The sequence below is a fragment of the Propionivibrio sp. genome (assembly GCF_049316945.1).
GTDB lineage: Bacteria > Pseudomonadota > Gammaproteobacteria > Burkholderiales > Rhodocyclaceae > Propionivibrio.
Genome location: NZ_JBMOJE010000032.1, coordinates 1 through 43,788 on the forward strand (window position 1 = coordinate 1; position 43,788 = coordinate 43,788).

40 protein-coding genes, 1 tRNA gene and 1 pseudogene are annotated in these 43,788 nt (G+C 56.6%); 19 read left to right on the forward strand and 23 right to left on the reverse strand.

Annotation, left to right across the window (positions count from 1 at the left end):
• From ACOYNV_RS09440 to ACOYNV_RS09465, 6 genes and pseudogenes are all read right to left on the reverse strand, one after another.
• Positions 1-302: pseudogene (locus tag ACOYNV_RS09440) on the reverse strand (hypothetical protein); the annotation flags it as partial.
• A gap of 131 nt (positions 303-433) precedes the next feature.
• Positions 434-1,885, reverse strand: a complete 1,452-nt coding sequence (locus tag ACOYNV_RS09445) for a DEAD/DEAH box helicase (protein WP_422899513.1) — start codon at positions 1,883-1,885, stop codon at positions 434-436.
• Positions 1,886-2,220: 335 nt separating this feature from the next.
• Positions 2,221-2,769, reverse strand: a complete 549-nt coding sequence (locus ACOYNV_RS09450; protein ID WP_422899514.1) for a chorismate--pyruvate lyase family protein — start codon at positions 2,767-2,769, stop codon at positions 2,221-2,223.
• Positions 2,770-2,785: 16 nt separating this feature from the next.
• Positions 2,786-3,160 carry a DUF192 domain-containing protein gene (locus ACOYNV_RS09455; protein WP_422899515.1) on the reverse strand — a complete coding sequence of 125 codons (375 nt, stop codon included), beginning with the start codon at positions 3,158-3,160 and terminating at the stop codon, positions 2,786-2,788.
• 139 nt (positions 3,161-3,299) lie between these two features.
• Positions 3,300-3,560 carry a hypothetical protein gene (locus ACOYNV_RS09460; RefSeq protein ID WP_422899516.1) on the reverse strand — a complete coding sequence of 87 codons (261 nt, stop codon included), beginning with the start codon at positions 3,558-3,560 and terminating at the stop codon, positions 3,300-3,302.
• Positions 3,561-3,823: 263 nt separating this feature from the next.
• Positions 3,824-3,911 (reverse strand) — tRNA-Ser (locus ACOYNV_RS09465).
• A gap of 140 nt (positions 3,912-4,051) precedes the next feature.
• On the opposite strand from ACOYNV_RS09465, the gene ACOYNV_RS09470 reads away from it, so the two are divergent.
• Positions 4,052-4,744, forward strand: a complete 693-nt coding sequence (locus tag ACOYNV_RS09470; protein WP_422899517.1) for a Bax inhibitor-1/YccA family protein — start codon at positions 4,052-4,054, stop codon at positions 4,742-4,744.
• Positions 4,745-4,794: 50 nt separating this feature from the next.
• On the opposite strand, the gene ACOYNV_RS09475 is transcribed toward ACOYNV_RS09470, so the two are convergent.
• Positions 4,795-5,673, reverse strand: coding sequence for a polysaccharide deacetylase family protein (locus ACOYNV_RS09475; RefSeq protein WP_422899518.1), 879 nt, complete (start codon positions 5,671-5,673; stop codon positions 4,795-4,797).
• 70 nt (positions 5,674-5,743) lie between these two features.
• Positions 5,744-6,115: an Mth938-like domain-containing protein gene (locus tag ACOYNV_RS09480; protein WP_422899519.1), complete on the reverse strand. Its 372-nt coding sequence runs from the start codon at positions 6,113-6,115 to the stop codon at positions 5,744-5,746.
• A gap of 150 nt (positions 6,116-6,265) precedes the next feature.
• On the opposite strand from ACOYNV_RS09480, the gene ACOYNV_RS09485 reads away from it, so the two are divergent.
• The 5 genes from ACOYNV_RS09485 to thrC all read left to right on the forward strand — a co-directional run bounded on the left by ACOYNV_RS09485 (position 6,266) and on the right by thrC (position 12,056).
• Positions 6,266-7,495: a pyridoxal phosphate-dependent aminotransferase gene (locus tag ACOYNV_RS09485; RefSeq protein ID WP_422899550.1), complete on the forward strand. Its 1,230-nt coding sequence runs from the start codon at positions 6,266-6,268 to the stop codon at positions 7,493-7,495.
• Between the two features lie 92 nt (positions 7,496-7,587).
• Positions 7,588-8,898, forward strand: coding sequence for a homoserine dehydrogenase (locus ACOYNV_RS09490; protein ID WP_422899520.1), 1,311 nt, complete (start codon positions 7,588-7,590; stop codon positions 8,896-8,898).
• A complete protein-coding gene (locus ACOYNV_RS09495) occupies positions 8,895-9,401 on the forward strand; it encodes a DUF1318 domain-containing protein (protein ID WP_422899521.1) in 507 nt (168 codons plus the stop codon). The genes ACOYNV_RS09490 and ACOYNV_RS09495 overlap by 4 nt, the downstream gene beginning before the upstream one ends.
• Positions 9,402-9,947: 546 nt before the next feature.
• Positions 9,948-10,499, forward strand: coding sequence for a GGDEF domain-containing protein (locus ACOYNV_RS09500; RefSeq protein ID WP_422899522.1), 552 nt, complete (start codon positions 9,948-9,950; stop codon positions 10,497-10,499).
• A gap of 102 nt (positions 10,500-10,601) precedes the next feature.
• The gene (gene thrC, locus ACOYNV_RS09505) at positions 10,602-12,056 is read left to right on the forward strand and encodes a threonine synthase (protein ID WP_422899523.1); all 1,455 of its coding nucleotides are present in this window, start codon (positions 10,602-10,604) and stop codon (positions 12,054-12,056) included.
• 30 nt (positions 12,057-12,086) lie between these two features.
• On the opposite strand, the gene ACOYNV_RS09510 is transcribed toward thrC, so the two are convergent.
• From ACOYNV_RS09510 to ACOYNV_RS09540, 7 genes are all read right to left on the reverse strand, one after another.
• Positions 12,087-12,224 (reverse strand): hypothetical protein, encoded by a 138-nt coding sequence (locus ACOYNV_RS09510; protein WP_422899524.1) that lies wholly within the window; start codon positions 12,222-12,224, stop codon positions 12,087-12,089.
• 106 nt (positions 12,225-12,330) lie between these two features.
• The gene (gene nadC, locus ACOYNV_RS09515; protein WP_422899525.1) at positions 12,331-13,236 is read right to left on the reverse strand and encodes a carboxylating nicotinate-nucleotide diphosphorylase; all 906 of its coding nucleotides are present in this window, start codon (positions 13,234-13,236) and stop codon (positions 12,331-12,333) included.
• A 72-nt stretch (positions 13,237-13,308) separates the two neighbouring features.
• A complete protein-coding gene (locus tag ACOYNV_RS09520) occupies positions 13,309-14,049 on the reverse strand; it encodes a UDP-2,3-diacylglucosamine diphosphatase (protein ID WP_422899526.1) in 741 nt (246 codons plus the stop codon).
• 31 nt (positions 14,050-14,080) lie between these two features.
• The gene (locus ACOYNV_RS09525) at positions 14,081-14,572 is read right to left on the reverse strand and encodes a peptidylprolyl isomerase (protein ID WP_422899527.1); all 492 of its coding nucleotides are present in this window, start codon (positions 14,570-14,572) and stop codon (positions 14,081-14,083) included.
• 9 nt (positions 14,573-14,581) lie between these two features.
• Positions 14,582-15,148, reverse strand: coding sequence for a peptidylprolyl isomerase (locus ACOYNV_RS09530; protein ID WP_422899528.1), 567 nt, complete (start codon positions 15,146-15,148; stop codon positions 14,582-14,584).
• Complete coding sequence (locus tag ACOYNV_RS09535; protein ID WP_422899529.1) at positions 15,148-16,377, reverse strand: L,D-transpeptidase family protein; 1,230 nt, start codon at positions 16,375-16,377, stop codon at positions 15,148-15,150. Before ACOYNV_RS09535 ends, ACOYNV_RS09530 begins: the two co-directional genes overlap by 1 nt.
• The gene (locus ACOYNV_RS09540) at positions 16,347-17,426 is read right to left on the reverse strand and encodes a L,D-transpeptidase Cds6 family protein (protein WP_422899530.1); all 1,080 of its coding nucleotides are present in this window, start codon (positions 17,424-17,426) and stop codon (positions 16,347-16,349) included. The genes ACOYNV_RS09535 and ACOYNV_RS09540 overlap by 31 nt, the downstream gene beginning before the upstream one ends.
• 122 nt (positions 17,427-17,548) lie before the next feature.
• On the opposite strand from ACOYNV_RS09540, the gene cysS reads away from it, so the two are divergent.
• Positions 17,549-18,931, forward strand: a complete 1,383-nt coding sequence (gene cysS, locus ACOYNV_RS09545) for a cysteine--tRNA ligase (protein ID WP_422899551.1) — start codon at positions 17,549-17,551, stop codon at positions 18,929-18,931.
• A gap of 206 nt (positions 18,932-19,137) precedes the next feature.
• Here the strand turns inward: cysS and dnaJ are convergent, their stop codons facing one another.
• The 3 genes from dnaJ to grpE form a co-directional block, all read right to left on the reverse strand.
• Positions 19,138-20,268 carry a molecular chaperone DnaJ gene (gene dnaJ, locus ACOYNV_RS09550; protein ID WP_422899531.1) on the reverse strand — a complete coding sequence of 377 codons (1,131 nt, stop codon included), beginning with the start codon at positions 20,266-20,268 and terminating at the stop codon, positions 19,138-19,140.
• A 66-nt stretch (positions 20,269-20,334) separates the two neighbouring features.
• Entirely contained in the window at positions 20,335-22,278 is a 1,944-nt protein-coding gene (gene dnaK, locus ACOYNV_RS09555; RefSeq protein WP_422899532.1) for a molecular chaperone DnaK, read from the reverse strand.
• A gap of 87 nt (positions 22,279-22,365) precedes the next feature.
• Positions 22,366-22,902 (reverse strand): nucleotide exchange factor GrpE, encoded by a 537-nt coding sequence (gene grpE, locus ACOYNV_RS09560; RefSeq protein ID WP_422899552.1) that lies wholly within the window; start codon positions 22,900-22,902, stop codon positions 22,366-22,368.
• Positions 22,903-23,107: 205 nt separating this feature from the next.
• On the opposite strand from grpE, the gene ACOYNV_RS09565 reads away from it, so the two are divergent.
• A complete protein-coding gene (locus ACOYNV_RS09565) occupies positions 23,108-24,445 on the forward strand; it encodes a protein kinase domain-containing protein (protein ID WP_422899533.1) in 1,338 nt (445 codons plus the stop codon).
• A 26-nt stretch (positions 24,446-24,471) separates the two neighbouring features.
• Here the strand turns inward: ACOYNV_RS09565 and ACOYNV_RS09570 are convergent, their stop codons facing one another.
• The 4 genes from ACOYNV_RS09570 to hrcA form a co-directional block, all read right to left on the reverse strand.
• Positions 24,472-26,082, reverse strand: coding sequence for a methyl-accepting chemotaxis protein (locus tag ACOYNV_RS09570; protein ID WP_422899534.1), 1,611 nt, complete (start codon positions 26,080-26,082; stop codon positions 24,472-24,474).
• A 59-nt stretch (positions 26,083-26,141) separates the two neighbouring features.
• The gene (locus ACOYNV_RS09575; protein ID WP_422899535.1) at positions 26,142-27,206 is read right to left on the reverse strand and encodes a VCBS repeat-containing protein; all 1,065 of its coding nucleotides are present in this window, start codon (positions 27,204-27,206) and stop codon (positions 26,142-26,144) included.
• A gap of 97 nt (positions 27,207-27,303) precedes the next feature.
• Complete coding sequence (gene hemH, locus ACOYNV_RS09580; protein WP_422899536.1) at positions 27,304-28,410, reverse strand: ferrochelatase; 1,107 nt, start codon at positions 28,408-28,410, stop codon at positions 27,304-27,306.
• Between the two features lie 10 nt (positions 28,411-28,420).
• A complete protein-coding gene (gene hrcA, locus ACOYNV_RS09585; RefSeq protein ID WP_422899537.1) occupies positions 28,421-29,449 on the reverse strand; it encodes a heat-inducible transcriptional repressor HrcA in 1,029 nt (342 codons plus the stop codon).
• Here hrcA and ACOYNV_RS09590 point away from each other — a divergent pair.
• The 11 genes from ACOYNV_RS09590 (at position 29,448) to ACOYNV_RS09640 (ending at position 43,067) form a co-directional block, all read left to right on the forward strand.
• Entirely contained in the window at positions 29,448-29,702 is a 255-nt protein-coding gene (locus tag ACOYNV_RS09590) for a hypothetical protein (RefSeq protein ID WP_422899538.1), read from the forward strand. The genes hrcA and ACOYNV_RS09590 overlap by 2 nt on opposite strands.
• A 67-nt stretch (positions 29,703-29,769) precedes the next feature.
• Positions 29,770-30,714, forward strand: coding sequence for an NAD(+)/NADH kinase (locus ACOYNV_RS09595; protein WP_422899539.1), 945 nt, complete (start codon positions 29,770-29,772; stop codon positions 30,712-30,714).
• Positions 30,715-30,879: 165 nt separating this feature from the next.
• Positions 30,880-32,535 (forward strand): DNA repair protein RecN, encoded by a 1,656-nt coding sequence (gene recN / locus ACOYNV_RS09600; protein ID WP_422899540.1) that lies wholly within the window; start codon positions 30,880-30,882, stop codon positions 32,533-32,535.
• A gap of 86 nt (positions 32,536-32,621) precedes the next feature.
• Positions 32,622-33,233, forward strand: coding sequence for a putative metalloprotease CJM1_0395 family protein (locus ACOYNV_RS09605; RefSeq protein WP_422899541.1), 612 nt, complete (start codon positions 32,622-32,624; stop codon positions 33,231-33,233).
• Between the two features lie 245 nt (positions 33,234-33,478).
• Positions 33,479-33,952, forward strand: a complete 474-nt coding sequence (locus ACOYNV_RS09610; protein ID WP_422899542.1) for an outer membrane protein assembly factor BamE — start codon at positions 33,479-33,481, stop codon at positions 33,950-33,952.
• 1 nt (position 33,953) lies between these two features.
• On the forward strand, positions 33,954-34,760 hold the full coding sequence (dapB, locus tag ACOYNV_RS09615) for a 4-hydroxy-tetrahydrodipicolinate reductase (RefSeq protein WP_422899543.1): 807 nt from the start codon (positions 33,954-33,956) through the stop codon (positions 34,758-34,760).
• Between the two features lie 36 nt (positions 34,761-34,796).
• Complete coding sequence (locus tag ACOYNV_RS09620; protein WP_422899544.1) at positions 34,797-37,343, forward strand: response regulator; 2,547 nt, start codon at positions 34,797-34,799, stop codon at positions 37,341-37,343.
• 168 nt (positions 37,344-37,511) lie between these two features.
• A complete protein-coding gene (carA, locus tag ACOYNV_RS09625; RefSeq protein ID WP_422899545.1) occupies positions 37,512-38,660 on the forward strand; it encodes a glutamine-hydrolyzing carbamoyl-phosphate synthase small subunit in 1,149 nt (382 codons plus the stop codon).
• 3 nt (positions 38,661-38,663) lie between these two features.
• On the forward strand, positions 38,664-41,870 hold the full coding sequence (carB, locus tag ACOYNV_RS09630; RefSeq protein WP_422899546.1) for a carbamoyl-phosphate synthase large subunit: 3,207 nt from the start codon (positions 38,664-38,666) through the stop codon (positions 41,868-41,870).
• A gap of 82 nt (positions 41,871-41,952) precedes the next feature.
• Entirely contained in the window at positions 41,953-42,429 is a 477-nt protein-coding gene (gene greA / locus ACOYNV_RS09635) for a transcription elongation factor GreA (RefSeq protein ID WP_422899547.1), read from the forward strand.
• A 176-nt stretch (positions 42,430-42,605) separates the two neighbouring features.
• Complete coding sequence (locus ACOYNV_RS09640; protein ID WP_422899548.1) at positions 42,606-43,067, forward strand: DUF4149 domain-containing protein; 462 nt, start codon at positions 42,606-42,608, stop codon at positions 43,065-43,067.
• Positions 43,068-43,369: 302 nt separating this feature from the next.
• On the opposite strand, the gene ACOYNV_RS09645 is transcribed toward ACOYNV_RS09640, so the two are convergent.
• On the reverse strand, positions 43,370-43,723 hold the full coding sequence (locus ACOYNV_RS09645) for a YhbY family RNA-binding protein (protein WP_422899549.1): 354 nt from the start codon (positions 43,721-43,723) through the stop codon (positions 43,370-43,372).
• Between the last annotated feature and the right edge of the window lie 65 nt (positions 43,724-43,788).

Consider the following 43,788-nt stretch of genomic DNA (forward strand, 5'->3'; position numbering starts at 1 on the left):
GGTGGCTCCATTAAGCCGCGATTCAAATGGCTCCATAGGGGCGCGAGATAACAGGTGGCGAGCAGTTTCATGAGGCGCGGGCTATCACGCCGAAAAGGCTCGGCATTCTTGACAACGATACGCAAACGGTTTTGTCTGAAAGTGCTGAGAAAGCGGTGCAGTGCTTCGGCGTTAGCGGGGCGTTCGAGCTTCAGTTTCGTAAGATCCTCATCGAAAATGCAGAGTGATTGCGACACCTGCAACAGAATCTTCTGGATCGAGTTGTCGTGCTCGGCCCAACTCGTGATCAGTTCGGAGTTCATTTCATCACCTCGCATATTTTCTTGCCGTTTGGACTAGAGGACCGGCATGCAAATTGTCGCTGATTACCTCAATAACATGCTAGCAGTCGAAAAAAAACCCGCAACCTGCGGGTTTTTGGGCAACTACAAAATTATCGATCGCTGTAGGTACGGCGGTTGCCTCCCGTCGTACCGGTGCGGCCGTTCTTCGCGCCTTCTCGTTGCGGGGCGCGGTCAAAACCCTCGTGTTTTGGTGCTCCTGGCTTACTGAAGCGACTTTCGCTGCGTCCAGCCGGCTTGCTTGGGCCGCGATTGTCGCCGGCTTTCCAGGCCGGGCGACTGTTTGGTTTGCCGCCGGGACGGCCATTACCAGTCGGTGCACGTCGTGTCGGCTCATGACCGACAACGACTTCAACCGGAATGACCTGTTTGGTAAAGCGCTCGATCTTGCGAACATTGAAATGTTCAGCGTGATTGACCAGGGAAATCGCCAAGCCATTGCGGCCTGCACGGCCGGTGCGGCCGATACGGTGCACATAGTCTTCGGCAAACTTCGGCAGATCATAGTTGAAAACGTGGGTGATCGTCGGTACGTCGATGCCGCGTGCGGCTACATCGGTAGCAACAAGAATTTGTACCTGACCGCGACGCAACGCAGTAAGCGTCCGGTTGCGGGCGCTCTGATGCATGTCACCATGCAGAGCAGCAGCGTTGAACCCGGCAATATTCAAGCGGTCCGAGATGGTGTCGGCGTCACGCTTGGTGGCGGTGAAGACAAGTGCCTGATCGATGGTGATATCACGTAGCAGATGGTCGAGCAGACGATTCTTGTGCGAAAGGTCATCGACGAAATGCATGCGCTGTTCGATGTTTTCATGCTTCGTATGTGAAGCATCAACCTGAATGATCAGCGCATCACGCGTCACCTTGCGTGCCATCTGGCCTACGGTGCCGTCAAGCGTGGCCGAGAACAGCATGGTCTGACGCGTAGTCGGGGTGGCCGAGATAATCTTTTCAATGTCGTCGATGAAGCCCATATCGAGCATACGATCCGCTTCGTCGAGGACGAGAATCTGCAACTGCGAAAAATCGATCTTGCCAGATTCCATGTGGTCAATCAGACGGCCCGGTGTGGCAACCAGAATTTCAGGGTTGCGCGACAGCAGTTCCATCTGTTTCGGATAAGGCATGCCGCCGAGAATGGCAACAGCTTTCAGGCGCCGAAGCTGGCCGGCGTATTTGTCAGCCGCCGCAGTAACCTGCAAGGCGAGTTCGCGGGTTGGTGTGAGCACCAGCATTTTGGGCTGTGCGGCCTGGAAGCGCGGGCGGTCATTGCCGCGCGAACGAGCCGATTGGCGTTCCTGATTCGCTGTGCGCTGGGGTGCCGCCGCGAAGGCTGGGCGTTCTTGCACGGCAAAACGGTGCAATGCAGGTAGCATGAAAGCCGCTGTTTTTCCGGAGCCGGTTTGCGACGAAACCATCAAGTCGCGCCCATCGAGGGCTGCGGGAATTGCTTGTGCCTGAACTCCGGTGGGTTCAGTGTAACCAGAATCAGCAAGGGCTTTAAGAAGGGCTGCGTGAAGCCCGATTTCTGCAAAAGTCATGTATCTCTTTCGTATGGTACAGCGTCGCGCTACCGAAATAAATCGGCGCACGGGCAAAAAAATGCAACGCCAACCAACGAAATAGTTGAAATAAACTCTGCCAGTGCGAGAGAATTCGGGACTTTTCGGCACAAAAAGCTTTGTGCCAGGGCGGTGTTCAAAGAAACGACACCAGAAGGCAGGAGGGCTTAGAAATGCGGCCAGGTTCGCGAAGCGCGTTGTACATCGCAAAATCAATAGTTGCTGCAATGCACAAAAGAATTATACCGGCTCGACAGGTCGACGTCGAGAAAAATTATTTCAAGCCGGATATTGCCTGACTCATCTATGTACCTTCAATGAGAGCCCAGAGCGGGTGAAAAAACCTCGGTAACAAGTACCGATTGGGCGCCAAAAGCAAAGCGCGAACGACGAGCCCATATAGTCTGCGGAGGTATAGCCGTAAGTTGCATGGCTTCGATCGCCGGGTGAAAAAGCGCATGGCGATAGTCGAGTTGTTTGCAATTCATAGCGCCGCGTACGAATCCCGGGTGGGAGAAAAGCAGTGCACCCAGCGAGCGATTGCCCAAGCGTGCCAGCCAGCCTGTCATCGGTCCGCGCGGTCGACAAGGCAGAACAGTGTGCGCAAAAACCAGTGGTTTCCCATCACAGAGTAGCGCCACCTCTCGGACCCATGCCAGCCGGTTGCGCTTGATGCCCAGTACCATTGCTTCGTCGTTGGTTGGCATGGCATGGCCCTGTTGCAAGACCCGCACTGCAAACGTGCCTCTAGCCTGAAGGCTCGCCGTCAGCGAACCCCGGTCAATCAACCAGCGCCTGAAAGGAATGGATTCTGCGCTACGCAACAATTTGTCGTGCCACGCCAGTCTGTTCCTGATGCTCATGGTTAGGCAGTGATGCCTACTGTGGCCGGGGCGATTTCTCGATGCCGCCAATGCGCAGCCCTGGTTTGAGCCCCTTGCCGGAGAACCAGCCCAAGTTCATTTCCAGTGCAAAACGTGCGGGGGCCGCTGCGCAGTGATTCGTTTCGCTCTGCGGCTTCATGTCCTCGATGTTCAAAATGTGGCCTTCCTCATCGAGAAAGGCCACCGAAAGCGGCAAGTAAGTATTGCGCATCCACATGCAATGGCGAGCCGACTGAGTGAAAACGAATAGCATTCCCTGATTGGCCGGCATGCTGCGACGCTGCATCAGCCCACGCATCCGGCTCTCCTGATCGGCAGCGACTTCAGCTTCGATGCGGTGAAAGCCTGCGGTCAGTTCCATGCGTGGCATTTGTGCCAGAACCTGGGTAGAAAGCATCAACAGAAGGGTTGTATATAGTGACAATACGAAACGGTGCATAGCGAACTCCGTGATTGGCGAAGTGAGGCCGGTGACTCTTGCACAGAGTCACCGGCATTATTTCGGGCTATTACTTTGCGCGGACGGACTTGGCTTTTTTAGGCGACTTGGCCGCGTTGACATGCTTGCCTTTGGTGCCTCGCTTGCTTTTTACGGTTGCCGGGGGTTTTGTTGGCACGACGGAACGCTTTGGCCGAGCGACATCGGCTCCAGTGGTTACTTGAGCATCTTCATGCTCAGCGGCTTTTGGAATGGCAAACGATTCCACACTGAAAAAAGAAAATACGGCGGCTACAAGCATGTACAGCATGGAATTTTTTCGGGATTTCATATGTTTATTGTCCAATTCCGTTTTTAACCTCAATCAGATGTTTCGTGCGTCATTTCAGGTTGGAGCAAGGCCATAAGCAGTTCATTTTTGAGCGGGTGATTTTATTCCAAAGGCGTGAATTTTCCCACAGCTTGGCGAGTGAATATCTGGATTTGCCCATCAAGGCTGTACCTCCAGGAATATAAAATATGTATGCTAAAAAACAAAATGGCCATTTCAGTAACCTATTAATTTGGTTAATAAAACAGCCGTTTTTTTGTTCCTGGCGGAAGCTCAGGGATTCGAACCCTGGATACCTTGCGGTATGCCGGTTTTCAAGACCGGTGCAATCGACCACTCTGCCAAGCTTCCTTTATCAGGCCGCAAGTCGATCCGAACGCGGCGGGGCGCATGATACCACGTTACAAACTGTTACCACGCTTCGCGCAACTTGTGGCACCCTTCGGCAGTCTTAAATGAGCAGCAAACGCATTCTTTTGGAGGATAAATAAATGCAACCGCAGTTTCAGATTACAGGTCAGGCGACTCAAGAAGTATCGCTGCAGCAGAACAAGGTCTTGCGCAATACCTATATGTTGCTCGCCTTGTCCATGATTCCGACGGTTCTTGGCGCGCTGGCTGGCGTCCGGTTCGGGTTTTCGTTTTTTGCCGGTAGCCCGCTGATTTCCTTTGCCGTGTTCATGGGCGTTGCTTTTGCCTTCATGTGGGGTATCGAGCGCACCAAGGACAGTGCCATGGGCGTCGTCCTGCTGCTGGGCTTCACTTTTTTCATGGGGTTGATGCTTTCGCGCATCCTGCAGGTGGCGCTTGGTTTTTCCAACGGCACGTCGCTGATCGCCATGGCGGCGGGCGGCACCGGCGCGATCTTCTTTACGCTGGCTGGTGTGGCAACGGTAACGAAGAAGGATTTCAGCTTCCTCGGCAAGTTTCTTTTCATCGGTATGGTGGTAGTGCTGCTGGCCGCCCTGGCCAACATCTTCTTCCAGATACCGGCCTTGTCGCTGACTATCTCGGCTGTTGCCGTGATGATCTTCTCCGCTTACATTCTTTACGATATCAGCCGGATCGTGAATGGTGGCGAAGATAATTACATCTCGGCGACGCTGGCGGTTTACCTTGATATCTACAACGTCTTTGTCAGCCTGTTGAATCTGCTGATGGCGTTTGGTGGTGAGCGCGACTGAGGTATTTTAGCTGTGCTAGAAAAGGGCGGCTGCGGTCGCCCTTTGTGTATTCAGTCCTGCAGAAAGATCGGACCTTGCGCCATTCGCAGGCCGGCGCGGCCGGGGGCTTCGGCATAACGAATGCAATGCCGTGGCAACGCTTCCATGTCGAGGGTAGCGTGGATTTCACGCAAGGCAACGAGCTGATAATCCTTGCTCTTCCATTCGGCAATCAGGCGCTCGATCGCGTTGCCGAACTTCATTCCCTCCAGTTCTGCACGCAGGGTGAATACGTGGTCGCCGGGAATGGCGCTGGAGAGTTGAAGAATTCGATCTGCAGCCTGATCTGGAGAAAAGCCGGGTTCAAGCGTGAGGATTTCGTCGAGGGTGGGTAGCGTTGTTGGCAGTTGCGGGCAGGCGACAATTTCGCCGTCGATAACCGGAATAAAGGGATGGTTGCCTCGGCAATCGCTGGCATAGGAGAATCCTAGCCGCTGTGTCAGGCGCAGGGCATGGCGATTCATCAGCCATCCGGCGGCCCCATGCGCTGTTGCCGTCTCGGAGAATATTTCAGCAAACCGAGAACAGGCTTTTCTCATTTCTGCTTCAATCCACGGATTGGTGGCATGTTCCACTTTCTTTTCCCAGCCAGCGCGATTCCAGGCGTGAATGCCGACTTCAAAACCGGTGTCTCTGGCCTGGCGCAGTGTCTCGGCGCAACGCGCCCCGATGTCCGGGCTGGGCAGCAGGCGTCCGTAAAGGCGGGTACTCAGACCATAATAAGGGCCTAGCGAAGTGGAACGGTCTTCCTTGCCACTGTGGTCAGGGCCGAGCGAGAAGAAAAAAGTGCCCAGAGCCTCATAGCGCTGGAAGAGTTCGACCAGTGCAGGGACGCCCGATTGTGTTCCATGGTAGGTGTCGATGTCGATCTTGAGCGCGATACGTTTCATTAAGGAGGCAGTCTTGGCTAGATGTTGCTGTGCGAACCGGCTAATTGAATGAGGGTCAGGGCGTTCAGGGTCAGGAAAATATCAGGCTGGCGGCGACTTTTCGGCCTTCGCTGATAAGAACGTTGTAAGTGCGGCAGACGGCCTGAATATCCATCACTTCCAGGCCCTTGCGCGCCTGCATGAGCGGTCGCATCAGCTCAGGAGGAGGAAAGCGCAGTTGATTGCCGGTGCCAAGAAGAATGATTTCGGTATCGAGGGTAGCGAGAAACTCGAAATCGGCAACGCTGAGCGTTTCGAAGGTTGACTGCGTCCAGTCAGGGATCAGGCGATCGGGAAGTACGACAAGGTTGCGCGTATGGCGGATGGCGTTGACGCTGACATATCCTTCGCCATAAGCGGTAAAGACGTTCCAACCCTCTGTTTGAGCGATCTGCAGCTTCATAAAATTGCGGAGCACAATGCGATAAAATAGGATTATAGCTTTTTGCTGCTCGTAATTTGAAGGCGCACGTGTGTGTAGCGCTATTTGTACTCCTCAGGATGTGTTTAGAAAGGACGGTTTGCCCGAGGGCAGCCGCAAAGGTCGATGCTTATGAAACCCGTACTCAAGTCCAATAAACTCGCCAACGTCTGTTACGACATTCGTGGTCCGGTGTTGCAACAGGCCAAGCAGATGGAGGACGAGGGGCACAAGATCATCAAGCTCAATATCGGCAATCTCGCGTCCTTTGGCTTTGATTCGCCGGAAGAAATCCAGCTCGACATGATCCGCAACCTGCCGAATGCGGCGGGGTATTCCGACTCGAAAGGCATTTTTTCCGCACGCAAGGCGGTCATGCACTACACCCAGCAGAAACATATCAAGGGCGTGACGCTGGAAGACATCTACATCGGCAATGGAGTGTCGGAACTGATCGTGATGGCCATGAACGCGCTGCTCAACGAGGGCGACGAAGTGCTGGTGCCGGCGCCGGATTATCCGTTATGGACGGCGGCGGTCAGCCTTTCCAGCGGCACGCCGCGGCACTATCTGTGCGATGAGGAAAACGAGTGGTTGCCGGATCTCGACGACATTCGCGCCAAGATTACGCCGAAGACCCGCGCCATTGTCGTGATCAACCCGAATAACCCGACCGGCGCCCTGTATCCGGACAGCATGTTGCTTGAGATCATCGCCATTGCCCGCGAGCATGGCCTGATCATCTACGCCGATGAGGTTTACGACAAGGTGCTTTACGACGGCCGGACGCATACGGCGATTGCCTCGCTTGCGGATGATGTGCTGATGCTCAGCTTCAACGGCTTGTCGAAAAACTACCGTTCCTGCGGTTATCGTGCCGGCTGGATGGTCGTTTCAGGTGATTTGCGTGATGCGCGTGACTACATCGAAGGGCTCGAAATGCTCGCCTCGATGCGTCTGTGCGCCAACGTGCCTGGGCAGTATGGAATTCAGACGGCGCTTGGCGGCTATCAGAGCATCGATGATCTGGTCGCGCCAAGCGGGCGCATGTGTCGCCAGCGCGACCTGGCGCATGAACTGATCACGGCTATTCCCGGCGTCACCTGCGTCAAGCCGAAGGCCACTTTGTACATGTTCCCGCGCCTTGATCCGAAGATGTACCCGATCAAGAACGATCAGGACTTCATCGCTGAATTGTTGAAGGAAGAGCGGGTTCTACTGGTTCAGGGTACCGGCTTCAACTGGCCGCATCCGGATCACTTCCGGCTCGTATTTTTACCGCACGAAGATGATCTGCGCGAGGCGGTTGCTCGTATTGCACGTTTCCTGGAAGGCTATCGCAAGCGCGCGTCAATCGTGTGAGGCGTTGGAAGTCAGGAGCGAGGCGTAAAACCCTCGCTCGCTTCAAGTCCCTGCGCCTTGTATTCCCCCAATTTTTAATTCTGACTGACCCCATGAAACCTATCAACGTTGGACTCCTAGGCATCGGCACTGTCGGTGGCGGCACCTTTACCGTACTCAAACGCAACGCCGAAGAAATTACTCGCCGTGCCGGGCGGCCAATTCAGATAACCGTCGTTGCTGACAAAAATCTTGAGTTGGCCAGGCAAGTCACCGGTGGTACATGCAAACTGACTGACGATGCATTTTCTGTCGTTTCCGACCCGGACGTCGACATTGTTGTCGAATTGATCGGTGGTTACGGCATTGCCAAGGAACTGGTGCTCAAAGCCATCGAGAACGGCAAGCACGTGGTCACCGCCAACAAGGCCTTGCTGGCCAAGCACGGCAACGAAATATTCGCTGCGGCCCAGAAAAAAGGCGTGATGGTAGCCTTTGAAGCCGCGGTTGCCGGCGGCATCCCGATCATCAAGGCGCTGCGTGAAGGCCTGACCGCCAACCGCATCGAGTGGATTGCGGGCATCATCAACGGCACCACCAATTTCATCCTCTCCGAGATGCGCGACAAGGGCCACTCCTTCGAAACCGTGCTCAAGGAGGCGCAACGGCTGGGTTATGCCGAAGCCGATCCGACCTTTGATGTTGAAGGCGTCGATGCCGCGCACAAGTTGACCATCATGAGCGCCATCGCCTTTGGCAATTCGATGAGCTTCGACAAGGCACACATCGAGGGCATCAGCAAGCTGGAAGCGGCAGATATCAAGTACGCCGAACAACTCGGCTACCGCATCAAGCTGCTCGGCATCACCAAGCGCACGCCCGAGGGCGTCGAGTTGCGCGTGCATCCGACACTGATCCCGGCCAAGCGCTTGATCGCCAACGTCGAGGGCGCGATGAATGCTGTCCTGGTCAAGGGCGATGCTGTCGGGCCGACGCTCTATTACGGCAAGGGGGCCGGCGCCGAGCCGACCGCTTCGTCGATCATCGCCGATCTGGTCGACGTCACGCGCATGCATACCGCCGATCCAGGGCACCGTGTGCCGCATCTGGCTTTCCAGCCTGATGCGATGGTCGATTTGCCAATCCTGCCGCTGTCGGAAGTCGTTACCAGCTACTACCTGCGTTTGCGCGTTGAAGACAAGCCCGGCGTGCTGGCCGACATCACGCGCATTCTTGCCGACCAGCAGATCTCGATCGACGCCATGATCCAGCGCGAGCCGGGCGAGGGCGAAGAGCAGACCGACATCATCATTCTCACGCACCAGACGCGTGAAAAGAACGTCGATGCCGCGATTGTGAAGATTGAGGCGCTGACAGCGGTAAAGGGCAAGCTGACGCGGCTGCGTCTCGAAGAACTGCTATGAAAGCAAGGCTGTGCTTGCTGCTTCTGGCGCTGCTGGTGCCGCTTGCGGCTTGCGAGTCGACACCGACGCACCTCTTCACCTATGCGGCGCAGGGGACGGTAATCCAGGCCGAACGGCTGGTCGGTCAGTTTTTTGGCAAGGATGTCTATCCGCTACCCTACGGCGGACCAGACATCGATCGGCCTTTGCAGCGCATGCACGCACGTTTCCCTCAGCTCAAAGCACAACTTGATAATGGCACGCTGGGCTTGACCGAGGACGGTGACGTCGCCATCCGGGAAGCCGGCGCCAGCACGCCGGAACTGAAGAAACTGGTGCGCGCGGAGAATCGCGACCGTGCTGTTCTATACACCGCCATGTCGATGGCGGTCGGCCATGGCACCGATGATCTGCAGTCCTGGTTGCCCTACACCGACGCCACTTTTGGTGCCGAGTGGCAAAAGCAGGCTCCGAGCGGATGGTGGCTGCGTAACGAAAATGACGAATGGCGCCGCAAGCCTTGACAGGCTTCTCCGGAAAATCCCTCGCAACCTTCATGGCCTTCACCGGGTTACATCAAAGACTTCAGGCGCCATCGTCTGGACAATGGCGCCTTCCTGCAGAGCCCATGAATAGGTGATCTACAGCCAATAGGTCTGTAGAGTGGCGTTTATAATGGTTTTCCGGACTACATGCTTGTAGATCCCCTATTGTCGGGGCTTGCCGAGGTGGTGTTGGCGCTTCATAGCGCGACGCTCAGCACCTGCAAAATTCGATTCAGTGACTTGACTTTGTGCAGGAAGAGCAATTTTTGCTGACGCGGGCTCAAGATTTACAGTCCTTGGCCGTTGCTGAGCTAGGCATCACAATGAGGGTGCCCCCGACGGAGCGGAAAAATGTTTAACCATGATCGTTCACCACTTGGTCATACGAACCGACCGGCATCGCGCCGGTTGCACCGTCGCCTCGCGCTTTCCGTCGTGTCGTCGTGTCCTGTAAGCTCGAAGCCGCCTGTTAGCACTCCCGCTGTCGTTGCCAGTCTGCCGAAAGAACTTGTCCGGGAAGCCGGCATGTTTGAGCTTCTGGCGGCTGATTTGCGTATTGAAGAACTCGAAATGGAGCTGGCCGAGGCTCGCGAAGAGGCTTGCATTGACCCACTGACCGGTGCCCTGAATCGCCGTGGCTTCGATCATGCCGCACAGCGCGAGTTGGCACGTGCGCGGCGCAGTGGTCTCCGCTTTGCCTTGGCACACATCGACCTTGATGATTTCAAGCGCCTGAACGACACCTTGGGCCATCAGGCGGGAGACAAGGCGCTGGTTCATCTGGTGGATTTGTTGCACAAATCGATGCGCCCGTCCGATGTGCTCTGCCGTTTTGGCGGGGAGGAATTCGTTCTGCTGCTGCCCGAAACCAGGCTGGAAGCTGCTGCTGCGGTGATAACTCGCTTTCTGTGCGAATTTTCTGCACAACCCATCCCCGGAACGGACTATGTAATGACCTTCAGTGCCGGTGTAGTCGTTCACGATCTCGCTGAATCGCTCGAAGACGCCATTCAGCGCGCTGACCAGGCGACCTACGCCGCCAAGCATGCCGGCAAGAACTGTGTCGTCACCGGCTGAGCGCTTGTCAAATCGAGACCTGCTGATGCAAGTGCGACGTTGAGGGCATGGTAAACTTGCGGCTTCGCGAAATCCTGTCGTTCCATCCTTCCGGTCATGACCATGCGCTACATCTCGACTCGCGGCGATTCCGAGAATTCGTCCAATAAAACCTTCACTGAAATTCTGCTCGGCGGCCTGGCGCCCGATGGCGGTCTTTATCTTCCGGAATCCTACCCGCAGATAACCCGCACTGAACTCGATCAGTGGCGCGGGCTTTCTTACGCCGACCTGGCATTCGCGGTGCTGTCGAAGTTCATCGACGATATCCCGGCCAGCGATCTGAATGTGTTGGTCGACAAGACTTATACCGCCGAGGTTTATTGCAACGGTCGTGCTGGCGATAACCCGGCTGACATCACGCCGTTGCGCTGGCTCGAGCCGGGGTTGGGGCTCCTGGAACTGTCCAACGGGCCGACGCTGGCCTTCAAGGACATGGCCATGCAGTTGCTCGGCAATCTATTCGAGTACGTACTCCAGAAGAAGGGCGAAGAGATCAATATTCTTGGCGCCACGTCGGGTGATACCGGTTCCGCTGCCGAATATGCGATGCGCGGCAAGCACGGCGTGCGCGTTTTCATGCTCTCGCCGCATGGCCGGATGAGCGCCTTCCAGCGGGCGCAGATGTATTCGTTGCAGGATGAAAACATCTACAACATTGCCGTGCGTGGCATGTTCGACGATGCGCAGGATATCGTCAAAGCCGTTTCCAACGATCACGCCTTCAAGGCCAAGTACAAGATCGGTGCGGTCAATTCGATCAACTGGGCACGTGTCGTGGCGCAAATCGTCTATTACTTCAAGGGTTACTTCGCGGCAACCGGTGGTGTCAACGGCGCAAACGATCAGCAGGTCGCTTTTGCCGTGCCCTCGGGAAACTTTGGCAATATCTGCGCTGGCCACATTGCACGCATGATGGGCTTGCCGATTGCACGCCTGGTCATGGCAACCAATGAGAACGACGTGCTCGATGAATTCTTTCGCACCGGCGTGTACCGTCCGCGTGGCACGGCAGAAACCCACGCCACTTCCAGCCCGTCGATGGATATCTCCAAAGCTTCCAACTTCGAGCGCTTTGTTTTTGACCTCGTCGGGCGTGATCCGGCGGTGATCCGCGAACTGTGGGCGAAGGTCGATGCCGGCGGCGGCTTCGATCTGTCGAATACGCCTTACTTCGCCAATCTGCCGAAGTTCGGTTTCGTATCAGGAAAAAGCAGCCACGCTGACCGTCTGGCGACGATTCGCCGGACCTATGAGAAGTACGGCGTGATGGTCGATACGCACACCGCCGACGGCCTCAAGGTAGGGATCGAAAAGCGCACGCCGGATAGCCCGATGGTGGTTCTGGAAACGGCCTTGCCGGCCAAGTTCGAGGAAACGATTGTCGAGGCGCTAGGGCGTTTGCCGGAGCGCCCGGCGACGATGCAAGGCATCGAAAACCTGCCGCAGCGGGTCGAGGTGATGGAGGTCAGCGTCGATGCGGTGAAACAGTTTATTGAACTGAAGGTGGGTGCCTGAGCGTCAACTGCTTTGAAACGCTCGCGTTAGCTAGAGATAGATGACGGCCGGGAAGACGGCGACAGCGATTACCTGTACCAGCCACTCCAGATTGTGCCGAGCCAGGAATCCGGTGAAATGCATGACCAGAACAGTGATGGCTATCACGTAAAAAAGCGCAAACAGCATGTAACGTCCCTTACTTGTCGTGCCGCCGGCAACTGCCGACCACGTTCTTGTTTATTGCGCTAATTATAGCGGCATGATTTCCCGTTGAAGATGGATTTTTTCCGGATTATCGAGCTGCACGCATCCTTTCCACTGGCTGTTCCTGAAAGCGCATCGACAGATCCAGAGCACGCACATCCTTGGTCAAGCCACCGATCGAGATCCGGTCGACGCCGGTTTCTGCGATGCCACGCACCGTGTCCAGATTGACATTGCCCGAGGCCTCAAGCACGGCGCGACCCGCAGTAATCGCCACCGCCTCACGCATCTGGGAGAGGCTCATGTTGTCGAGCAAGATCATTCTTGCACCGGCATCGAGAGCCTGCTGCAATTCGGCAGAGGTTTCGACCTCGACCTGAATGAACTTGCACTGGCCTCCTGTTGATTCGGCTACCTGTTTTGCCCCCGCCATGGCGGCAGCAATGCTCCCGGCGGCGAGAATATGGTTTTCCTTGATCAGAATTGCGTCGTAGAGGCCGAAGCGATGATTGCCGCCACCGCCGCACTTGACGGCAAATTTTTGCGCCAGGCGCAGGCCGGGAATGGTCTTGCGGGTGTCCACGACCAGTGCTTTGGTGCCAGCAACAGCATCGGCGTATTCACGTGCCTTGGTCGCGACACCGGAAAGCAGTTGCAAAAAGTTGAGCCCCGTACGTTCTCCAGTGAGTAGTGCGCGAGCCGGGCCTTCGATTTCGCACAGAACCTGGTTGGGGGTGACGCGATCTCCATCGGCCGCTTTCCAGGTGATCGAGATAGCCGGGTCGAGCCTCTCGAAGCAACGCCCGAACCAGGCTGTGCCGCACAGTACCGCATTCTCGCGCGAGACAATCGTGGCACGGGTAATGATGTCAGCCGGAACCAGTTGCGCAGTGAGATCGCCGCTACCGACATCCTCGGCCAAGGCGGCAGCGACGTTGCGCTCGATTTCTTCATCAAGCGGATTTGAAGGTGTCACAGAAACAGTCGGGTTCATGAAAAATTCTCAGCGCTCAAATTTGGAAGGTCGAATTTTATCATCGGGCCATTTAATGCGGAGAACGCACGATTAGCGCAGCGCTTCACGGCTAAGCTGCTCGCCATTCCAGCACAGGTATTCACCACGATTTTCATGCCAGTCGGACATCACCCAGCGCTCGACATGGATGCCGTCGACCATGTGATCGTGTTTTGCCGGGCGATGTGTGTGCCCGTGAATGAAGGTCGCGTAACCGTGCTCGCGCAGGAAATCATCGGTGGCGCCGGGATTGAGGTCCATCAGGGACTGCGCCTGTTTCAGCTTTTCACGTTTCGAATTCTCGCTCTGCTGGCGCAGCGCAGCGGCAATGGCTTTGCGCTCTTTCAGCGGTTTGTTCAGAAAGGCCAAACGCCAGGCCGGGTCGCGAACCTGGGCGCGAAATGCCTGATAGTCCTTGTCGTCGGTGCATAGCGCATCACCGTGCGAAAGAACAAACTGCCAGGCGGGCACTGACAGTATGAAAGGGTCCGGCAGGAGGTTTGCCCCGCTGCGCGCGGCAAATTCTTCGCCGAGCAGGAAGTCACGGTTGCCATGCATCACTGACAGCCTGACCCCGGAGTCGGTCAAGCCGTGCAAGGCATCGACGATGGCGCGATCGAATGTATTTTCCGCATCATCGATGCAGTCGTCACCCGGCCAGACTTCAAAGAGATCGCCGAGAATGTAGAGATGCCCGGCGGTTCGTGCGCGACCGCCGAGAAACTCAAGAAAGATACGGGTAACGCCAGGGACTTGCGGCGAAAGATGCAGGTCTGAAATGAAATAAATCACGAAGGATTCAGACCGGAACAGCCTGTTGCGTTCAGCAGACTTCAGCGCGCTCGATGATCACGTCTTCCTTCGGAACGTCCTGGTGGAAATTCGAGCTGCCGGTTTTTACGCCCTTGATCTTGTCCACCACATCGTTACCTTCGACCACCTTGCCGAAAACGCAGTAACCCCAGCCGTTGGCATTCGGAGCCTTGAAATTGAGGAAATCGTTGTCGGCGATGTTGATGAAGAATTGCGCGGTGGCTGAATGCGGGTCGGAAGTGCGGGCCATGGCGACCGTGTAGGCGTTGTTCTTGAGGCCATTATCGGCTTCGTTCTTGATTGGGTCCTTGCACGGCTTCTGCTTCATGCCTGGTTCGAAACCGCCGCCCTGAATCATGAAGCCGGGGATGACACGGTGAAAAACAGTATTGTCGTAGTGCCCGGCCTCGGCGTAGGCGAGAAAGTTCCTGGCCGATTCGGGTGCTTTTTCAGCGTCGAGTTCAAGGGCGATGACGCCGAAATTGGTGTGCAGCTTGATCATGAAAATTCCTTACTTTTTATCGGGGATGATGTGTTTTACAGACTGGATGACGACCGGTTCGAGCGGCACGTTCTGGTGCATGGCGCGGTCGCCGGTTGGCACTTTGGCAATCTTGTCGACCACGTCCATGCCCTTGACCACTTTGCCGAACACGGCATAACCCCAACCATCCTGTGCTGGATAGTCAAGCATCGCGTTGTCTTTGTGATTGATGAAAAATTGCGATGTTGCCGAATGCGGTTCACCGCGTCGCGCCATGGCAATCGTTCCGCGCTGGTTCTTCAGGCCGTTTTTTGATTCGTTGAAAATCTGGCTGGCAGCTGGCTTTTGCGTCATGTCCTTGGTGAAACCGCCGGCCTGTATCATGAAACCGTCCATGACGCGGTGAAAGATCGTTCCGTTGTAAAAACCGTCATCGGCGTATTGCAGGAAGTTTTTTACCGAGACCGGCGCTTTTTCCGAATCGAGTTCAATGACGATCGTTCCCATGCTGGTCTGCATTTCGACGGTCGGGGCGGCGAGGGCGGCGACAGAGAGCAGTAGCCCGGCGCTCATCATGGAAAGTCTTGATAACATCAGGTCGCTCCTTCAAAAATGATCTTCCAGTTGCCGTCCTCGCGGACCCAGTACTGGCGTTTTTTCATCTGGTTGTTGAGGTTGTTGCTCTGGTAGTCCTGCTCAAACGTAACGACGACCAGTTCATCTTTGCCGGGGTCCCGGAACATGGACAGGTTGCTCAGCTTGACCTTGATCCATTCCTTGCCGGCATTCACCTGGCGCTTCTGCTGTGAAAACTGTTCCAGGCTTTGATCTTTGGTCTGGAATTTCTTCGAGTAGTGTTTCAGGTAGCGGTTAACGTCCTTGCTTTCCCAGTCGCTGCGCCATTCGTCGATTTTCTTGTTGAGCGAACTGCGTTCTTTCTGCCAGTCGTCGAGCGAGAGCCATTCGATCGAGTTGCTGATGATCACGGGCGTCAGGCCGATCTGCAGATTCTTGGCCAGTGCGTCGAGATCGGTGTTGGCCAGTACGACGCAGCCTTCGGACGCTTTTGGCGGGCGCGAGAAGGTGTCTGATGGCGTTCCGTGCAACCAGATACCGTGACCGTTCCGGCCCTGTCGCTTGTCCCATTCGTTGGGGTAGTTGATCGGGAAGGCGCCAGTGCCGTAGAAATCCCCGAGTTTATTGAGCGGCAAGCTTGAGGTGACGTGATAGACGCCGACCGGCGTCTTCTTGTCGCCTTCGCGCGTCTTGTCGGCACCCAGTTTGCCGTGCGTGATGTAGTAGTCGGCGACAAAGCGCGGCCGGCCACTGTCGTTCTGGTAGAGATAGAGACGCGATTTCTGGGTGTCGACAACGATCGCGTGCTTTTGGTCGGACTGCATCTGCAGCAGATAGCGCGGCACGTAGTCGGCGGTGGCCGATCGATTGCGATAAGCCTTGAGGCGGGCGATGACCTCATCGCGCAGGTCGCTCAGCTTCTCTTTCGGGGCATTGCTGGCGTTTCCAAAGGTCAAGAGCGGCATGCTGCGGGCCAGCAACAGGTCGCCTTTGATCAGGTGAGCCAGACGGAAGTTCGGGTAAAGCTTCAGGAGCGCTTCGGTCTCTTCGAGAGCGGTGTCGAGTCGGTTCCTTTCGATTTCAACAAGGATTCTCGATAGTTGTGGCTCCGGTCCGGAGTCCGAGAAGGTGGTCGGGCGGTTGTTAGCTCCAGCGGCAACAAAAGACCCTAGCGCGCACACGGCAATCAGGGCGATGGCGAGCGCAACTCGCCGTATTAGCTGACGCGTTCTTGCTGTATGAGCCATTTGCCTCCTGATTTTACGAAAACCATGGTCTTGCTGGCGGATGACTTGAGTGTAGCCGAGGTGTAGTGCTGGCGAAACCTGACTGTTGCCTTGTCGCCGGCGATTGAGACATAGATATCGTCAAGGCTGACCAGCAGTTTGCCCGGTTTGTCGATGCGCTGGGTGCGTTCGGCTTCCCAGGCTTTCCGCGCCACTCCTTTCGGCGTCTGGAAATCACTGGCGTAGTAGCTGAGATAGCTCTTTACGTCCTTGCGTGACCAGGCGCTGGCCCAGCCCTGCAGGGCTTTGCTGACCTCGGATTCGCTGCCGGTGGCTAGCGGTTGTTTTTCAACAGGGGTCTTGGCTTCGGGCGGTATTGCTGCTACGGTCGGTTCCGGCGCTTTTTCAGCCGGTTTGATCGGTGGTGTGACGACAGGCGTGGTCGCCGGGGTTGGCTTGGGGGCTTCTACGGCGGCTGTTTTCACCGGTTCAGAAGCCGGGCGGGTGGCCACTGCACTTGGTTTAACACCTGGCTTGGACGAGGTGCTGATCAACTCCTTGATCATCGACAGCTTTGTTTGCGTGGCGGTGTTCGTCGAGTCGAGCTGGAGCGCTTTGTCATAGGCCTGGCTGGCTAGCTTGGCGTAAACGTCGCCGAGGTTTTCATGGGCGATGGAGTAGCTCGGATGCGTCCGGATAGCCATCTCCAGCGCCGTGCGTGCCTTGTCGTATTGCTTCTGCTGCGCGTAAAGCACGGCAAGATTGTTGTAGGGCTCGGGCAGTTCGGGAAAATCCTCGGTCAGCTTGGTGAACATCGCTATGGCATCAGCCGGACGTCCCATCTCGGTCAGGATCAGTCCTTTCAGAAAACGACCCTGAGCGTCTTTCGGCTTGGTCGAAATGTAGATATCAACTTTTTCAAGCGCTTGCGGCATCTGCCCCTGCTTCATCAGGCGCTGGACATCCGGTAGTGTCTGGGCATTGGCAACAGAAACGGAAGCGCTCAGAACCAGGCCAAGAATAATGGCTGAAAGGCGCGCCAGTGAAGGCGTTAGGGAGTTTGGACGCATCGTTATGGTATGCTTTGCAAAAGTTGGTGATTTAACTTGTTAATTCTAACAAGAAGCGCGTCGAATCCCAAGTATTCCTTATGCTCCCTGTTCCAGACGGGAGCGTTTTCGTGAGCTCGAAGATGCTGAAAATCTATAACACCCTGGTCAGGGAAAAGCAGGACTTTGTTCCTATCGAACCCGGCAAGGTTCGCATGTACGTTTGCGGGATGACGGTCTATGACTATTGTCATCTAGGCCATGCCCGGGTTCTTGTTGTTTTTGACATGGTTCAGCGCTGGTTGCGGTCAAGTGGGCTGGAGGTGACCTACGTCCGCAACATTACCGATATCGATGACAAGATTATTAAACGGGCGCTGGAAAACAACGAAACGATTGGCGAGTTGACCAACCGCTTTATCGGTTTCATGAACGAAGACGCGCTGGCGCTTGGCGTCGAAAAACCAGAATTCGAGCCGCGTGCCACCGAGTATGTGCCGCAGATGCTCGAACTGATCGGGCAACTCGAAAAGAACGGTTTGGCCTACAAGGCGGCAGACGGTGACGTGAATTTCTCGGTGCGCAAATTTCCCGGCTACGGCAAACTCTCCGGGAAATCGCTTGACGACCTGCGCGCCGGCGAACGGGTCGAAATCGAGCAAACCAAACAGGATCCGCTCGATTTCGTGCTCTGGAAGCACGCCAAGGAAGGCGAACCGTTCTGGGAGTCGTCGTGGGGCAAGGGAAGGCCGGGCTGGCACATTGAATGCTCGGCCATGAGTTCCGATCTGCTCGGCAAGCATTTCGACATTCACGGTGGCGGTCAGGACTTGCAGTTCCCGCACCATGAAAACGAAATCGCTCAATCCGAGGGCGCGCACAACTGCCAGTTCGTCAATTACTGGATGCACAACGGCTTCGTGCGCGTCGATGACGAAAAGATGTCCAAGTCGCTCGGCAACTTTTTCAGCATCCGCGAGGTGCTCAAGAAGTACGATGCCGAAGTGGTGCGCTTTTTCATTCTGCGCGCCCACTACCGCAGCCCGCTTAATTACTCCGACACGCATCTCGATGATGCCCGTCAGGCACTGGCCAGGCTCTATACGGCTTTGAAGGCTGTGCAGGCTACAGACGTTCCCATAGACTGGAGCGAGGCGCATGCACAGCGTTTCCGTCAGGCGATGGACGACGACTTCAATACACCTGAAGCCTGCGCTGTACTCTTTGATCTGGCGTCCGAGGTCAATCGCAGTAAATCATCATCACTCGCCGGACAATTGCGCGCACTGGCCGGCCTGATGGGGCTGCTAAAGCGGGATCCACAAACCTTCTTGCAAGCTACGCCAGCCGGTGGCGAAGGCGAGGGAGAATGGTCTGCCGAAAAGATCGACACCATGATCACTGATCGGGTAGCCGCCAAGAAAGCCAAAAACTTCGCCGAAGCCGACCGCATCCGCAGCGAACTGCTGGCCGCCGGCATTGTGCTGGAAGATGGCGCGCAAGGAACAACCTGGCGCCGCGCCTGAGGTTTATTTCAGAAGCCAGGCCTGCAAGGCAAGCAGGACGGGATTCTTCAGAGTGAGTGCCGTGAAAGGAACTGTTTATAAGCTTCCCGGGGTATGTCCTTCTGCAATTGCCTATTGACGGGCATCCCGGGACGGTGTGCCGATTTGCATCCTCAGAAACAACAAAGCCCGTCGCGACGGGCTTTGTTGTTTCTGCTTGCAGAAGATCAACTGGCGGCGAAAAAATCGCGCACACGATCCATCCACGATTTGGCACGCGGATTATGATGTCCGGCATTTTCCCGGCTGGATTCCTCGAGTTCGCGCAGTAATTCCTTCTGACGTTCGGTGAGATGCACGGGCGTTTCAACCACGACATGACACAGCAGGTCACCGTGAGTATGGCTGCGTACGCCCTTGATGCCCTTGCCACGCAGGCGGAAGGTTTTTCCCGATTGCGTTTCGGGCGGGATCTTGATCTTGGCCACGGCGTCCAGCGTCGGTATGTCGATTTCACCGCCCAGCGCGGCGGTGGTGAAGCTGACCGGCATTTCGCAATGCAGATCATTCTGTTCGCGCTGGAAGACAGGGTGAGCCTTGAGGTGAATCTGCACGTACAGATCGCCGGACGGACCACCGTTAATGCCGTGTTCGCCTTCACCGGAGAGACGTATGCGATCGCCTTCATCCACCCCGGACGGGATTTTTACGGCCAATGTCTTGTGCTGCTTGGTGCGTCCGGCGCCATGGCAGGAAGCGCAGGGTTCGGCAATGAAGCGGCCGGTGCCGTGGCACTTCGGGCAGGTCTGCTGGATCGAGAAGAAGCCCTGTTGCAGGCGCACCTGGCCGCTGCCCTGGCAGGTCGGGCAGGTCTTGGGTTGCGTGCCGGCTTTGGCACCGGTGCCATGGCAGGGTTCGCAGACTTCCATGGTTGGAATGCGAATCTTGGTCTCTGTGCCGAACGCGGCCTGTTCGAGCGTAACCTCGATGTTGTAGCGCAGATCGGCACCGCGATAAATGTTGGAGCGACCGCCACGTCCGCCCCCACCACCGCCACCGAAAATTTCGTCAAAAATTCCACCAAAGGCGTCGGAAAATCCGCCTGCTCCACCACCGCCCATGCCTGCTTGCTGTTCGACACCCGCATGGCCGTACTGGTCATAGGCCGCACGCTTTTGCCCATCCGAGAGGATTTCGTAAGCTTCCTTGGCTTCCTTGAAGTGGTCTTCCGACTTGGGGTTATCCGGATTTCGATCCGGGTGATGCTTCATGGCCAGCTTGCGGTAGGCCTTCTTGATATCTTCCTCGGAGGCGTCGCGGTTGACGCCGAGAATGTCGTAAAAGTCGCGTTTAGCCATGGGTTCTTAACTGTATGAGGGGTAAGGCGAGGCGCGATTATACGCCCCGCCCGTTACGGCAGATGCTTACTTCTTGTCTTTGACTTCGGTGTATTCAGCGTCGACGACATCGCCTTCATCCTTCTTGGCATCCCCGGATGCGCCTGCGCCAGCGGCACCTGCGGCACCTTCAGCCGCACCGGCTTCGGCCTGCTGCTTGGCATAGACCTTTTCGCCCAGTTTTTGCGCCGCGGTACCCAGAGCTTCGCTCTTCGCCTTGATTGCCTCAAGATCGCTTTCGCGAATGGCTTCCTCGGCCTCCTTGATGGCCTTTTCAATTACGCCCTTCTCTTCGTCCGAGAGTTCCTTGCCGTACTCGGTCATCGACTTCTTGACCATGTGGATCATGCCGTCGCACTGGTTGCGGGCCTCGGCCAGTTCGTGCGCTTTCTTGTCTTCCTCGGCGTGCAACTCGGCGTCCTGCACCATGCGCTGGACCTCTTCCTCGGTAAGGCCGGAGGAAGCCTGGATCTTGATCTTGTTTTCCTTGCCGGTGGCCTTGTCCTTGGCCGAAACGTGCAGGATGCCGTTGGCGTCGATGTCAAAGGTGACTTCGATTTGCGGCATGCCGCGCGGTGCCGGCGGGATGTCGGAGAGGTTGAACTGGCCCAGGCTCTTGTTGCCCGAAGCGATTTCGCGCTCGCCCTGAAGAACGTGGATGGTCACCGCATTCTGGTTGTCGTCCGCAGTCGAAAAGACCTGGCCGGCCTTGGTCGGGATCGTCGTGTTCTTCTTGATCAGCTTGGTCATGACGCCACCCAGCGTTTCGATACCAAGCGACAGCGGGGTAACGTCGAGCAGCAGCACGTCCTTGACTTCGCCTTGCAGAACACCGCCCTGGATGGCGGCGCCAACGGCGACGGCCTCATCCGGGTTAACGTCGCGGCGCGGTTCCTGGCCGAAGAATTCCTTGACCCGATCTTGTACCTTGGGCATGCGGCTTTGACCACCGACCAGGATCACGTCGTTGATGTCGGTGAGCTTGCAGCCGGCATCCTTCATGGCGATACGGCAGGGTTCGATGGTTCGCTCGATCAGTTCATCGACCAGCGACTCGAATTTGGCGCGCGTAATCTTGATTGCCAAGTGCTTCGGGCCGGAGGCGTCAGCCGTGATGTAGGGCAGGTTGATTTCAGTCTGCTGGCCGGACGAAAGTTCGACCTTGGCTTTTTCAGCGGCATCCTTGAGGCGCTGGAGCGCCAGAACGTCGGACTTGAGGTTGACGCCGGATTCCTTCTTGAACTCGTCGATGACGTAGTCGATCAGGCGCTGGTCAAAATCTTCGCCGCCGAGGAAGGTGTCGCCGTTGGTGGAGAGCACTTCAAACTGGTGCTCGCCGTCGATTTCGGCGATTTCAATGATCGAGATATCAAAGGTACCGCCGCCGAGGTCATAAACAGCGATTTTCTTGTCGCCCTGTTTCTTGTCCATGCCGAAGGCCAGTGCCGCCGCAGTCGGTTCGTTGATGATGCGCTTGACTTCCAGCCCGGCAATACGACCTGCATCCTTGGTCGCCTGGCGCTGGCTGTCGTTGAAGTAGGCGGGAACGGTGATGACGGCTTCGGTCACTTCTTCACCAAGGTAATCCTCGGCGGTCCTTTTCATCTTGCGCAACACTTCGGCAGAAACCTGCTGCGGCGCGATCTTGCTGCCGCGCACTTCGACCCACGCGTCGCCGTTGTCGGCCTTGAGAATCTTGAAGGGCATCAGCGAGATGTCCTTCTGTACTTCCTTCTCGTCAAAACGGCGGCCGATCAGGCGCTTGACGGCGTACAGCGTATTTTTGGCGTTGGTGACGGCCTGGCGCTTGGCCGGTGCGCCACAGAGAATTTCGCCATCTTCGGCGTACGCAACGATCGACGGCGTGGTGCGCGCGCCTTCGGAATTTTCAATAACTTTCGGCTTGCCGTTTTCCATGACGGAAACGCAGGAGTTGGTGGTGCCGAGGTCGATACCAATGATCTTGCCCATGTCAGTGTCCTTTTCAGTTTGCTAATGTGATTCGTGAATACCCGAATGTTTCTGGATGAGCCCTAAATGGGGCTTATCGGTTTCTTTTCAAGCCTTGGCTTTGGCCACGATGACGAGTGCAGGGCGTAGCACGCGTTCGGCGATCAGGTAGCCCTTTTGCAAGACGTTGACGACCGTGTTGGGTTCCTGTTCAGCCTCGATCATGCTGATTGCTTGATGAAAGTGCGGGTCGAATTTTTCGCCAAGCGGGTTGATTTCGCTCAGATTCGATTTCTCGAAAGCGGCAACCAATTGTTTGAGCGTCAGTTCGGTGCCGGATTTCAGGCTTTCCACGCTCGGTGCCTCGGTCGCCAAGGCTGCCTCAAGGCTGTCCTTGACGGCAAGTAGCTCACCGGCAAAGCGTTCAACAGAGTATTTGGACGCCTTGGCAATGTCTTCCTGGGCACGGCGGCGAACGTTTTCGGTTTCGGCCTTGGCGCGCAACCAGGCATCATGGTGCTCTTCGGCCTTGAGTTCGGCCTGGCGAAGCATTTCTTCGAGGCTGGGCGTAATATCCAAGGTCTGCACAGGGCTTTCTTCCGTGCTGTCGATGCTGGCTTCAACTGGTGTTTCTTTGTCTTGCATTTGCATAGTTGGTGGTCTCCCGGAAAACTTTTAGTAAATTTGGGGCGTATTTTTCGATTTCAAGCGCTGTTCCCCGATTTATTTGGTGTTGTCTGATAAATACTGATGCGCCACACGGTTCTGCTGCTAGGATTTGAACTCATGGCCGGCGCGAGTTAAACCGGGCATTGATTTGGCACTTCACCCCATAACAAGAAACGTTGGCATGGCAGAGAAAATTGGCAAGTACGAAATCATTCGCATCCTGGGCAAGGGCGCGACTGCGGTCGTCTATCTGGCGCGCGATCCGGATTCAAATCGTGAGGTAGCGGTCAAACTGATTCTTTTCGGCGATAACAATGCGGCCATGTCGCGACGGCTGCGCAAGCTTTTCCAGACGGAAGACTCGATCGGGCGGCGTCTGAATCATCCCAATATCGTCAAACTCTACGATGCCGTGATTGAAGCTGAGCGAGCCTACATCGTCATGGAGTTCATCGACGGCACGCCGCTTGACCAGTTTTGTGCGATCAACCGCTTGTTGCCCATGCATCGCGTCATCGGCATCATCTTCAAGTGCTGCCTGGCGCTCGATCACGCATTCCGGCAGGGCGTCGTTCATCGCGACATCAAGCCGGCCAATATCCTGATCGACGCGGACGATAATCCGAAGATTACCGACTTCGGGCTGGCGCTGAATCTGCACAAGGACATGAACAAGGATTCAACCTTGGTCATGGGGGTTGGTTCGCCGGCCTACATGTCGCCCGAGCAGATCAAGAACTATCCGCTTAACCAGAAGACGGACCTTTATTCGCTTGGCGTCCTGCTATTCCAGTTGCTTACCGGGAGATTGCCGTTTCGCGCCAATAATCAAGGGGCTCTTATTTACAAGATCGTCAACATGGACACGCCCTCGGTGTGCGCACTCAATCCGAACCTGCCGCCCGGCCTTGATCCTATTCTCAAGAAGGCGCTGGAGAAGGATCTTTATAGTCGTTATCGCAATGGCGCCGAGTTCGCCAAGGATCTGTCGACTGTCCGGTATCAGATGATGGACGAGGATTCTACCCAGCAGGACATGTCGCATTTCGAAAGATTACGCAGTCTCGAATTTTTTACTGAATTTGAAGATATTGAATTGTGGGAAGTCCTGCGGATCAGTGTCTGGCGCGAGGTGTCTGCCAAGGTCGTGTTGATCCGTGAAGGCGACAACAACAGAATCTTCGGGGTGATCGTCAACGGCTTTGTCGAGGTTTCGGTTGAGGGCAAGTCCATCTGCCGTCTCGGTGCTGGCGAGGTGGTGGGAGAGATGTCCTATCTCCATCCGAGCGATAGCAAGCGCTCATCAACGATCGTTACGCTGGAACCGACCCTGTTTCTTGAAATCAACAGCGCAGCACTCGATCTCAGTTCGGATGAGGTTCTGGAAAGATTCAACCAAACGCTTATTTCCAAGGTGCTTGCGCGTCTGCGCGGAGCCAACAAGGCACTGGCCAAACTTGGCCAGTCAGCGGTACATGGCCGCAGTGCCGGCTGTGATCTGGAACTGGCACCGCCCTGATTGACGGTACCATTTGTTCCGGAGTTTTAGACCTTGAATCGACTTACCGTGGTTTGCAGTTCCTGCGCCAGAGCGTCAAGCGCCTGCACCGAGACGGCTGTTTGTGCAACCGCGATGTTGTTCTGTTTGGCCATTCTGGAAATGGCCTCGATGTTTTCGACAACCTCGTGACTCACGCGCCGCTGTTCATCGGTGGCTGAGGCGATTGCGTCCAGACCGCGCCCGACCTCGCCAACCGACCCGTTGACCGAATGCAGTACATCGGACACGCTACTTACCGTCTGATGGCTGGAGGCAATGTTCTGGAGCCCTTCGCTGATGGCGTGCTTGACGCTGATTGATTGGGCGGCAAGGACGCTGGTGATGGTGCCGATCTTGTTGGCTGAATGAGCCGACTGTTCTGCCAGTTTACGAACTTCGTCGGCAACCACCGCAAATCCTCTGCCCGCTTCGCCAGCGCGCGCCGCTTCAATGGCTGCGTTGAGGGCAAGCAGATTGGTCTGGTCGGCAATGCCCTTGACCTCCTGGGTAATGGTATTGATCGTCTCGGCATTCCTCACGAACTCGGCGGCTGACGTGGACATCAGGTTGACCGCCTGCTCGACGTTGTCCATTTCCCGGCCGAGTTGTAAAAGTACACGATTACCTTCTTCGGCACGTTTCAGGCTTTCCTGGGACTGCTGATGAACGAGTTCAGTGCTTTTTGAAATCGAGCTGATACTGCTTTCCATGTTTTCAACGGCGGACGCCGCCTGAACCGATCTTTCGCTCTGCATCTGAGAGCCGGAAGCAACACGCTGGGCAGAGGCTGACAATTCCTGGGATTGAGATGAAACCTTGATCGCAGAATCCCTGACCTGCTGAATGATGCGACAGAAGTTTTCCATCATTTCATTGAAGCTATTCGCCGTCTGACCGATTTCGTCGTTACCGCGAACGTTAAGCCGGCGGGTCAGATCCCCTTCGCCACGGGCGATTTCCTTGAGACTGCTGCTCAATTCATTCAGCGGGCTGGTGACGAAGTGACGTGTGAACTTATAGATGACGAAGAGCAGGAGAAAACTGACAGCCGCCGCCGCGAGGGCGATTTTCAGACGAAAACTGGCAACCACCCGTTCGACGGATTCCAGCGAAACCTTCATGCTCACAATTCCGAGCACGGTACCTTCCGGAACCTGATGACACATGATGCAATCTTTTCCGAGATAGTTCTTTAAGGCCAGCGTGGGGTTTATGACCCGGAGAATCGGAATGCCGCCGTCAGTGTCAACCTCGGCGTAGGGTTTGGCCTCTTTCATCACCCGCTGCTCGAGTGCGTCGAGTGTGCGTGTCGACTTGATGTCGGGGCCAAAGAATTTGATTACGGCCTCGCTACGGGCGACGTGCAGGTCCTTGATGACGCTGAGTTGTTTGATCTGGTCGAGGAAAACTTCACGTTGCCCGATGCTGCCGGTAATCATCATGCCGGTGAGTCCGGCCATGGTCATTTCGTGGACGCTTTTCGCGAAATCGCCAGCCTGGTGGATCGAAGTTTCCCTGCTGACACTGGTCTGCCAGAGGATCATCCCGGTCCACACGATAACCAGCACAAACCATATCGCAGCCGTCAGCCGGACCCATATTTTCAGATTATTCATCTTAGCTCCCTGCAGCAAAGTACGGCGTTGCTGATCCGGAAACCAGTTTCGAGCCAGCCTCAGACTGTCAGATCAACCTGACTCATTGTGCCAGTTTTGCCGCTTTCCTGCAGGAAAATTCCCGTCGATTTGATCTGTCCCAAAAGCCCATTGCTGGCGTCCTTGATGTCGAAAGGCGTTGCCACGCGGGCGAGGCTCAGTGCTCCGACATTCGCCTGTTTGAGTGTGGAAAGTTGATCAACTCCGGCACTGTTCTTGGTCCACACGCGCAACTGCTCGTAAGCGGCGTCGTTTTCGTCGATCCAGCCATTGTGGTCGGCGTCAAGTGCGGAAAGTTCGGCAAACCCGTCACCACTTTTCGCTCCGAAAAGCTCCGATCCATTGTTGATCTTGCCGTCGCCGTTTCGGTCGAAGGCAAGAAATCCGCTGCCGCCAGTCACAAAGTTGATGTCTTCGGCCTTGCCATCGCTATTGAGGTCAAACTTGAAGCGCTGGCTGGTCAATTGGGCCGTTGTGCCACTGAAGTTCAGAACCAGCGGGTCTTGTGTCTTGCGGGCATCGCCCTGGCGGATGCTGACATCGGACTCTTCGTGGTAACTGCGCGCCATCGACAATGAAACAGTGAAACTGATTTCCCTGCCGTCCTCCGTGTGAACAACGCCCGTCGCGTCGAAGCTGGTCTGCTCGGTTTCTGTGTAGGATTCATGGCGATCGTATTCAAGGCCGTAGCCGGCAGCTTGTGGCGCCTGGGCCTGAGGCGACTGACTTGACTGATTTGGATCCTGTACTGCGGCGGCCGGGGTATCGACTTGCAGTTCGCTGGCGTCGAAAACCTTGACTTCCTTGCCGGTCAGCATGGCAATCATGGCACGGATCAGGCGCAGCATCGGGTCGTTCTCGGCGGCGTCGATGCTGCTCTGAATGGCGCTGGCTTCGCTCGACTGTGCGGCTTTGCCGGCGTCTGATATCTGTACGGGTTCAGGTGATGACAAGCGTCCGCGCTGGTTGCCTTCGAAATCCGGGCGGCGATCACCGATCCAGGCGCGCAGCGATTCACGGACTTCATGATGTTGCGTCTTGAGGTGGCTGGATTCCAGTTGGAGTGCGGCGCTGGCGATTTTCATGGTGATCCCCTTCAATTTCCGATAACTCTCTGTGGAGGGTTAACGGCTGTGAAAGGTGATCACTTGAGCGGTGTTCGTGAAAAGTTTTTAATCTGCCTCAAGCGGCAGCGCCAAGCGCCTTCGCCCGCAGCGCGCTGATTTCGAGCGCGGCGGCATCGGGCGCGCTTTGGGTCGGCCAGCCTTGCAGGTGGGTGACAACCAGTCCGGCCAAGGCGCGAATCCAGTCTTCGCGTTCGTTCAGGCAGGGAATGTAACGGTAGTCCTTGCCTCCGGCCTGAATGAACCCGGCCTTGCCTTCGATGGCGATTTCTTCGAGGGTTTCAAGGCAGTCGGCAGGAAAACCGGGGCAGATGATGTCGACGCGCGCCACACCTTGCTTGCCGAGTGCCGCCAGCGTTGGTGCGGTATAGGGCTGCAGCCATTCGGCGCGGCCGAAGCGTGACTGAAAGCATATCTGATACTCGTCTGCACCAAGATTCAAGGCTTCGGCCAGCAAGCGCCCCGTTTTATGGCACTCGCAGTGGTAGGGGTCGCCCTTGACGAGCGTGTAGCGCGGAACCCCGTGAAAGCTCATGATCAGCCGGTAGGAAGAAGACGGGCGTCCATTCACCATCCAGTGATCGCGAACGCTGCTGGCCAGTGCCTCGATGAAGGCTGGGTGGCCGGCAAAACTTCGTATCGTCCGCAGCTCGGGCTGATTACGGATCGAACCTGCCCAGGCAAAGGCGGCGTCAAACGCGGTCGCCGTCGTGCTTGACGAATATTGCGGGTAGAGCGGTAGCAGCAGGATGCGTGTACAGCCCTCGGCCTTGAGACGGGAGAGGGTCGAGGGAATCGACGGCTGGCCGTAGCGCATTGCGTAATCGACAACGACACGATGTCCGGCTTCGCCGAGAAAGCCGCGCAGCAGTTTGGCCTGCCGTTCAGTGTGCACTTTCAGCGGCGAACCTTCGGGCGTCCACACGGCAGCGTATTTTTCAGCCGATTTTTTGGGGCGGACGTTGAGGATGACGCCGTTGAGAATCAGCCACCAGATGGCACGCGGAATTTCTACTACCCGCGGGTCGGAGAGAAATTCCTTGAGATAGCGACGCACTGCAGGAGCGGTTGGTGCTTCGGGTGTGCCCAGATTGATCAGCAAAACGGCGGTTTTTTCCGCCGTACCGTGTCGGTAGGCTGGTTCGGGCAGGAAGAAACTGGTCATAAGCGTGGCATCAGGAGTTGGTCTGGTAGGTGAGGGCGGAGGAGAGCAGTTTGGCGGTGATGTCGACAATCGGGATGACGCGCTCGTAGGCCATTCGCGTTGGTCCGATGACGCCTACCGAGCCGACGATCTGGCCATCGACATCATAGGGCGCGGTGACGACGCTGCATTCGGCGAGCGGCGCCAGTCCTGACTCGCCGCCAATGAAAATCTGGATGCCGTCGGCGCGGTGTGAAATGTCGAGCAGTTGCACGAGGGCGGTGCGTTGCTCGAAAAGGTCGAACAGTTCGCGCAACTGCTTCATGTTGGACGAAAGCTCTTCCACTTCGAGCAGGTTCCGTTCGCCGGAGATGATGTACTGTTCATCGGCTTTGTTCATGGCTTCATCACCGGCCGCCAGGGCGGCAGCCATCAGGCCCTGCAGGTCGCCGCGCAGTTTCAGCAGGTCTTCCTTGACGCGGCGGCGGATATGCTCGAAATCGTTGCCGGCAAAGTATTGATTCAGGTAGTTGGTGGCGACAACGAGTTCCGATGGTGAATAGGGGCGCTCGGTGAACAGGATGCGGTTTTGCACGTCACCATCGCTAGTGACGAGGATCAGCAGGATGCGTTTTTCCGACAGGCTGACGAATTCCATCTGCCGGATTCTGGGTGTCTTGCGCCGAGGTGTCAGCACGATGCCGGCAAAATGGGTCAGTCCGGAGAGCAGGTGTGATGCGCTGCTGATCAGTTGTTGTGGTTGTGAGGGATGAAGTTGCCCTTCGATGGCGTGGATTTTTTCCGTATCCAGCGGTTGCATGGTGAGCAGGCTGTCGACGAAGAAGCGATAGCCGCGCGGCGTCGGTACGCGTCCGGCCGAAGTGTGCGGGCTGGCAATAAAACCAAGATCTTCAAGGTCGGCCATGACGTTGCGTACGGTGGCCGCTGACAGGTCGAGCCCGGAGTACTTCGATAGCGCCCGCGAACCAACCGGCTGACCGTTCGCAATGTAGCGTTCGATCAGTGTTTTGAGCAGGGTTCTGGAGCGTTCGTCAAGCATGGAGTTGATTTTACAAAAGATTCTGAAAAAAGTTGGGATTGAATGTGGAACATCAGGAAACCGTCTTGAATTTCGTGCTGAAGTTCTGGGCGTAAACAAGAACGGAACACATCGCTACAACCCGCACCAGTTGGCGTTCTACAGGACTGCAGTCATAACAGCCATTGAATACGCCATTCTTCAGGCACATGTCTTGCAGATCGCCTATCCATGCGCCTCGCAGGAAGTCAGCCTGGGGCTATTCACGAAGTAGGCACTCTGCACTAAAGTTGCTGGCAAGGCACAGTGAAAGCGATTGAAATTGTGGTTTAATCCGCTTCATGAATGATGACCCCGTTTCCTCATCCGGCGCTGGCCGGGTTTCGCCCCGAACCATCGCGCTGATCGGAAAGTACCACAGTCGTGATATCGCCGAGTCGCTGAGTCTTCTGGCGATGAATCTTCACGACCGTGGAATTACGGTTATCGTCGAGGAAGTGACGGCGAGCAATTCTGCCGCGCCGGTTGGCCAGCGAAGTTGGGCGAATTGCGATTTTGTGACCATTGGCGATTTTGCGTCGATTGGCGAGAAGGCTGATCTGGCCATCGTGCTCGGTGGCGACGGAACCATGCTCAATGCCGCACGGCAACTGGCGCGCCATCGCGTGCCGCTGGTCGGCGTGAATCAGGGCCACCTCGGCTTCATGACGGATATAGCGCGTTGTGACATGCTGACCTGCCTGGACGCTCTGCTCAACGGCTTGTTCACTCCGGAAGACCGCATGCTGCTCGTTGCCGAGGTATGGCGTGACGGACAAAACATCGCTTCCAACCTGGCGCTCAATGATGTGGTGGTCGACAAGGGCTCTATCGGCCGCCTCATCGAGTTCGAACTGTTCATCGATAGCGAGTTTATCTACAGCCTGCGCTCGGATGGACTGATCGCATCGACACCCACCGGTTCGACGGCCTATTCACTGTCGGCCAATGGCCCGATCATGCATCCTCAAGTTTCAGGAATTGCACTGGTGCCGCTTTGCCCCCATTCGCTGACCAATCGGCCGATCCTCGTCAGCGACCGCAATGAAATTGAAATCCGTATCGTCCAGGCCACCGATTCGCGGGTGCACTTTGACGGTCAGGTGACTGTTGATCTGCGGGCCGAAGATTCTGTCCGCATCCGCCGTTCGGAATTTTCAATCAGTCTCCTGCATCCTCCCGGTTACAGCTATTTCGCCATGCTGCGCCAGAAGTTGCACTGGAGCGAGAAACCGATAGCTCACTAGTAGTCAGTCATGCTGAAACGTGCTGAAAAAAATATTCGTCATTCCGGGCTTGACCCGGAATCCAGAGGTGCATCACTGGATTCCGGGTCAAGCCCGGAATGACGGGGTTATCCATAGATTTACCATGACTGACTATTAGGCCATTCAGAAAGTCACTGCTACCCCATGCTGCGTCGTTTGACAATTCGAGATTTCGTGCTGGTCGATCGTCTGGAACTTGAGTTCAAGGCGGGCTTTGGAACATTGACTGGCGAGACCGGGGCCGGCAAATCGATTCTGGTTGATGCGCTGGCCTTCGCCCTCGGCGAACGCGCCGACGCCGGCCTGATCCGTGCGGGTAGCGAACGGGCTGAAGTCAGCGCCGATTTTGATCTGCAGGACTCAACAGTTGCCGCTGACTGGTTGCGCGAACATGACCTCGATGCCGACGAGGGCTTGTTGCTGCGCCGTGTCGTCGATGGCAATGGCCGTTCCCGTGCTTATCTCAACGGTTCGCCGGTGACCGTTCAGCAATTGCGGGAAGTGGCCGAGTCACTGGTTGATATTCACGGGCAGCATGCGCATCAGTCCCTGCTGCGCGGGGAGGCGCAGCGCGCATTGCTTGATTCGCATGCCCGGCTCAATCCGTTGCTGGAAGAGGTTTCTGCCGCTTGGCGCCTGTGGCGCGAAGCCAGGGTGCTGCTTGATTCGGCAGCGGATGGTGCGGAGGCGCTGGCGCAGGAACGCGAGCAGCTAGAGTGGCAGGTACGGGAACTTGAAGCGCTCGGATTCTCGCTGGACGAATGGGCAACCCTGAATGTCGAGCACAAGCGGCTGGCGCACGCCGCCAGTCTGGTCGAAGGGGCGCGGTTTTCGCTGGCACTTCTGGCCGAAGGCGACAACGCCTGTGAGATGCAGGTTGATAGCGTTGCCAGCCGGCTCGAAGGACTGGCCGAGTACGACCCGGCACTGTCCGAGGTTGCCGCCTTGCTGCAGTCGGCACAGGCGGAACTCGCCGAAGCGGTTTCAGCACTGCGCCGTTATGCGGATCGGGTTGATCTTGACCCGCAACGTTTGCTTGAAGTCGAGCGCCGGATCGAGGCGGTGCTTGGTTGTGTGCGCAAATTCCGCTCAAGTCCGGATGACTTGCCGGCTCTCCTGGCACGTTGGCAGGGGCGATTGACTGTTCTCGGTGAGGCTGCAGATATCGCCGGACTTGAAAAACGTGTCGCGGCAGCGCGCAAACAGTACGAGGATCTGGCCAAACTGCTGTCAAAGAGCCGTGCCAAGGCCGCCGAGGCACTGGGCGTCGAGGTCAGTCGGGTCATGCAGCAACTGGCGCTCGGTGGCGGGCGTTTCGAGGTCGCGCTGGTGCCGGTCGAAGCTGGCTCTGTTTATGGCCTGGAGCAGGTCGAGTTCCGCATTGCCGGCTTGTCGGGGAGCGAATCACGCTCGCTGGCGAAGGTCGCTTCGGGCGGCGAACTGTCACGCATCAGTCTGGCGATTCAGGTGGTAACGAGTCAGGCCGCAAGTGTTCCGACGCTGATTTTCGACGAGGTCGATGTCGGGATTGGCGGCGGGGTGGCCGAGGTCGTTGGCCGCTTGCTGCATGAATTGGGTGCCGAACGGCAAGTTCTCTGCGTGACGCATCTGCCCCAGGTGGCCGCCCGCGCCAACTGGCAGTGGCAGGTGATCAAGAGTGCCGAGGGCGGACAGATTCGCAGCCGTGTCGTAACACTCGATAACGATGCACGGGTTGAAGAACTTGCCCGCATGCTCGGTGGTGTCGAAATTACCGCCATTACCCGACAGCACGCGAGAGAAATGCTGAGCATTTCCTGAGTCAGTCCTGGCGGATAGTGCTGGAAAATCACTGGCTTATCGTCTATGCTTTATTCTAGCCCGTTGGCTTCAAGGCCATTTCCAAGATGATTCAGAGCACAGCAGGCATATCGACGCAAGCCGGTTACGGTTTCGAGAAATCTGCGCCTAACGGCGGGCAGGCATCCAAGTCGATGAGTCCGGTTTCACGTTCGGGCGATTCAACGAGCAACTCTGACTCTAACTCTATTTCGTCGGTCAATCAGTTAACGCCTGAACAGCAGCAGCAGGTTCAGCAGCTCAAACAGACAGATCGCATGGTTCGGGCGCACGAGCAGGCGCATCTTGCGGTCGGTTCTGATCTGGTGCGTGGCGGCGCAACCTTCAGTTATCAGACCGGGCCGGATAATCAACGCTATGCGGTTGGCGGCGAAGTCTCGATCGACACCTCGTCTGGTCGAACACCTGAGGAAACCATTCCCAAGGCGCAGCATATCCGCGCTGCGGCAATGGCGCCCGCTGATCCTTCGGCTCAGGATCAGAGCGTCGCAGCCAAGGCCAGCAGCATGGAAAGCAATGCGCGGATAGAGCTGGCCGTACAGCAGCGGGAAACTGCGGCAAGTGCTGAGCAGGGCAGCAGCACCCGCTTATATCGCGGTGTCGAGCAAGGCAATGGCAGAAACGCCCAGGTTGGGGCGAGTCTGGACATCTACGCCTGATGCGTTGGATTTGCCCCGATGCGGGCATTCCGCCTTGCATGATTCGAAAAGCTGCAGAATCTTCAGGCGGGGATAGTGGCTTTGAGCCCCATTCGCTTGAGGTCGGTGGATTTGCTCATGGCTTGGCTTGATCGGTGGAGTAAAGGAGGAGTTCTTTTCGGTTATGATACCGCACACACAGCTTCAAGAACTCTGACAACATGTCGAAGCGCATTTCCGATTATTTACCAAGAAACTTTCCAAGCATGACACTTTCCCGACTTGCCAGAATGGCTCTCCTGGTGGCCGTTATTTCCGGTTGCTCCTCGGTTCCGCGCATCGTCAATGAATACAAGATTGACGTACAGCAGGGCAATGTTCTGACCCAGGAAATGGTTTCCCAACTCAGACCCGGTCTGACCAAGGATCAGGTGCGTTTTATACTCGGCACGCCGGTGCTGATGGATATGTTCCATGCCAATCGCTGGGATTACGTTTATCGGCTGCAGAAGGGGAACGGCGACGTCGAGATGCGGAAGTTCTCAACCTTCTTTGATGCCAGTGACAAGCTGGCACGGGTTACTGGCGATGTGATGGCGGCTCAGGCGGGGGATGCTTCTGCGGTGCAGGAGAGCCGGACGCGCGAAATCGACCTGGGCTCGATCGGGGCGGATAGTGTTGCGCCACCACTGGAAGAGAAGGGTATCTTCGGGAAAATGATGGAAAGCGTGGGTTTCTGAAATGAGCGGAATGAAGATTGCGATCGTTGGTGCCAATGGGCGCATGGGCCGGATGTTAATCGAATCGACCCTGAAGGATGGCGAGGCCAGGCTGGTCTCGGCCATTGACCAGCCGGGCGTGCCGGCGATAGGCAAGGACGCCGGCGAACTGGTTGGGATGCCCTGCGGTGTTCCGGTAACGATCGATATCGAGGCAGGGATCGCCCAGGCCGATTGTCTGATTGACTTTACCCGCCCTGAAGGCACGCTTGAACATCTGGCCATCTGCCGTCGCCACAAGGTCGCTATCGTGATCGGAACAACCGGTTTTGACGAGGCAGGCAAGCAGGCGATTGCTGATGCCGCGCGCGAGATTCCGGTGGTTTTTGCGCCGAACATGAGCGTCGGCGTGAATGTTGTTTTCAAGTTGCTCGAAACGGCTTCGCGAATCCTGGCCGAAGGCTACGATATCGAGATTGTCGAAGCGCATCACAAGCACAAGATCGATGCCCCGTCCGGAACCGCGCTACGCATGGGCGAGGTGGTCGCCAAGTCACTCGGGCGTGATCTGAAGGAATGCGCTGTTTATGGTCGCGAGGGCGTCACTGGCGAGCGCGATCCATCGACCATCGGTTTCGCTACCGTGCGCGGCGGTGACATCGTTGGCGACCATACCGTCATGTATTGCGGTACCGGCGAACGCGTCGAGATCAGCCACAAGGCGGGTAGCCGCATGCCTTACGCACTCGGCAGTCTGCGTGCAGCGCGCTTTCTTGCCGGCAAGACGTGCGGGTTGTTCGATATGCAAGATGTCCTGGGTTTGCGCTGAGCTCAATCAGCCAAACGGATGGCTTGGACGCCAGGAATGAAATCCCAACTTCTAGCAGGCAAACTTCGTGAGATTTTTGGCGGAGACGGTGAGCCGGTATTAAAGCAGTTGCTGGTTGGGGCGGATAGGGAGCATCCAGCTCTGGCGCAGGGCGTGGCTAAACTGCTGGATGTTGCTGATGGCCTGATTGACCAACTGGTCGGCGTACATCAGGTCAAGTCCGAACTTTCGGGTGATGCCTTCTCGGACTGGAACCTGAAAAGCGGTCGAATCGATTCCGGCAAACAGTGGAAAGCACTGCTTGGCTTTGCCGACAGTGACCTGGTTGACACTATTGTCGGCTGGCGCCATCTGGTACAGCCGGATGATCTGCTTGCCTTCAACAAAGCGATTGCCGCCCATGTGCAGGGGAAGACCCGTTTTTTTCAGACTGAATGCCGCCTGAAGACCAAGGCCGGAAACTGGAAGTGGCTGTTCCTGAAAGGCTTGGTCGTTGCCCGCGATGCCGGCGGTGAACCCTTGCGCCTGTTGTTGCTGCAACGTGATATTACCGACTTCAGACAGACGGCTGCGGAAGCCCTGTCGGCCAAGGAGGCGGCCGAGGCAGCCAATCGGGCGCGTAGCTATTTCATGGCCAATATGAGCCACGAAATTCGTACGCCGATGAACGGGATTATCGGCATGACCGAACTGGCACTGGATACCCAGCTTGATGCCGAGCAGCGGCATTATCTGAGAACGGTCAAGTCCTCCGCCGAGTCGCTGCTGGCCATCGTGAACGACATTCTTGATTTTTCAAAGATCGAGGCCGGTAAGCTGCGCTTCGAGGAGATTCCGTTTTCGCTGTCCAGTCTGGTTTTTGAGGCGGTTCGAACTCAGTCGGTGACGGCGCATAAAAAGGGGCTGGAAGTCATCGTCGCGCTGGCGCCAGACGTTCCTCGCCGTATCGTCGGTGATCCGACGCGGGTTCGTCAGGTTATCTCCAACCTGGTCGGTAACGCGATCAAGTTTACAGAACGCGGGGATATTTCAGTCACTGTTACGGTTGAGGAACTTGTCTCTTCATCTGCAGTTCTCCGCTTTGCCGTCCGGGATACCGGCATTGGCATTCCGGTTTCACGGCAGGGTGCGATTTTCGAGGCTTTTTCACAGGCCGACGATTCGACGACGCGGCGTTATGGCGGAACAGGGCTGGGTTTGACCATTTGCACCCACCTGGTACAGATGATGGGCGGACGGGTCTGGCTCGAGAGTGTTGAAGGCGAAGGCTCGTGCTTTTACTTTACGGGTCGGTTCGGCGTCGATGCCGTCAGCGTTGATGTGTCACAGGGGCAACAGTTCAGCAATCAGCGGGCGCTGTTGCTTGAAAACAATCCGGCGGTTGCCAAGCAGTTATTGGCATTTCTTGCGCAAGCCGGAGTGCAGACTACGCATTTTTCCGAGGCACAAGAAGCGCTTCAGGCAATCGAGAAGTCACGCGCACTTGGTTTCCCCTATGATTTTTTGCTGGTCGATGCGCAGGTGCCATCTCCTGGAGGCATGGCACTGGCCGAGTCATGGCAGGGCAGCGATCATTCCGAGAAGCTGATCATGCTGCTCAATACCGAGGAGCAGCGTCAGAATCTGAAACATCTGCGCGAACTTGGCGTTGATGCCCATCTCGTCAAGCCGATTGCCCCCGAAGATTTGGTCGAAGCATTGAAGCTTGTTTCGGGTCGAAAGGGTGAGCATGATGCCTTGCTGGACCCGTTCGATTTCGCTGATCGAGCGGCGCGCGATGAATCATCCGGGCTCGAGGTGCTTCTGGTTGAGGATAATCCGGTAAATCAGGAGCTTGCGGAACGGTTGCTGAAGAAACGTGGTTACCGTGTCACGCTGGCCAATAATGGCGCTGAGGCGGTCGATTGCTTCGAAAAAAGTCACTTCGATCTCATCTTCATGGACATGCAGATGCCTGTCATGGACGGTATCGAAGCCACCGAGTCGATCCGTTCCCGTGAAATGAGGCGCAGTTGGGTTGTCTCGGATGAATTCAAACAGGTTTATATCATCGCCATGACTGCCAACGCGATGGATGGGGATCGTGATCGTTGCCTGCAGGCCGGGATGAATGACTATGTGTCGAAGCCGATCAATCCGAAAGATCTTTATGCGGCGATTGATCGTGGCCTTGGCCACGAGAGTGGCAAGGACTCGGTGCAGTCGGAGCCTGCTCGAGCGCTGACTGAAACCTCGCTCGATCTCGATGCGGCAATGAATGATCTGGGTGATCGCGATCTGTTGCAGACCATGGCCGGAATGCTGGTCAATGAATGGGATCAGCATTTGTCGCGGATTCAATCCGACTTGCGCGACAAGAACGCGGCGCAACTTTTTATGGATGCGCACACTTTAAAGAGCCTGCTGGCCATTTTCCACGCAGAAATTGCGCGACGTATTGCGCTTGATCTTGAGCATGCGGCCAAGACGGTTGAGGGTATCGACTGGGGGCGTTGCGTTCAGCTGGCCGATGATCTGGCGCGCGAAATGACCCGGCTGAAGCCCGAAATGGAACGTTTCGTCCGTGGTGATGTTCCGCTCTGAAGCCGCATGGCAACGGGAAGCGCACTTAAAAACAGATCCTTGAAGCAAGCAGGAGAATTGCCGAAAAGAGGGCTCTCCGGTACAATCCGAAGGTTTTCAAGTATTCAAGCGGGAGGGCTGCGCGCCGTCCCGCTTTTGTGTATGTAAGCTTAGAATCAGGAGTCTTTTGTGTCGTTGTTACCCTCTCTTCCGCCCGCGATTCTCGCTCTTGCCGACGGCACTGTTTTTCGAGGCTACGCCATCGGTTCCCCAGGCACTACCAGCGGCGAGGTAGTGTTCAATACGGCGATGTCCGGCTATCAGGAAATCCTTACCGATCCTTCCTACTGCCGTCAGATTGTCACGTTGACCTACCCGCATATCGGCAATACTGGTTGTAATGACGAGGACTTCGAGTCGCGCGCCAATTTCGCGGCCGGTCTGGTCATCCGTGACCTGCCGATTCGCGCCGAAAACTGGCGCCTGCAGGACACCTTGCCCGACTATCTGAAAAAGCATGGGATGGTGGCCATTGCCGGTATCGATACGCGCAAGTTGACCCGTATCCTGCGCGAGAAAGGTGCCCAGGCCGGTTGCATCATGGCTGTTGAGGTTGATGAACATGCGGCTATTGCCCAGGCCCGTGCTTTCCCCGGTCTGGCAGGTATGGACCTGGCCAAGGTGGTGAGCGTCGATTCACCTTACGAGTGGAGCGAGGGCGATTGGACGCTGAAGGGCTATCAGCCGGCGACCGCAGCCAGATTTCACGTCGTGGCTTACGACTTTGGTGTCAAGCGCAACATCCTGCGCATGCTTGCTGCACGTGGGTGCAAGGTGACTGTCGTGCCGGCACAAACCCCGGCTGCCAAGGTGCTTGAGTACAAGCCGGACGGCGTTTTCCTGTCGAACGGGCCGGGCGATCCCGAGCCGTGTGACTACGCGATCACGGCCATCCGTGAGTTGCTGGCGCAGGGGGTTCCGACCTATGGCATTTGCCTCGGCCACCAGTTGCTGGCGCTGGCCTCGGGTGCCAAGACGGTCAAGATGAAGTTTGGCCACCATGGAGCCAACCATCCGGTCAAGGATCTCGATACCGGACAGGTGCTGATCACCAGCCAGAATCATGGCTTCGCCGTTGATGCCGACTCCTTGCCGGCCAATCTGCGGCCGACGCACGTTTCTCTGTTCGACGGATCATTGCAGGGCGTTGCGCGCACCGACGTGCCGGCGTTTTCGTTCCAGGGGCACCCTGAAGCGAGCCCCGGCCCGCACGACGTGGCTTACCTGTTCGACCGTTTCATCAAGCTGATGCAAGACCAGAAGGCTGCAGGAAAGTGACTCATGCCTAAGCGTACAGATATAAAGAGCATCCTCATCATTGGCGCCGGACCGATCGTCATCGGTCAGGCTTGCGAATTCGATTACTCCGGCGCACAAGCCTGCAAGGCGTTGCGCGAGGAGGGCTACAAGGTCATCCTGGTCAATTCCAATCCGGCGACGATCATGACCGATCCGGAGATGGCCGATGTGACCTACATCGAGCCGATCACCTGGAAGGTGGTCGAGAAGATCATCGAAAAGGAGCGTCCCGACGCTCTGTTGCCGACCATGGGCGGCCAGACGGCGCTCAACTGCGCACTCGACTTGGCCAAGCACGGCGTCCTTGAGAAGTTTAACGTCGAAATGATCGGGGCCACTAAAGAGGCCATCGACATGGCCGAGGATCGCGAGAAATTCAAGCAGGCGATGACCCGGATCGGTCTTGGTTCGGCGCGTTCGGCGGCGGCACACTCGATGGAGGAAGCTCAGCAGGTTCAGGCCATGATCGGTTTTCCGGCGATCATCCGGCCGTCGTTCACGATGGGTGGTTCGGGTGGCGGCATTGCCTACAACCAGGAAGAATTCGTCGAGATCTGCAAGCGCGGGCTGGAAGCCAGCCCAACGCACGAGTTATTGATCGAAGAGTCACTGATCGGCTGGAAAGAGTTCGAGATGGAGGTTGTTCGCGACAAGGCGGACAACTGCATCATCGTCTGCTCGATCGAGAACCTCGACCCGATGGGCGTGCATACCGGCGATTCGATTACCGTGGCGCCGGCGCAGACGCTGACCGACAAGGAATACCAGATCATGCGCAATGCCTCGATCGCGGTTTTGCGCGAGATCGGGGTGGATACCGGTGGTTCCAACGTGCAGTTCTCGATCTGCCCGGAAGACGGCCGCATGCTGGTGATCGAAATGAATCCGCGCGTTTCGCGTTCGTCGGCGCTGGCTTCGAAGGCCACCGGCTTCCCGATCGCCAAGGTGGCGGCCAAACTGGCCGTGGGCTATACGCTGGACGAATTGGCCAACGATATCACTGGCGGCAAGACGCCGGTTTCTTTCGAGCCGTCGATTGACTACGTGGTGACCAAGGTGCCGCGCTTTGCCTTTGAGAAGTTTCCGACCGCCGATTCACGCTTGACCACGCAGATGAAGTCGGTTGGTGAAGTGATGGCCATCGGGCGCACCTTCCAGGAGTCTTTCCAGAAGGCGCTGCGCGGCCTCGAGGTAGGCGTCGATGGCATGAATCAGCGGACTACCGACCGCGAGGAACTGGAGCGCGAACTCGGCGAGCCCGGGCCTGAGCGCATCTGGTACGTCGGCGATGCTTTCGAGAACGGTTTTACGCTCGATGAAGTCCATGCCCTGACGCATATCGATCCATGGTTCCTGGCCCAGATCGAGGATATTGTCCGGATCGAGATGAAGCTCGACGACATGTCGTTCGACGAGATTGACGCCGTGACCCTGCGTGAACTCAAGCGCAAGGGCTTTTCCGACCGCCGTCTGGCCAAGCTGATGAAGATGAGCGAAACCGATGTGCGGAATCGCCGGCACGCCATGGGTATCCGTCCCGTCTACAAGCGTGTCGATACCTGTGCTGCAGAGTTCTCGACCAGCACCGCCTACATGTACTCGACCTATGAGGAAGAGTGCGAATCAAATCCGAGCGACAAGAAAAAGATCATGGTCCTCGGTGGCGGTCCGAACCGCATCGGGCAAGGGATCGAGTTCGATTACTGCTGTGTCCATGCGGCACTTGCCCTGCGCGAAGATGGTTATGAAACGATCATGGTCAACTGCAATCCGGAGACCGTGTCGACCGACTACGACACCTCGGATCGCCTCTACTTCGAGCCGCTGACGCTCGAAGACGTGCTCGAAATCGTCGCCATTGAAAAGCCGGTGGGGGTCATCGTGCAGTTCGGCGGTCAGACGCCACTCAAGCTGGCGCGTGACCTTGAGGCGAACGGTGTGCCTATCATCGGTACCAGTCCGGACATGATCGACGCCGCTGAAGATCGTGAACGCTTCCAGAAACTTCTCCAGGAACTTGGCCTCAAGCAACCGCCCAACCGCACGGCGCGTACCGAACCCGATGCCTTGCGCCTGGCGGAAGAAATCGGTTACCCGCTGGTTGTCCGCCCTTCGTATGTACTGGGCGGCCGTGCCATGGAAATCGTCCATGAGGCACGTGACCTCGAGCGCTACATGCGCGAGGCGGTGAAGGTTTCGAACGATTCGCCGGTGCTGCTTGATCGCTTCCTCAACGATGCCGTTGAAGTCGACGTCGATGCACTTTCCGATGGCGATGAAGTGATCATCGGCGGTGTCATGGAACATATCGAACAGGCCGGCGTGCATTCAGGCGACTCGGCTTGCTCGCTTCCGCCCTATTCGCTGTCGGCAGAAGTGCAGGATGAACTGCGCCGGCAGACCAAGTTGATGGCCAAAGGGCTCAATGTCTGCGGGCTGATGAACGTGCAGTTTGCCATCCAGAACGATGTGGTCTTTGTGCTCGAAGTCAATCCGCGTGCCTCGCGCACGGTACCGTTCGTTTCCAAGGCGACCGGGCTGCAATTGGCAAAGATCGCCGCACGTTGCATGGCCGGGCAATCGCTTGCTAGCCAGGGCGTGACCAAAGAAATCATTCCACCCTATTTTTCGGTCAAGGAAGCGGTGTTTCCGTTCAACAAGTTCCCCGGTATCGATACCATCCTCGGCCCCGAGATGAAGTCAACGGGCGAGGTGATGGGCGTCGGCAGAACTTTCGAGGAAGCCTTCGTCAAGAGCCAGATGGGGGCCAGTGTGAAACTTCCTGACTCCGGCAAAGTCTTCATCAGCGTCAAGGAATCAGACAAGGTCAAGGTAGTCGATATCGCCCGCGACTTGCATGCGGCTGGATTCAGCATCCTGGCCACGCGTGGCACGGCATCGACGATTGCGGCGGCCGGTATTCCCGTGGCGGTGGTGAATAAAGTCACCGAAGGGCGTCCGCATGTTGTCGACATGATCAAGAACAAGGAAATTTCCCTGATCATCAATACGGTGGACGAGAAACGCAAGGCGATCAACGACTCGCGCTCCATCCGGACTTCCGGTCTGGCGGCGCGCGTGACCATGTACACCACCATATGGGGCGCTGAAGCGGCGGCTGTTGGCATCAAGAACGGCGGTGAGTTGGTGGTCTACTCGATCCAGGATCTGCACGCAGAACTTATTTAAACGACCGATTAACCGCCGGTCACGCCAGTTATTCAGGCATCCGGCGGTTTTGCTTTGGTAGCGAATCAAGTGAGTAAAGATCATGAGCAAAGTACCTCTGACCGTTAACGGCGCCGAAAAACTCCGCGCCGAACTGCATCAACTGAAAACGGTTGAACGGCCAAGCGTGATCGCGGCCATCGCCGAGGCACGCTCGCACGGCGATCTTTCGGAGAATGCCGAATACGATGCGGCCAAGGAGCGTCAGGGTTTCGTCGAAGGCCGTATCCAGGAAGTCGAGGGCAAGCTGTCGCACGCCCAGATCATCGATCCCATGCTGCTTGATGCCGATGGCCGCTGTGTTTTCGGAGCGACTGTCGATCTTGAGGATCAGGACTCGGGAACGCAGGTCACCTATCAGATCGTTGGCGAGGACGAAGCCAATATCAAGGGTGGGAAAATTTCGATCAATTCGCCGATTGCCCGCGCCCTGATCGGAAAATTTTCCGGCGATATTGCCCAGGTTCAAGCGCCGGGCGGGCTGCGTGAATACGAGGTGCTTGATGTTCGCTACGAGTAAAACGTTGTTTCAGAGTCTGTGAAAAAATACCTAGCCCCCACCGCAAAGGCGCAAAGTCGCAAAGGTTTCGCAAAGAAAAGCTTTACAAACAATGGGGTTCCTCTGCGTTTTCTTTGCCCCTTAGCGCCTTTGCGGTGGATTTTTGATTTTTTCGCAGGTTTTCAAAGGATTCCGGCGTGAGACGTTTTTCCGAGGCGCTTTACTTGGTGACACTGACGCTGTGGGTCGGCGGCTTGTGGGCGATTGGCTATCTCGTCGCACCGACGCTTTTTGCCACATTGGCCGATCGTCAAATGGCCGGCATGCTTGCCGGCAAACTGTTCTCCCTGATCGGCTGGGTTGGTCTGGCTTGCGCGGCCTATCTGCTGCTTTTCATGTTGTTTCGCTTTGGCAGCAGCGCCTTGAAACGCGGCATCTTCTGGCTGGTTCTGGCGATGCTGGCGCTAACGGTGGTCAGCCAGTTCGGTATCCAGCCTTTGCTGGCACAACTCAAGACCGAGGCTTTGCCGCGTGAGGTGATGGAGAGCGTCCTGCGTGATCGCTTCGCCACCTGGCACGGCATATCGAGCATCCTCTATCTGGCGCAGAGTTTGCTCGGTGTGCTGGCTGTTGTGGGTGCTGGCCGCGGCTTGAAGTAGGCTTAACATGGCAGTCGCGCCAGCGACTCTCGAATCTCCCCTCGCCCTCTGGGAGAGGGGTCGGGGGAGAGGGGAACGGGCAGGGCTTTCATTACTTGGGGTGCCTATCAAAGCCATGCCCGTTACTGCAGCCTGTATATCCAGACGCCAATCTGCCGTTGAAAAAGTTGACATGGCTATAACCCGCGTGGATAGGCGATCTACGATCCATGTGTTTGAAGAGTGGCGTATTTATTGGCTGTCCTGGCATGCAACTTGTAGAACGCCTATTGGCGGGGCTTCCAGAGATGTTGTTGTTTTACTTAGTTGCGTGTACCACCTTGAAAGCTGCGTTTGCTGCGCCGAGGTTCAGTGTGGCCGCGACGCGATTTCGGTGCCAGTGCTTCAGGTGACGGACGCCAGACAACGAGCAGTTTCCCGATGTGTTGTACGGCTGCCGCGCCGAGTTGTTCGCAGATGGTAGTCAGATACTGTTCGCGCACTTCCCGATCGTCGTTGAAGACGCGGATTTTGATCAGTTCATGGCTTTCCAGGCTGCTGCTGATCTCTTGCAGAACAGCTTCGGAAAGCCCGTTCTGGCTGATCGCGACAACGGGATTCAGGGCGTGGGCACGGGCACGCAAGGCGCGTCGTTGGTCGGCAGTAATATCGAGCATTCATTAAACCTTTAACGTGAAAGTCGCGCCAGCGACTCTCGAACCTCCCCTCGCCCTCTGGGAGA

Excerpts from the sequence above, each read along its gene's own strand:
- ACOYNV_RS09445 (WP_422899513.1), bottom strand. The coding sequence starts at position 1,885 with ATGACTTTTGCAGAAATCGGGCTTCACGCAGCCCTTCTTAAAGCCCTT.
- ACOYNV_RS09450 (WP_422899514.1), bottom strand. The coding sequence starts at position 2,769 with ATGAGCATCAGGAACAGACTGGCGTGGCACGACAAATTGTTGCGTAGC.
- ACOYNV_RS09455 (WP_422899515.1), bottom strand. The coding sequence starts at position 3,160 with ATGCCACGCATGGAACTGACCGCAGGCTTTCACCGCATCGAAGCTGAA.
- ACOYNV_RS09460 (WP_422899516.1), bottom strand. The coding sequence starts at position 3,560 with ATGAAATCCCGAAAAAATTCCATGCTGTACATGCTTGTAGCCGCCGTA.
- ACOYNV_RS09470 (WP_422899517.1), top strand. The coding sequence starts at position 4,052 with ATGCAACCGCAGTTTCAGATTACAGGTCAGGCGACTCAAGAAGTATCG.
- ACOYNV_RS09475 (WP_422899518.1), bottom strand. The coding sequence starts at position 5,673 with ATGAAACGTATCGCGCTCAAGATCGACATCGACACCTACCATGGAACA.
- ACOYNV_RS09480 (WP_422899519.1), bottom strand. The coding sequence starts at position 6,115 with ATGAAGCTGCAGATCGCTCAAACAGAGGGTTGGAACGTCTTTACCGCT.
- ACOYNV_RS09485 (WP_422899550.1), top strand. The coding sequence starts at position 6,266 with ATGAAACCCGTACTCAAGTCCAATAAACTCGCCAACGTCTGTTACGAC.
- ACOYNV_RS09490 (WP_422899520.1), top strand. The coding sequence starts at position 7,588 with ATGAAACCTATCAACGTTGGACTCCTAGGCATCGGCACTGTCGGTGGC.
- ACOYNV_RS09495 (WP_422899521.1), top strand. The coding sequence starts at position 8,895 with ATGAAAGCAAGGCTGTGCTTGCTGCTTCTGGCGCTGCTGGTGCCGCTT.
- ACOYNV_RS09500 (WP_422899522.1), top strand. The coding sequence starts at position 9,948 with ATGTTTGAGCTTCTGGCGGCTGATTTGCGTATTGAAGAACTCGAAATG.
- thrC (WP_422899523.1), top strand. The coding sequence starts at position 10,602 with ATGCGCTACATCTCGACTCGCGGCGATTCCGAGAATTCGTCCAATAAA.
- ACOYNV_RS09510 (WP_422899524.1), bottom strand. The coding sequence starts at position 12,224 with ATGCTGTTTGCGCTTTTTTACGTGATAGCCATCACTGTTCTGGTCATG.
- nadC (WP_422899525.1), bottom strand. The coding sequence starts at position 13,236 with ATGAACCCGACTGTTTCTGTGACACCTTCAAATCCGCTTGATGAAGAA.
- ACOYNV_RS09525 (WP_422899527.1), bottom strand. The coding sequence starts at position 14,572 with ATGATCAAGCTGCACACCAATTTCGGCGTCATCGCCCTTGAACTCGAC.
- ACOYNV_RS09530 (WP_422899528.1), bottom strand. The coding sequence starts at position 15,148 with ATGTTATCAAGACTTTCCATGATGAGCGCCGGGCTACTGCTCTCTGTC.
- ACOYNV_RS09535 (WP_422899529.1), bottom strand. The coding sequence starts at position 16,377 with ATGGCTCATACAGCAAGAACGCGTCAGCTAATACGGCGAGTTGCGCTC.
- ACOYNV_RS09540 (WP_422899530.1), bottom strand. The coding sequence starts at position 17,426 with ATGCGTCCAAACTCCCTAACGCCTTCACTGGCGCGCCTTTCAGCCATT.
- cysS (WP_422899551.1), top strand. The coding sequence starts at position 17,549 with ATGCTGAAAATCTATAACACCCTGGTCAGGGAAAAGCAGGACTTTGTT.
- dnaJ (WP_422899531.1), bottom strand. The coding sequence starts at position 20,268 with ATGGCTAAACGCGACTTTTACGACATTCTCGGCGTCAACCGCGACGCC.
- dnaK (WP_422899532.1), bottom strand. The coding sequence starts at position 22,278 with ATGGGCAAGATCATTGGTATCGACCTCGGCACCACCAACTCCTGCGTT.
- grpE (WP_422899552.1), bottom strand. The coding sequence starts at position 22,902 with ATGCAAGACAAAGAAACACCAGTTGAAGCCAGCATCGACAGCACGGAA.
- ACOYNV_RS09565 (WP_422899533.1), top strand. The coding sequence starts at position 23,108 with ATGGCAGAGAAAATTGGCAAGTACGAAATCATTCGCATCCTGGGCAAG.
- ACOYNV_RS09570 (WP_422899534.1), bottom strand. The coding sequence starts at position 26,082 with ATGAATAATCTGAAAATATGGGTCCGGCTGACGGCTGCGATATGGTTT.
- ACOYNV_RS09575 (WP_422899535.1), bottom strand. The coding sequence starts at position 27,206 with ATGAAAATCGCCAGCGCCGCACTCCAACTGGAATCCAGCCACCTCAAG.
- hemH (WP_422899536.1), bottom strand. The coding sequence starts at position 28,410 with ATGACCAGTTTCTTCCTGCCCGAACCAGCCTACCGACACGGTACGGCG.
- ACOYNV_RS09590 (WP_422899538.1), top strand. The coding sequence starts at position 29,448 with ATGGAGTTGATTTTACAAAAGATTCTGAAAAAAGTTGGGATTGAATGT.
- hrcA (WP_422899537.1), bottom strand. The coding sequence starts at position 29,449 with ATGCTTGACGAACGCTCCAGAACCCTGCTCAAAACACTGATCGAACGC.
- ACOYNV_RS09595 (WP_422899539.1), top strand. The coding sequence starts at position 29,770 with ATGAATGATGACCCCGTTTCCTCATCCGGCGCTGGCCGGGTTTCGCCC.
- recN (WP_422899540.1), top strand. The coding sequence starts at position 30,880 with ATGCTGCGTCGTTTGACAATTCGAGATTTCGTGCTGGTCGATCGTCTG.
- ACOYNV_RS09605 (WP_422899541.1), top strand. The coding sequence starts at position 32,622 with ATGATTCAGAGCACAGCAGGCATATCGACGCAAGCCGGTTACGGTTTC.
- ACOYNV_RS09610 (WP_422899542.1), top strand. The coding sequence starts at position 33,479 with ATGACACTTTCCCGACTTGCCAGAATGGCTCTCCTGGTGGCCGTTATT.
- dapB (WP_422899543.1), top strand. The coding sequence starts at position 33,954 with ATGAGCGGAATGAAGATTGCGATCGTTGGTGCCAATGGGCGCATGGGC.
- ACOYNV_RS09620 (WP_422899544.1), top strand. The coding sequence starts at position 34,797 with ATGAAATCCCAACTTCTAGCAGGCAAACTTCGTGAGATTTTTGGCGGA.
- carB (WP_422899546.1), top strand. The coding sequence starts at position 38,664 with ATGCCTAAGCGTACAGATATAAAGAGCATCCTCATCATTGGCGCCGGA.
- greA (WP_422899547.1), top strand. The coding sequence starts at position 41,953 with ATGAGCAAAGTACCTCTGACCGTTAACGGCGCCGAAAAACTCCGCGCC.
- ACOYNV_RS09645 (WP_422899549.1), bottom strand. The coding sequence starts at position 43,723 with ATGCTCGATATTACTGCCGACCAACGACGCGCCTTGCGTGCCCGTGCC.